The organism is Ponticaulis profundi (assembly GCF_042659465.1).
Classification (GTDB): domain Bacteria; phylum Pseudomonadota; class Alphaproteobacteria; order Caulobacterales; family Hyphomonadaceae; genus Ponticaulis; species Ponticaulis profundi.
The window spans coordinates 107,759-163,800 of the sequence record NZ_JBHSSW010000009.1 but is presented as its reverse complement, the minus strand read 5'-3'; the positions used below and the strand labels follow the sequence as shown (position 1 = coordinate 163,800).

Sequence of the window (56,042 nt, the reverse complement as noted above, 5' to 3'; positions counted from 1 at the left end):
GCAACCCTCTATGCGTGAGCCGTGACAGTTTGGCGACGCGTTGACGACAGTTCGGTTACACTCGCCCCGATTGTCGGTCTGCGAGCACGTTTTCACCGTCTGTGGTAATTTCATCACGCCCTGAGACGTCCGGTTTCCAGCAAAACCGGACCATGGCATCGGTCTGTGGCGGTCGTGACACATGCCCTCGCAGGAAAGGCTGGTCTCCCGCAGCGTCACGTTACGGGACAATATTTTCTCAAAATTTGCTTTGACTTTGGCAAAGTCTTCCAGCATTTAACCATTCGTCCAATGTGGAGATTATGAAATGGCGTATCTGCCGACAAATTTTCCAAGTTGCATCCTTCGAGGCGAACTCGAACAGGAGACACAGCCTCATGGAGGATGTTGGACGTAAGAGCAGATCCACTGCTCAAGGGCGGGAAACCGCTTTGTCACCAACCCTCCACACGCTGGAGGGTTTTTTATTGGCTGACGCCATGACTCTGCCTCTTCGCGTGTGGAATTCATGAAGAGGAGAGGTCAGGATTTGACCTTCATTTAGATGAGCAATTTCGAAGTGATCGAAACGCATAAAGGCGGGACGATCAAAGCCTGGGTGAGAGGTGTTCCGGTGGAACCCAAAGCCCGTGAACAGCTGGAGAATGTGGCGGGCCTTCCCTTCGTCCATTCGCATCTGGCTGTCATGCCGGACGTCCATTTCGGACGGGGCGCAACCGTCGGATCTGTGATTCCGACCCGCGGCGCCATCATTCCGGCAGCCGTCGGCGTGGATATTGGGTGCGGTATGATGGCCATACGGACAAGTATGACCGGTAAGACCCTGCCCGATAACCTGTCGCGTGTCCGGTCTGAAATCGAGCGGAAAGTGCCGGTCGGAAATGGTCGTGGCGGAAGTTTTGGCAACACGCCTGCAAGCGTGGAAACCCGGCTTCGCAAGTCCGGCCTGGCCGAACGGCTGGATCTGATCCTTGCCAAACATGGCAAGCTCTCGGCCAATCATTTCTCAAGCCAGCTCGGAACGCTTGGTGGAGGCAATCACTTCATCGAGCTCTGTCTGGACGAGGAAGACCGGGTCTGGGTGATGCTGCATTCGGGATCACGGGGCACGGGAAACCGGATCGGGACCTATTTCATCCAGGAAGCCCGGCAGGCTCTGGAGAAACGGGTGCTGGGTTACCACGTTCCTGACCGAGACCTGGCCTTCTTTGTCGAGGGTGAGCCATTGTTTGACGACTATGTTCAGGCGGTGCTGTGGGCGCAGGATTATGCACGGCTCAACCGGGAAGCCATGATGGACCGTGTCCTTCAGGCCTGCCGCGAGACCCTGCGTGAATTCACCACCGACAAGCAGGCGGTGAACTGCCACCACAACTATGTGGAACGCGAGCGCCATTTCGGTGAAGACGTCTGGGTAACCCGGAAGGGTGCTGTCCGGGCGGGTGATGGCGAACTTGGCATTATTCCGGGCTCGATGGGGGCGAAATCCTTCATTGTCCGCGGAAAAGGCAATCCGGATAGCTTCTGTTCCTGCTCCCATGGTGCAGGGCGGAAAATGAGCCGGACGGCCGCCAAGGCGAAGTTCTCGCTCGATGACCACATCCAGGCCACCCGACATGTCGAGTGCCGGAAAGACAAAGGCGTCATTGATGAAACGCCAATGGCTTACAAGGACATCGAGGCCGTGATGGCTGCGCAGACCGATCTGGTGGATGTCGTCCACACACTCCGTCAGGTCGTTTGTGTCAAAGGCTGACGATAACCCGCTTTCTTTTCTGAAGGCGGGTTATTGACCATGTTCAAAAGACAGTCAAAACTTCAGAAAATAGCCGACTGTTTTTTCGATGATAAAATCCGTTCTGATTGTGGGTGGCGGCAGCGCAGGCTGGATCACCGCCAACATGCTCAACGCTGACATGAAGCGTGCCAATCTGCCGGTTCAGATCACGTTGATCGAATCTCCGGACATCCCCACCATCGGTGTTGGTGAGGCCACCGTGCCCAGCATCCGCCGTACCATGACCGGCATTGGCCTGTCTGAGCAGGATCTGATGCAATCCGCCGAGGCGACCTTCAAAACACTGATCCGCTTTATCAACTGGAACAAGGGTGAGGCTTATGATCACCCTTTCGACCGACGTCCGCGGCCGGGCTCGGAACAGCTCGCCCGGCAATGGTCGGCGCGCAACGGAAAGCGCTTTGATCAGACCGTCTCCGTGCTCTCTCAGATCGCAGATGAAAACCTCGCGCCGAAAACACCACAAACACCGCAATACCAGGCCAATTTCCCCTATGCCTATCATCTGGATGCCATCAAGCTGGCCAACCGGCTGAGCGATTTTGGCCGTGAGCGTGGCATTCAGCATGTTCAGGCGAAGATAGAGGCCGTGTCCGTCCAGCCCGATGGTCAGATTGCTTCTGTCACCACAGATCAGGGAGAGACCTACAGCGCCGATCTGTTCGTCGACTGCACAGGCTTTCGATCCGTGCTCTTGGGTGATGCGTTGAATGTCGGCTTGAAAACCTATTCAGACTATCTGCTATGCGACCGCGCCGTCACAATGCGCGTACCTTATGACGTCTATAAACCAGAGCAGATTGTGACCTATACCCGCTCCATCGCCCGCGATGCAGGCTGGCAATGGGATATCAATCTGCAGACCCGTCGCGGCCTTGGCTATGTCTATTCCAGCGCTTTCCTCTCAGATGATGAGGCAGAGGCCCAGCTGCGGGCCTCTGAAGGCCCACACACAAAAGACATTCCGGCAAACCGGATCAAATTTGCCAGTACGAAACGTCATGTCAGCTGGAAGAAAAACTGCGTCGCCATTGGCCTGAGTGACGGCTTCCTGGAGCCATTGGAATCATCCGGCCTCTATATGATCGAATATGGCGCCCAGATGCTCGGCCTGATGCTTCAGGATTTTGCGCATGCGCCCGACGCCACCATCCGGAATTTCAACCGGAATATGGATGACCTTTATGAAGAAGTGCTTAGCTTCATCAATCTGCACTATGTCATTTCAAATCGCCGCGACACCCCATTCTGGCGCGCGGCGACGGCAGACTCGGCGATCTGGTCAGGGCTGAAGGAGAAGCTGGAAATCTGGCAGAACCGACCCCCGCATGACATGGATATGCACGGTCCACAGCGTCTGTTCGCGCTCGATAGCTTCGAGTTCATTCTGCATGGCATGAAATATGTCGCGCCAGACCATGGCCTGACACCGACCATGCCGGATCATACCGAAATTCTGAAGAAATGCCGGACCCATCTGCCGAAACATGAGGTGTTTCTCGACCTGCTCGCCAGAGCCAGCAGAGCAATGGCATAACCTGCACAAAACCTGACTTGCCGCCGTGCCGTTTGCCGCTCACGCGGCATAGCGAACGGCTTTGTCCGAAAGAATGGGGGCTGACGGCTTCTAATTCACACCAATCGCCCTACCTTCGATGAAGGTTCAGGGAAGCGAAGGCCATGTTTGAAAAGATAAAAGCCCGCTTCAGGGGTACATTTCTATTCGATTTGCTGAAGGCATGCTCCCGCAATGATCTGACCACACGCGCGGCCAATCTGGCGCTGTTTTCCATCATGTCGGTCTTCCCCTTCATTGCCATTCTGGTTTGGCTGACCACGCTGAGCGGGTCTGCCCATGATGCGCATGTCTGGTCAGACCGGTTCGACCTGTTCCTGCCACCGGATTTTGCAAAACTGGTAACCGAGGAGATCGACTACAGGCTGGAACAATCTGTTGGCAAAAATGCGTGGACGCTGATGTTCCACATGCTGCTCCTTCTGTTCAGTGCAGGCGCTGCGGTCCGGTCATTTCTGTTCAGTCTGCGTGAAATTGCCATCGCCGAAGAAAAAATCGGCATCGCCCATATTTTCTGGCGATCTTTCTTCTTCATCATCCCGATCGTTTTGTTTGTCTTCATCGCGTCCGGTCTGGTCGGCGTGGTCAGCTATATCATCTACACACTGTCCGATTTTCTGGCTTCGACCTGGCTGGTCATGCCCCTGCTCTGGCTGATCATCACCCTGATCCTGGTCGTCATTCTGAATGGCGTTTATGCGTCCAGCCTGATTGGACACCAGATCATCCGCATTCACGGCTGGCTGGGATCGAGCGTCGCTGCCGCGCTCGTCACCGTCGTGACATTAGGGCTGACGGCTTATTACGAGATCAATCCGGTGAACCGGGAATGGTATGGATCGCCCGGCTTCATCATCAATGTACTGTTATGGTTCTATGCCTGCTCGGTCTGCGTCCTGCTCGGCGCACAGATCAATGCGGTAAATTTCCTGCGTAACAAACCCTAGCGGCGCCGCCCTCCCAGAATGCCACGAATGACATAGCGGGTCAGTTCGCGCGCCACCACGCGCAGACCGGATTTCACCGCCGTCTCCCCATAGGACTGACGATTGGATTTTCGCCGGGTGGATTTGGTCCGGGCCTTGGCCAGCGCCTCTTTCTTTTTGCGCTCTTCCTCGGTCTTTGCTTCGCGTTCGGCGAGCTTTGCCGCCTCAATCTCACGCTCTTCGAGCAGCTCGTATGCTGATTCCCGATCGACCGGCTTGTCATACATCAGTCCGACTGGACTTTGCGAGAGTATGACCGCGCGCTCTTCGGGTAAGGCAGGGCCCAATCTGGACGATGGAGGTCGAATAAGCGTTCGCTCAACGATTGACGGCACGCCTTTCTCATCCAGTGTGGAAACCAGCGCTTCACCCGTTCCAAGATCGGTGATCACAGCTTCGGTGTCGAAATCAGCATTTTCCCGGAAACTCTCGGCAGCTGCCTTCACCGCCTTGCGCTCGGCTGGCGTATAGGCCCGCAGCGCATGCTGAATACGGTTGCCAAGCTGCGCGAGCACGGAATCGGGAATGTCGCGCGGGTTTTGCGTGACAAAATAAACGCCGACGCCTTTGGACCGGATCAGTTTGACGACCTGCTCAATCTTCTCGAGCAATGCGCGCGGCGCGCTATCGAACAGCAAATGGGCTTCATCAAAGAAAAAGACGAGCTTTGGTTTGTCCGGATCGCCAACTTCCGGAAGTTCTTCGAACAGCTCCGACAACAGCCAGAGAAGAAATGTGCAATAGAGCCTTGGGCTGTTGATCAGCCGGGTGGCGTCCAGAATGTTCACATAACCCCGGCTATCCTGGGTCGTTCGCAGAAGGTCGGTCAGTTGCAGCGCCGGTTCACCGAAGAATTCTTCAGCCCCGTCGCGTTCCAGAACCAGAAGGCGGCGCTGAATAGCCCCGATGCTGGCCGTAGACACATTGCCATATTCCTGGCTGATCTCTGTCCGGTTTTCCGAGACGAAGACCAGCAATTTGCGCAGATCCTTCAGATCAAGCAGCAGAAACTCATGGTCTTCTGCCACTTCAAACGCAACGATCAGAACGCCTTCCTGCGTTTCATTCAGTTCGAGAAGCTGAGCAAGCAGAATGGGTCCCATATCTGCAATCGTCGTGCGAACCGGATGCCCCTTCTCGCCGAACAGATCCCAGAAGATGGTTGGCGCCGCCGCATAGGGCAAAGCGCCGAGACCTATCGTGTTCGCGCGAGACTGGAGCTTGTCGTGCAGCTTGTGGGTCGCGCTGCCTGGCTGAGATATCCCTGACAAATCGCCTTTAACGTCTGCGCAAAAGACCGGAACGCCCGCATCGGAAAAGCCCTGCGCCAGAATTTGCAGCGTGACCGTCTTGCCTGTGCCGGTCGCTCCGGCGATCAGGCCATGTCGGTTTGCACGACTGAGAAACAGCTTTTGCGCTTCATTCTGTTCACGCCCACCGCCGCCAATAAAGATCGATCCGGTCATGCATTCCTCCACACACGGAAGAATCTTTATCTTCCGCCACAAAGAATGCAAAGAAATACATCATATTGACGGGGTCTGCCGGTGCGTTAGCGTCACAAGCGCACGCAAGAGAAGGGGTGTCATGTTGGAAGGTATTCGATCTGCTGTCTGGATCATCGCCGTCGGCGTGATCGTTACTGCACTCTATCTCGGGCGGGATATCTTTGCGCCTTTCGCAATCGCCGTCTTTCTCTGGCTGGTCATGGAAAGCTTTGCCCGCCAGATCGACGAAACCCTGAAAATTCTACCAAGCTGGGCATGTCGGCTGATCGGCATTGCGCTCGTGCTTTTGGGCTTTGGCCTGGTGCTCGTGTTTCTCGGTCAGGGCATTGAGGATATTTCCGGTCGCGCCGGTGAATATGAGGCGCGGATCAATGATCTGATACGCGATATTTACATGATGATCGGGCTTCCGAATGCGCCGACCCTGTCCAGCCTCCTCTTCGGCGAAACCGGGCAACGTTTCATTGGCGCCCTGGCCTCTGCGACGAGCGCGCTGAGCGAGAATCTTGTCATCGTCCTGATCTACGTGGCGTTTCTGTTTCTGGCAGCATCGAACTGGTCCACAAAACTCGACGAAATCTTCAAGGATCCGGGCCACCGCGAACAGGTTCGTCAGGTGTCGGCCGAAGCTGCGCGCGGCATTGAAAGCTATCTTTGGACGCAGACCGTCATATCCGTTCTGATCACCACGCTGACCTACCTGACACTGATCGCGCTTGGCGTGGAGAACGCTATTCTTTTGTCGGTTCTGATCTTTATCCTGAACTATATTCCGACCGTCGGTTCGATACTTGCGGCTTTTGTGCCGTTACTGTTCGCAATCGCGCAACCCAGCTGGCCCGGTTATATGCCGGACAATACCTATCTGAATGCCGGCCTCGTCTTTGCGGGCGTCAGTTTCTGGCAATTCAGCATTGGCAACTTTATTCAGCCGCGCCTCATGGGAGACACTTTGAACCTCTCGACACTTGTGGTTTTATTATCTCTGTCGATCTGGGGCGCACTTTGGGGCATTCCAGGGATGTTCTTGTCTGCCCCGCTGACTGTGCTCGTAATGGTCATATGTAATCAGTTTAATAGTACGAAATGGCTGGCAATATTGCTGTCTGCCGATGGCAAGCCCGGAAAGTAAAATTTTTTTGATTTGAAAATCCTGATCGGAATCTGAAGGTTAGAAAATCGCGTCTTTTTTTTATCGTTAAAAAGCAAATATCAGCTTGGCAAACGCAAGAATAATACTCATATAGCCGCTTCTATTTAATGCTGTTGTCTTACAGCATACCAGTTGGGCCTCCGCGTGCGTCCCCCACCCAGCCTGCGGAATGAGGCCCTTCGAGCCCGTCGGACACGTCCCCGTCTGACGGGCTCACCTCAACGAAAAATCATTCTGAAAATTTTCGTCCAATTTTCATCAAGTTTTTCCTCCAATCCCTTATAATAAATGTCTCGCCATCTCTTATTCGGTAAGTTATGGCCGGAAAGAGATGCTTTGGAGGAAAAGTCTATGGTCTCTGGTGGCAATACCGATAAATTTCCGCTGGATTTATGGATTCAGTCGGCAAAAAATCTCCCCTGGAAAGAGGGGCAGCCGATTTCTGACAAAGCACTGAATTTCCTGACGCAGATCTACAATGTCCTCGATCCGTCATCCTTTGATCAATTCAAACAGGATGATGTGGCGCTTTGGGCGCGTGATTTCTGGATGTGGAGTGCTTCACGGCCTGGCGTCGGCGCCAAGATTCAGACCCGGCGCGCGGTTGGAGCATCCGGAAATCCCCTGCCCTATTCTTTGCTTGAGATTGTCGGACCAGACATGCCGTTTCTGGTCGCCTCCGTTACGGGTGCCTGCCAGAATCTGAACATCAATCCAGTGCTGGTCATCCACCCGATTGTCGACATTGATCGCGATGAAGACGGAAACCGCATCGAATCTGGCAGTGCTGTTCGCGAGTCCTGCATTCTGATTGTTCTGGATCTTCTGGATGATGCAGCCCGGAAAACACTGGAAAATGAGGTCCGTGATACGCTGAAGGACATTCAGCTGAGTGTGCAGGATTACTTTGCCATGCACGGTCAGATGAAACAGGCTGCCATTGATGTCGCGTCCAATCAGTTCGTGTCTCAGGACAAGGCCGCGGAAGCCGCTGACTTTCTCAAATGGCTCGCCGATGAACACTTTATCTTCCTTGGGTGCCGCCATTACCGCTTTGTTCGCAAGGATGATGGCAGTCTGGCACAGGAAGAGCCAGAGATCGTTCAAGGCACCAGTCTTGGCATTCTGCGCGATCAGGACCGGTTCATTCTGAGCCGCGGGCATGAACCGACCAGCATCACACCACAGATCTCAGAGTTTCTGGGTGAGCCTGATCCGATCATTGTTTCCAAGAGCAGCAACCCATCCCGCGTGCATCGCCGCGTGGCCGCCGACTATATCGGCGTGAAGCAATACGCCAATGACGGTCAGGTGATTGGCGAGATCCGTTTCACCGGTCTTTTCACTGCGGACGCCTATAACCGCATGGCGCGCGAAGTCCCGCTCATTCGCCGCAAAGTCTCTCATGTGATCTCAACTGCCGGCAAACGACCGGGCAGTCATGATGCAAATGCATTAAAACACATTCTTGAGACCTATCCGCGCGATGAGCTCTTCCAGATGTCGGAACTCGACCTTCTCGATGTCTCTCTGGCCATCCTTCAGCTGGAGAATCGCAAGGAAACGCGTCTCTTCGTTCGCAAGGATCGGTTCAACCGCTTCATCTCTGCGCTTGTCTTCGTGCCGAAGGAATCCTTCAACACGGAATTGCGTTCGCGTATCGGCGCCATTCTTGAAAAAGCCTATGGCGGACGGCTGACAGCCTTCTATCCAAAACTCAGCGAAGCCCCACTCGCGCGGATCCATTTCCTGGTCGATATTGATCAGAACCATCCAGAGCCGGATATTGATGAGCTGGAAGCGGAAATTGCGCGCGTCTCACGCAGCTGGAATGACCGCATGCGCGCGCTTGTGCGGGTTCAGCGTGCCGAGCTTTCTCCGCGACTTTCGGAAAATCTGCTCACCGACGCGTTCAATCTTGCCTACAAGGAAGCCTTCTCACCGGAAGAAGCTTTGCTCGACATTCAGAAATTCTCAGAAATTTCAGAGCAAAGACCCGTCGCGTTGCGGGCTTTCCGTCTTCCGACCGATAGTGCGGAAACAATACGCGCAAAGATTTACACCTATCAGGACCCGGTCGAACTCTCCAATTGCGTTCCGATCTTCGAACGCATGGGCCTCTTCGTCGCCTCTGAGAGCGGTTTCCCTGTCCGCATTGGCAGCAATGGTCGTAGCTGGTGGGTGCATGATTTTCTCATGTATTCCGACGACCGCGCAGCCATCCGGCTGAAAGAGGTCGGCGCAGAATTCGAAGAAGCGTTTGAGAATGTCTGGCTTAACAAGACTGAAAATGACGGGTTTAACCGTCTCGTTCTGGCGATTGGCGCCAGTTGGCGCGAAGCTGCGCTTTTCCGCACATTAGCGCGCTACCGCAAGCAGACAGGGCTAGACCCGGCACAAACAACGCAGATTCAGGCGCTGTGTAACCATACCGGTATTACCCGGCACCTGCTGCAGGCCTTCCGCCTTCGGTTCGATCCGGATCTCGAACTCAGCCTGGATGATCGCGCGAAAGAAAGCGCGAAGATGCAAAGGGAGATTCTGGCCGAACTCGAGAAAGTCGAGTCTCTCGATGAAGACCGCGTGCTCCGTCGTCTGATGAGCCTGATTTATGCGATCCAGCGCACGAGCTTCTTCCAGCTCGACGAAAATGGAGAGCCGCTGACGCATATCGCGATCAAGATCGCCAGTGGCATGCTCGAAGCGCTCCCGGACCCAAAACCGTTTCGCGAGATTTTTGTCTGCGCGCCGCATGTCGAAGGTGTGCATTTGCGATTTGGGCCCGTTGCCCGCGGCGGTCTGCGCTGGTCAGATCGTCGTGACGACTTCCGCACAGAAGTTCTGGGCCTTGTAAAAGCTCAACAGGTCAAGAATGCGGTCATTGTTCCCGTCGGGTCCAAAGGCGGCTTCTATCCGAAAATGCTGCCAAAGGATGGTGATCCGGAAAGCATCCGCGCAGAAGGCATTCGCGCCTATAAGACGTTTATCCTCGCCATGCTGCAGCTGACCGATAATCTCATAGATGGGGAGCCACAGCATCCGGGACGAACAGTCATCTGGGACGGCGCCGATCCTTATCTCGTGGTTGCCGCGGACAAAGGCACGGCCACCTTTTCGGATATCGCCAACGGCATCAGCCAGTCGCTGGACTTCTGGCTGGATGACGCCTTCGCGTCCGGTGGTTCGGCCGGGTATGACCATAAGAAAATGGGTATTACCGCCCGTGGCGCCTGGGTCGCTGTGCAGCGTCATTTCCGGGAAATGGGCGTGAATGTTCAAACCGATCGCTTCAGCGTGATTGGTATTGGCGATATGGGCGGCGATGTCTTCGGTAATGGCATGTTGTTGTCCAAAACGATTGAGCTGAAAGCCGCTTTCAACCATTTGCATATTTTCCTGGATCCAAATCCAGAAGACACGGAGAAGAGCTGGGCCGAACGCAAGCGGCTCTTTGATATGCCGCGCTCCAGCTGGGAAGATTACGACCCCGATCTGATTTCAAGGGGCGGCGGGGTCTTTTCTCGCAAAGCAAAGAGCATCTCGCTGACGCCAGAGATCAAAACCTTTCTCGGCGTTGATGCTGACTCGCTCACTCCGCAGGAGCTGATGAATGCGATTTTGAAAGCGGAAGCCGACCTGATGTGGTTTGGCGGCATCGGCACCTATGTGAAATCAACATCTGAATCGCATCTCGACGTCAGTGACAAAACCAATGATGCCATCCGCGTGAACGCAGATGAGTTGAATGTGAAAGTTGTCGGCGAAGGCGCCAATCTCGGCGTGACGCAAGAAGCGCGCATCAACTTCTCCCGCCTGGGCGGACGCATCAACACGGATGCCATCGACAACTCGGCTGGTGTGGACAGTTCTGACCACGAAGTGAACATCAAAATCCTTCTGAAGAACGCCATTCAGAGCGGCGCACTGAAAGAAGCCGATCGCAATGATCTGCTTGCAAGCATGACGGACGAAGTTGCCGAACTTGTTCTGCATCACAATTACGATCAGACCGGCGCGCTGAGCGTGGCTGAAGCCTCTGCAGAAGTCGATCTCGACTCGCATGAGCGGATGATGGAGCGCCTGGAAGCCAAATCTATTCTGGATCGATCCGTCGAAGGCCTTCCAAAACCCGAGGAAATTCGGGTGCTTCACGAAACGCATCAGGGTCTGACCCGGCCAGAACTTGCTGTTCTTATGGCCTATGCGAAAATCACGCTGTTTGATGAGATCGTGGATAGCGATATCCCTGACGATCCATTCCTGGAAGGCGAGCTTTACGCCTATTTTCCGGAACCATTGCACGTTTATGCCGATGCGATGGAAGCTCACAGACTGCGTCGGGAAATCATTGCGACACGGCTCGCCAATGAAATGATCAATCTGGGCGGAATTACCTTCGTCCATCGCGTGAAAGAACGTGCGAACGCGGAAACAGCCACGATTGCGCAGGCCTTTATCGTCGCAAAAGAGTTGTTCGGACTAACACCTTTGCTGAAGCGCATTGATGCGCTCGACAACAAAATACCCGCAAATGTTCAGACATCGCTGCGGATTGATCTGATCAATGCCCTACGTCGCCAGGTTTTCTGGCTGGCGAAAACCCGCCCCGGCAACGCATCTATTGAAGATCTGGTCGACCAGTATGGAGATGGCATCAACCTGCTCATGTCCTGCGGCAATGAAATTCTGTCACCATTTGAACAAGATCTTCTGTCAGAAAGAATAGAAGGTTATGTTGCAGACGGTGCGCCTCAGGACATCGCAAAAGACGTCGCACTGGTTCTCGCCTCAACATCGGCAACAGACATCGTCGATCTTGCTCAGCAAGAAGACAAGGATGTGAGAAGCATTGCCCTGCTCTTTGCCGCCGTTGGAGAAGGTTTCCAGTTTGATCGCCTGCGACATGCCGCACTGACCCTGGAACTTGATCAACACTGGGATCGTCTCGCTGTGCGCGGAATCGTAGAAACTCTGCTCGGCCAGCAGTTCATGCTGGTTTCTGTCATGTCAAAACGCATGAGCGATGAGCGTTTTTCCAATTATGACGCCGCAAAATCGGACGTTGAAGGATTTCTCAAGCACCACGAAACAAGCTATAAGAAATTTGAAGGACTTTTGTCAGAAATAGAACAGGCGGGTGCATGGTCATTTGCCAAACTGGTTCTGATAGCCAACGCCATTCGAAGCTTCATCGATGAATCGGATTTAAGGACGGTTTAATGGTTCAAGCGCGGGATATCAGTCTGCGATTTCGAGATGGGAAACCGGAAGATGCTCCGCGTATTTCTGATCTCGGCCGACAGACCTTCGCGGAAACCTTCGGGCATATTTACTCGAAGGCCGATCTCGACACGTATCTTGAAACCTATTTCTCGCTCGAGCGGGTGTCCCGCGATCTGAACGATCCTGACATTGAATACCGTATCGCTGAAACCTCCATGAATATGGTCGGATATGCGAAAATTGGCCCTGTGAAGCTGCCCCTGACACGGGATTGCAAGAACGGGCTCCAATTGCACCGGCTCTATGTGCGTGAAACGCGCCAGGGCGTCGGTGTTGGTGGTATTCTGCTGAGCTGGGCGATCGACCGGTCTTCAGAACGCGGCGCAGAAGAGCTCTGCCTTGGTGTCTGGTCTAACAACCAGCACGCCATTGGCGTCTATGAAAATCGTGGATTCACGTCGGAAGGTTATTACGACATCAATGTCGGCCGGACGGTGGATCGGGAACTGATTATGTCCCTGAAACTCAAAGCCGTCATCGACGCCTGAGTCTCAGAAACACACCAGATTCATATCAATTACGGCTCAAACGGCGGCAAATATCGTCCAGCTGTTCGAGATCGCGATATTTGATCTTCAGCTCACCGCCCTTCGCGGTGCTTTTGATATCAACAACAAGCCCCAGTGCACGAGACAGGTCAGCTTCCAGGGCTTCTGTGTCGACATCCTTCTCAGAGGATTTCGAACGAGACGCGCCAGAAAATCTTACAGTCTTTTGTTTTTGCACGAGTTTTTCTGTTTCTCGCACTGACAGCTTCTTGGCAATCACTTCGTCGATAATGGCTTCAGGATCATCAGCGCCAAGCGCTGCGCGCGCGTGACCAGCCGAAATCTCACCCATTTTCAGATGCTCGAGCACAGCTTCTGGCAGTTGCAGAAGACGCATCATATTGGCGACATGCGCCCGGGATTTGCCGACGGCTTCCGCCAGACTTTCCTGCGTCTTGCCGAACCGGTTGATCAGAGACTGATAGCCTTCTGCTTCTTCCAGCGGATTGAGGTTTTCACGCTGAATATTCTCGATCAGGCCAATTTCGAGCAGCTCCACCTCATTGGTTTTGAGAATACGAGCCGGAATCTCTTTCACATCCGCCTGTTTTGCAGCCCGCCAACGGCGCTCACCAGCGATAATCTGGTATTTGTAGCCTTCATCCTCGACTTCACGCACGAGAATCGGCGTCAAAACGCCTTTCGTTCGGATGGATGATGACAATTCGTCGAGTTTGTCTTTGTCAAAATACTTACGCGGCTGGTTCGGGTTGGGCTGGATATCCTTGATCTTCAGGACATCGACTTCCCGTTTCGTGACACTCTCGGCGGCAGAGTCTTCAAAGGACTCATACTCACCGATCAGGGCGGAAAGCCCCTTCCCCAGTCGACTTGATTTCTTTTCGCTCGCCATCAGGCAACTACCAGTTCTTTTTCTCTGTGCAGGAGTTCAGACGCAAGACGGATATAAGCCTCGCTTCCCGTGCATTTATGATCGTAAAGCAGAGCAGGTTTTCCATAACCAGGCGCTTCGGAGAGTTTCACATTACGTGGAATGACCGTGTCATAGACGTAAATCTTCCCGTCCAGCTTTTCGCGTGCTTCCTGCTCTACTTCCGCAGACAGGCGATTGCGGCGGTCAAACATTGTCAGGATGATTCCCTGGATTGTGAGATCCGGATTGAGCCCGTTTTTCACAATCTGAACCGTGCGAAGGAGCTGAGACAGACCCTCCATCGCCAGAAACTCACATTGTAGCGGGACGAGCAGCGAATCAGCAGCAGTCATCGCATTCACTGTCAGTGATGAGAGCGAAGGTGGACAGTCGATGAGAATGATATCGTAAGCGTCATCCCCTGCCCGATCGCGATAAGACCGCAAAGCATTGCGCAGTTTGAAGGATCTTTTCGGATCATCAGCGAGCGCGGTCTCGACACCGGCAAGGTTTTCATCGCCTGGAACAATATCCAGACCAGGCACCAAAGTCGGCATGGTTGCGTTTTCGAGCGGAACATCGTCGACAACGACATCGAAACTGGTCGTTTCGCGTTCGCGTACACCCACACCGAGGCCCGTCGACGCGTTACCCTGCGCATCGAAATCGACGATCAGGACTTTTCGCCCAATCGCAGCCAGAGCCGTACCGAGATTGATAGACGTCGTGGTTTTACCAACGCCGCCCTTTTGGTTCACCACTGCTAGGATTCGCGTTTTAGGCATGGTTGGCTGTGACCTCTGATAATGACAATATTACCCCATCAGATGCGCTCTTGCTGGGGAAAATCTGCATTTTAAAGTTCCAATATTGGTGAGCATCCGTCAATTCATCTGACCACGTTCGCCCCTTCGGAAACACCGCTCTGGTGCCTTTCAGCAACCATTTCTGTGAGTATTTCATCAGGTCTGACAAATCGGCCACAGCACGCGCGGTCACCACATCGACTGTTTCACGTGAAACATCCTCTACCCGCTCATGGCAGATCTCGACAGGAAGCCCAAGTCGTCGCGAAACATGGCGAAGAAACGCACAACGCTTGCCATTGGATTCGACCAGGATGACATGCATGCCGCGAATTTCTGCGGCACAACACGCTAAAACGATCCCGGGAAGGCCTGCGCCACTTCCAATGTCGAGCACAGTTTTTGCCTGCTTCACATGAGGCCAGATCTGCAAACAGTCCAGGATATGCCGGTCCCACAGATACGGAACCTCTTTCGGACCGATCAGATTGTGGGTCTTGCTCCACTCGATCAGAAGGTCGTGATATTTTTCGAGGCGCTCAAATGTTTCACGTGAAACAGTCCATCCGAGTGCTTCGTTTAATTCATCCCGCGTCATGTTTCGGTTCGATCTCCAGCTCAGACGCTTCCCTTTTTCGCATGTGACTCAGCACTGCAAGAATTGCGCTCGGAGTCATACCCTCAATACGCTGCGCTTGCGAGATCGATGACGGACGAATCTGCGATAATTTTTCACGAATTTCGTTTGAGAGACTGCCAATCTTTGAATAGTCGATATCGCTCGGGATCTGACGCTTTTCATCCTTGCGAAGCGTCGCAATGTCGCTCGCCTGGCGTTCCAGATAGCTGGCATAGCGCGCTTCAATCTCGACCTGAGACACATCGGCACTGGCAAATTCGTTGAGTTCCGGCCATTTGTCCGCGAGCCGCTCGGTTGTCACGCCGGAATAGGTCAGCATTTCATAGGCTGTACGACGGCGACCATCCAGTTTGATATCGAAACCAAGATTTCGTGCTTCATTTGGTGTGAGATTTCGCGCCTGAAGGACGTCCCGGACTGCATCAAGGCGTGAAATCTTGTCCGAAAAAGCAGACCAACGCGCGTGTTTGACCAAGCCGGCATCACGCCCCCGCGCTGTCAGACGCTGATCTGCGTTGTCAGCGCGCAAATGGAGACGGTATTCCGCCCGCGACGTGAACATGCGATACGGCTCGGTCACGCCACGCGTGGTCAGATCGTCGATCATCACACCGATATACGCTTCGGCCCGGTCCAGAATAAAGGGTTGTGATGATCCACCGGCTCGCATTGCAGCGTTGACGCCTGCGATCAACCCTTGCGCCGCCGCTTCCTCATAACCCGTGGTGCCGTTGATCTGCCCAGCCAGATACAATCCCGGAAGCGCTTTCACTTCCAGAGCGCGGGAAAGTGAACGCGGATCGACATAGTCATATTCGATGGCATAGCCAGGTTGAAAGATCTCCACCTTTTCGAGACCCGGAATGGTCCGAATAAAGGCTTCCTGAACATCGACCGGCAAAGACGACGAAATGCCGTTTGGATAGACCGTGTCATCGTCCAGTCCTTCTGGTTCCAGAAAGACCTGATGTCGGTCCCGGTCTGCGAACTTGTGAACCTTGTCCTCAATGCTTGGACAATAGCGTGGTCCTCGCCCTTCGATCGCACCAGAATAGACCGCCGACTTGGTAATGTTTTCGGCGATCACTTTGTGTGTGTTTTCATTGGTCCAGGTGATACCACAAGCGACTTGCGGAATCGAAATGCGATCAGTCAGGAAAGAAAATGGGACAGGATCTTCGTCCGCGTGCTGCAGCTCCAACTGATCCCAAGCGATCGTTTTACCGTTCAGACGTGCCGGCGTACCCGTTTTCAGGCGGCCAAGCGGCAATGCGAGCGCCATTAATCGCTTGGAGAGCTCGTTCGAAGGCGCCTCCCCCACACGACCCGCTGGAATCCGCTCGTCACCGCGATGGATGAGGCCACGCAGAAACGTTCCCGTTGTGACAACGACGGATTTTGCGCGAATTCTTTGTCCGGAGGCGCATACAATGCCAGCGACTTCGCCATCTTCCACAATGAGGTCATCCACACCGTCTTCGATGACTGTGAGGTTTTCTGTCTGAGAAATCTCGGCCTGCATGGCTTCACGATAAAGTTTGCGATCTGCCTGAGATCTTGGGCCCTGAACCGCTGGACCTTTTGATCGATTCAACAGGCGGTACTGAATACCTGCCCGATCAGCGACGCGCGCCATAACGCCATCAAAGGCATCGATTTCCCGAACAAGGTGACCTTTTCCGAGACCGCCAATGGCCGGATTACAGGACATCTCGCCAATTTTAGCAGCGATATACGTCACGAGTGCTGTCTTCGCACCGTAACGTGCAGACGCGCATGCGGCTTCCGTTCCGGCGTGACCACCCCCTACAATAATGACGTCATAATCGCTCACGGCGATCACTCCTTTATCCGTGTTTCACGTGAAACATTATTTCCCGACACAAAATCCGGAAAATACCTCGCCGAGGATATCCTCTACATCGACCCGACCTAATATTTGATCAAGGGCTGTCCGCGCAAGTGATAACTCAAAAGCAGCCAGATCAACATCATCATTCTCAGTCAGCAATGCACGCGCGGAGCGTAGAGCGTCGATCGCCTGTTCGATGGCAGACTGATGGCGCCTCCTCACAATGCTCGGCGCTTCAGACAGCGATGTCAGTTCGGCAACGCGATTTGAAAGCTGTGATTTTAGCGCGTCGATGCCCTCTCCCGTCGTCGCAGAGATTTTCACATCAAAAGGTTGATCGGTGTTTCGCGGCAAATCTGCTTTAGTTCCGATCCAGAGATCGATATCCGTTTCCGGCTTTGACGTGTCATCACCGATTTCCGACAGAAAAAGGCGGATATCCGCTTCTGCCGCCCACTTTCTCGCGCGGCGAACGCCCTCTGCTTCAATCGGATCGTCGGTTTCGCGAATTCCGGCCGTGTCTGCGAGAAGCACCGGAACCCCGTTGAGGACCAGGCTCACCTCCAGAACATCTCGTGTTGTTCCCGCAATATCAGAGATGATGGCAGCATCCCGCTCGGCGAGCAGATTCATCAGAGTCGATTTTCCGACATTCGGCGCCCCCATAATGGCAACACGAATACCATCTCTGACGCGCGAGGCCTTTTCTGACCGATCTAATGCCGATGTGAACTCCGTTTCGAGTTCTGACAGGAGATCAAGGACTGGGCCATGTGGCGACTCACCAACATCGCCCTCATCTGAGAAATCGATGCTTGCAGCGAGATAGGCTGACGCCTCAAGTATTTGCTTTCGCCAGGCTTCAATCCGGGAACTCGCATCCCCCGATAAAAATCGAGCGGCTTGCTGCATTTGCTTTGTCGTCGTGGACTCAATGAGATCTGAAATGCCTTCGATCTGGACCAGATCGAGTTTCTCATTTTCGAACGCTCTTTGGGAAAACTCACCGCGCTCAGCTATCCGAAAACCTGGTAACAGGCATGCAAGCCGAAGGACTTCGTCGACCACGGCCAGACTGCCATGGCAATGAAGTTCAATGACGTCTTCACCCGTAAAACTGTCCGGTCCGACAAATCTCAGGATCAGTGCCTGATCGACCCGTTGCTCATCTTCGTCATAGATCCACCGGAGCGCTGACATACGAGGTTCGGGAACAGCGCCGCGACAATAGGTTTTCAGGAAAAGATCTGCTTGAGGACCACTAATCCTTAAAACAGACACTCCCGCCCGGCCCTGGCCAGACGAGAGTGCAATGATCGTATCATTTGAAAGGGACTGGTTCATATGAGCCTGCCCGATGTTTCACGTGAAACAATTGTCTAGTTGTTCATCGACTGGAAGAATTCATCGTTATTCTTTGTCTGACGCAACTTATCGAGCAGGAACTCGATCGCATCGGACGTGCCCATCGGGTTAAGGATGCGGCGCAGAATGTACGCTTTCTTGAGATGTTCAGGCGGCGTGATGAGTTCCTCTTTCCGGGTACCGGATTTGAGAATGTCGATCGCCGGGAAGACGCGTTTGTCCGCAACCTTGCGATCCAGAACGACTTCCGAGTTACCTGTCCCTTTGAATTCCTCAAAGATGACCTCATCCATACGGGATCCGGTTTCGATCAGTGCGGTTGCAATGATCGTCAGAGAACCGCCCTGCTCCAGGTTACGGGCCGCACCGAAGAAACGTTTCGGACGCTGAAGCGCGTTCGCATCCACACCACCGGTCAATACTTTACCCGAAGATGGAACGGTTGTGTTGTATGCACGGCCGAGACGCGTGATGGAGTCGAGCAGAATGACAACGTCGCGGCCATGTTCTGCCAGACGCTTTGCTTTCTCAATCACCATTTCAGCGACTTGCACGTGACGTGAGGCCGGCTCGTCAAAGGTCGAAGAAATAACTTCGCCTTTTACTGTCCGCTTCATGTCCGTCACTTCTTCCGGGCGTTCGTCGATCAGAAGGACGATCAGATAACATTCCGGATGATTGGCTTCGATGCTGGACGCGATGTTCTGGAGCAGAACCGTCTTACCGGTACGTGGCGGCGCAACGATCAGCGCACGCTGACCTTTACCGATTGGCGCCACGATATCGATGACACGACCCGAACGATCCTTTTTCGTCGGATCCTGCGGTTCCATGTGAAGACGCTCTTCCGGATAAAGCGGCGTCAGATTGTCGAAGTGGATCTTATGCTTTGCGTTCTCATGATCTTCAAAGTTGATCCGGGACACGCGAACAAGCGCAAAATAACGCTCGCCATCACGTGGAGAGCGAATTTCGCCTTCCACTGTGTCACCGGTACGAAGACCATAACGTTTGATAAGTTGCGGACTGACGTAAATATCGTCTGGTCCTGGAAGATAGTTGGATTCTGGTGATCGAAGGAAACCGAAACCGTCGGACAACACTTCCATCACACCGGCGCCGAGAATTTCGGTATCCCGTTCGGCCAGTTCTTTCAGGATCGCAAACAGCATATCCTGGGTTCGGAGCGAAGACGCGTTTTCGACTTCGAGAGATTCTGCGTATTCAAGCAGCTCTTTTGGAGCTTTGAGCTTAAGATCGCGTAGCGCGACCTGATTACGGTCAGCTGCTGGTTCTGTCATGACTCACTGCATTCTGGAAATCTGGCAAAGATATTTGCCGATATGAAAACGATTGATTTGAAAATCGTACATGCACCTACGGACGAGGTAACTCTTCAAAGCCACCAAAACGCCGTTGCGTCAAGTCTTTTAGCCTCAGTTTAGGAGAATGGCTGAACGACAACGGCGATGACAGCAATGATCGCAAAGATGAAAGGAAGCTCGTTCAGCATTCTCAGCGTTTTCGCCTTTGGCTGCTTTTCCGTGTGAACTTTCTTGCTCATCCCAACAAACACGCCGTGCATGGCGGAAATTCCGAGCACCATGGCAAGTTTCAGATGCATCCAGCCCTGAGACATGATGCCAGGCCATTGCAAGGCAATAAGCGTCAGACCAAAAACCCAGGTGAGAACCATTGCCGGATTGAGAATGATCATCCGAAGACGGCGAATCGCCTTGTCCATCGTCTGATCGGTCTCACCGCCCGGAACGCTTTCGATCCGATAGACAATCAATCTTGGCAACATCAGCATGCCGGCCATCCAGGCAATGACGCTGATAATGTGAAGTGCGCGGATCCATTCAAACAACATAGGCCTAGCTTCCCAGAGACCGGATATATTCCGTCAGAATTTTCACGTTTTCCGGATTGGCATCCGGCGTAATACCATGCCCCAGATTGAAGATATGCGGACGACCTTCATAGGCCGAAATGATCGATTTCGCCTGGTTCAGCATCTCATCCCCTCCCGCAATCATTGCCAACGGATCGAGATGTCCTTGCACAGGAATGTGCTTTGGAAGCATGTTGTGAATGAAGGATGGCACTTGTCCGGTATCCACACCTACCGCATCAACACCTGTCTCTTCGACATATCGCGGAACCATCGCTCCAGCGCCCCGCGGAAAACCGATGATCGGAACCGAAACACCCTCTTCCTTCAAACGTGACACCAGCTTTCTGGTCGGCTTGATCACGACACGCTCAAAAACCGGCGTCGGGAGATTTTCCGCCCAGCTGTCGAACAGCATGAGCGCATCAACACCAGCTTCAACCTGATTTTTCAGGTAATGCACTGTTATTTCTGTAATTTTTTCTAAAACAGCATCCAAATCCTCTGGACGTGTATAAGACCAGAGTTTCGGATTCTTCTTGTCGGTACCGCCTCGACCTTCAATCGCATAGACAGCGACCGTCCAGGGAGATCCGGCAAAACCAATCAGAGGAAATCCTTTGTCCAGATTTTGCTTCAGACGATCAACCGTCTCCATGACGGGCGACAGGCGATCCAGAATCTTTGGCATTGGAACCAGATCAAGTTCACTGACCTTTTCCAGAGGACGAAGGACAGGACCTTCTCCCTGGAGGAATTGCAGATCACGGTCCATTGCGTCCAGAATCAACAGAATGTCTGCGAACAGAATGGCGGCATCTAGTGGAAACCGTCTCAATGGCTGCAGAGTGGCTTCAACAGAGAGAGATGGCGTGTAGCAGAAATCCAGAAAGTCTTTCGCACGTGTTCTGAGTTCTCGATACTCAGGCAGGTAGCGCCCGGCCTGTCTCATCAGCCATACCGGAGGTCTTTCCGGTATTTCCCCTTTCACGGTTTTGATGAAGAGAGAGCTTTCAGCACCCGCCATGCCCTTATCCTTATATAATGAATCTTATTGATTATGATTTTCTAACCCGGGGTTTGAGTTAAGAAATCATTAAGACTTTGATTGCCGGCTTTTTCCCACAAGGGTTTCCACATGTCATCCACAGACAACGCCTATTTTCAACTGGCTGAAAAGCCGCAGAGTCTCAAGGTTTAAGGCGTTAACCATTTGTTAAGCTCCACATGCAGACGACAAAGCGAGAACAATTGCGAGAGAATTTTCCCCTTGTGAATTGCATTGTGGATTACGAATAAGAGTATAAACCATCCACATATTATCCACATGTCCTGTGGAAGAATGGGTAGAGATCATTGGCGGACGGCTCAAAAAGAAAGCTCCAGGTTTATTTCAACGTACATCTTGTTTCGGACGCGACCGGCGAAACGCTGAACGCTGTGATGCGTGCGGCCTGTGCCCAGTTCGAAAACGTGATGCCGCTCGAACATAACTACTATCTCGTCCGATCTCCACGTCAGTTGGACCGTGTTCTACAGGAAATCGACTCTGCCCCCGGAATTGTGTGGTTTACAATTTCCGATGACGCCCTGCGCACCAAGCTTGAGAACCATTGTCGGTCCAAGGGTCACCCGGTTCTGCCGATCCTCGATTCATCCGTAAACATGCTGAGCCGGCATTTGGGACTGCCGGCAAGCGAACGGACGGCTGCTCAGCATTCGCTCAACGAAGAATATTTCGAGCGGATGGAAGCCATCAACTATACGCTTGCTCATGATGATGGGGCCGGGACGGATAATCTCAGAAATGCAGATGTCATCCTGGTTGGGGTGAGCCGCACGTCAAAGACTCCGACATGCGTTTATCTTGCAAACCGCGGTGTGAAAGCGGCGAATGTGCCGCTGGTGCCGGGTGTTCCTCCGCCAAAACAGCTTCTGGAACTGGATGGCAAAAGACCGCTTGTTGTTGCGCTGAAAGTCTCTCCCGACCGCCTGGTTCAGATCCGGCAGCAACGACTTCTGTCGCTGAATGAAACCGCGCTTTCCAGCTATGCCGATGATGATCAGGTGAAGGCGGAAATTGCCAAAGCAAACCGATTGTTCGCACAGCAGAAATGGCGAACGCTTGACGTGTCGCGCCGAAGTGTTGAGGAAACAGCAGCTGCTATTCTCAATTTGCTTCGTGAAGAATCCTGATGACGCTTAAACTTACGCTCGCTTCCGGAAGCCGCATTCGAGCGGATCTGCTTCGAAACGCTGGTCTCGATTTTGAGATCAAGAAATCTCAGGTCGATGAAGACAGTCTGAAAGAGTCCATGCGGGCGGAAGGTCTGTCTCCGAAAGAGCAGGCTGAATTTCTGGCTGAAATGAAATCCTGCCGCGTCTCTGCGCAGACCAAAGGTCTGGTTATCGGCGCAGATCAGATGATGTCACTCGACGGTCAGGGTTTTGATAAACCTGCAAACCGCGAAGAAGCCTTTGAAAGGCTGAAACAATTTTCCGGGAAGGCTCATCATCTGGAAAGCGCGATCGTGATTGCGCAGGATGGAAAACCCGTCTGGCGCCATGTGAACCGTCCGAAACTGACCATGCGCCCGTTAAGCGATGCCTTTATCGAGGATTATCTCGATCGGATTGGTGATGCAGCCTTTGAAAGTGTTGGCGCGTACCAGCTCGAAGGTCTGGGCGTTCAGCTGTTCAACCGGATCGATGGGGATTACTTTTCCATCCTCGGATTGCCGCTGATAGAGCTTTTGTCCTTCCTGCGAGATCGCGGAGATCTTCCTGAATGAGCTTTGACGGACAACCCGCGCTCTATGGGGTGATCGGACATCCGGTAAAACACTCTCTGTCGCCGCGAATTCACGAATTCTGGTATGAAAAACATCAGAAACATGCGCGCTATCTGGCGCTGGATCTGCTCGAGGCATCTCCGACCGAAGACATTCGAGCACTTGGTCGTGCAGGATTTTCCGGCTTGAATGTCACCCTGCCCCATAAACTCTCGGCGCTTGAAGCTGCGGCGGACATTTCAGACGCTGCGATGAAAATTGGCGCAGCGAACACACTTCGGAATGTTCAGACTGATCAGGTGTCTCCTGCCTGGTTTGCCGACAATACCGATTGGAGCGGATTTCTCTGGTCGCTGGATCGCTGGATTCCTGACCTTCCGGAAAAAGCGCTTCTGATTGGTGCCGGCGGCGCTGCCCGCGCTGTTGCCTATGCGCTTGGTCAGCGGGGCGTGAGACTTTCCATTCTGAACCGCACGCCTGAAAAAGCACGTGCGCTGGCCGATCATATGAATCTCTTTGTGGATGAGATTTCGACGCTTGATCAGATCGAGGTTCTGGCTGGAAACTTTCCGCTGGTGATCAACACGGTCAGCCTGGGTCATTCGGGCGGTCGCATCGAGCTACCAACCACGAATTCTGGCTATTTCATTGATATCAGCTATGGCGCCGCGGCATCAGAAACGCTCAATGCGGCGCAAGCATCTGGCTGGAAGACAGAAGACGGGCTTCCCATGCTGGTGGGTCAGGCGGCTGATGCCTTCAACATCTGGTTTGAAGAAACGCCGGATCGTGAAGCAGCCCTGAAAGCCTGTCGCGATTGGACACGCTGAGGGTCTGAAATCAAACACAGGCGTTGGATTTTCTGTGCAGAGCCCGTACATCTTGGGCAAAACAAGAAATAGGCGGGGTAGACGCAGGTGTTAACGCTCGGATTGACCGGCTCGATTGGCATGGGGAAAAGTGCAACAGCGAGTATGTTTCGCGATGAAGGCATTCCCGTTTACGACGCTGATGCTGCTGTCCACGCCATATATGAACCGGGCGGTCTGGCCGTCGAGCCACTCTCAAAGGTCTTTCCGGATGTTATCGTAGAAGACCGGGTTGATCGCACGCGTCTGCGCGAACGGGTTCTGAACGATCCGGGCGCTATGAAACAGCTTGAATCCATCGTTCATCCACTTGTTGGTCAAACCCAGATCGATTTTCGCAAGACAGCGAAAAGCGATGGCGCAGACATGATTGTGCTTGATATTCCTCTGCTTTTTGAAACAGGCGGCGATGCACGCGTTGATTACACCATCGTGGTTTCTGCGACGGCTGAGGAACAGCGAAAGCGGGTTCTGGGACGGGACGGCATGACAGAAGATGCGTTTGAGAAGATTCTGGCGAAGCAATTGCCAGATGCTGAAAAACGCGCCCGTGCAGATTTTGTGATCAACTCCCGGATTGACCTTGAGTATGCAAGAGAACAGGTAAAAGCTCTCATTTCAGCATTACGACGCACACTTTAGGGAAACATCGCCATGCGCGAGATCATGTTCGACGTCGAGACCACAGGTCTCTTTCACGATCAGGGTGACCGCATTATCGAAGTTGGCGCCGTGGAAGTGAAAAACTTCATGCCAACCGGCGAAACCTTCCAGTCCTATGTCGATCCGGGTCGGTCTGTTTCTGAGGAAACGATCAAGATTACCGGTATTACCGACGACATGCTGGTCGGGCAGCCGAAATTTGAAGATCCCGAGATTGCTGACAAACTGCTCGAATTCATCGGCGATGCACGGATTGTCGCGCACAACGCCAAATTTGACCGCGGCTTTCTGAATATGGAGCTGAAAAAAGCGGGTCGGCGACCCATTCCGGATGATCGCTGGCTCGACTCTGCTGCAATGGCGCGATCCAAGTTTCCAGGATCACCGGTTTCGCTGGATGCACTTTGCAAACGGTTCAACGTCAATGCCGAGGCGCGGACCTTTCACGGGGCTCTGCTCGACTCTCAGCTTCTCGCCGAAGTGTATCTGGAACTGAATGGTGGTCGTCACCGCAGTTTTTCATTCGATGCGCGCGAAGACGATGGCATGGATGGTGGAAAACGCCGCGCCGCAAAACAGCGGCCTTCACCGCTGAAAAGTCTGATCACGGCCGACGAAATTTTCCGTCATCGCGCATTTATCGACGATCTGGACGCACCATCTCGCTGGTTTGAGCGTTCGCTTCAGGAAGACGCCTGATTCACCTGTTCATTATAAAGTCCTGCAAAATCAACAGGATCGATCAATAGGGGTGGGAAGCCGCCCTCTCTGGTGATGTCTGCGATCACCCGTCTTGCGAATGGAAAGAGCAATCTCGGACATTCGATCATCAGGATCGGTTCTACATGGGCTTCTGGTGCGCCGCTCACATCGAAAATACCAGCATAAACGAGCTCAATCTCGAATATGGTTTCGTCCTGGACATGCGCCCGCGCCATCAGCTTGATGTTGGTTTCATAGGTATGAGGCCCGCCTTGAACAGCTGTTGCCCCAACATCAATTCCAAGTTCGATGTTTGGCTGACTTGGCAAACCGGCGGCCTGTACGCCATCCTTGCTGTCGAAGGACACCGATTTAGCGTATTGCGCGAGCACACGAATGTTTGGAAGCGGTGGTTCGGACGGCTGGGAATCACTTGGCATGTTCAAGAGGCCTCTTTCTTGCGTGTACGGAACGAGCGATAAATGTCATTCAAAAGCTGAACTTTTTCAAAACCTGCCTATATGTAGGCTGAAGTCAAATAGTCAGAGGACGCGATAAACACACGATGGTCGAAATTTTACTTCTCGCTGCTGTCGCGATTTTTATTTTCGCCCGTCTGTTTTCCACGATCGGAAAGCAGAAAGGCGCGCCTCCGCCTGCTTTTCGCCGGGATGAACAAGCAGAGCAACGTCCGCAGCCAGTCCATGTTGTGCGCAATCCTGATGAAGTCGACGAGGAAGATGATTCGATCAGCGGAATCGGTCAGATTTCCCGCATCGATCCGTCCTTCAATCAGAGAGAATTCCTGCAAGGTGCCCGTGGCGCTTACGAGATGATCGTCAAAGCTTTCGCAGATGGTGACCGGTCTTCACTGAAAAACCTTCTGAATGACGACATCTATCAGGACTATGACAGCGCGCTGAAACAGCGCGAAGAGTCTGGTGAAGAGCCGCTGGAGCTGATGCGTTTGAAGAATGCTGCGATAGAATCGGGCGATGTGCGCGGATCCATGGCCGAAGTGACGGTTCTTTTTGAAGCAGAGCTTACAAATGGCGATCGGATCAGCGATACAAAGGAACTCTGGACCTTTGAACGCGACACCAAAAGCAGGAACCCGAATTGGAAACTCTCCGACGTGTCAGCTGCCTGATTTCGGCGCTCGCACTCCTCAGTGCGTGTGAACCGAAGGACAAGCCGGAACCAATTCCTGATCCGAGCGAGGCGACGCCCGTTCCGGAAGATACAAGCGAACCGCAGACAGAACTGTTCTCGCGGACATTCGTTGCGTTTTCTGATCTGACATCTTGGCCGCAGACTGACATTTCACCTGCCTTCAAGGCGATGAAGAAGAGCTGCACCGTCATTATGGGCCGTGATGCAGAAGCACCTGTTTCCGTTGATGCGCCTTATGGCGGGACGGTTGGTGACTGGAAGCCTGCCTGTTCCGTCCTTGAAAAATACGAAGATGTTGGCGAATTGCATCGCTTCTTTGAAGACTATTTCTTCGCTTATGAAATCGTCACCGCAGAGCCAATCAACAAGCTCACCGGATATTATGAGCCGGAATTACAGGTGGCCGCCGAACCGACGGAGTCGTTGTCTGAGCCGATTCCTGCGCGACCGGATGATCTGATTGAAGCGCGTTTGGGCGATTTCGAACCCGAATATGGCAACAAGAAAATCTGGGGTCAGGTCCGAAACGGCAAGCTGGTGCTTTATCCGGAGCGCGCTGATATCGAAACATTGCCGAAAAATGCGATTGCCTATGCAGATCCGGCAGACATGTTTTTCCTTCAAATTCAAGGATCTGGTCGTCTGACCTTCCCCGATGGACGCGTGATGCGTGCAGGCTTTGATGCACACAATCATCGCCCCTTCGGATCACTTGCCAATCACCTCATTCAGAAAGGCGAGATCGAAAGATCAGAAGCCAGCATGCAGGGAATAAGGGCCTGGATGGAAAAGGTTGGGCCAGAACGCGCGCGCGAAGCGATGAATATAAATCCCCGCTTCGTGTTCTTCCGCGCCAGCGACATCGAAGATCCCGAAGAAGGTCCGCAAGGGGCAGCTGGTTTGCCGCTGACGCCGATGGGAAGTCTTGCCGTCGATTTGCAGCACCATCCGCTTGGTGTGCCATTTTTCATCGAAACGGAAATCCCGAATGCCGGGGCGAACTGGCAAGGTGAAGAAACCAGCCTTTTGCTGATTTCGCAGGATACCGGCGGTGCGATCAAAGGCGTTAAGCGGGGCGATATTTTCTTTGGTTGGGGCGATGAGGCCGGAACGCGCGCGGGGCGTATGAATTATCCGGGCCGGTTCATCGTTTTTCTTCCGCAGGAACTCGCCGAAAGTGACGAGGCCTCATGACGCGTCGCCATCTCACACCGAAAGAGCATCGCATGTGGATGCGGGTTCAGAAGACGATCAAGCCCATGGAGGAGGCACAAGCCCGCGCGACGCCGACCGATGAGCCCAAGCTGGATGAGCAAACAATCCCGCTGGGTCCGAGCCGCCAACCGACTGTTACATCTCCACAAAAACGTGGACGCGGATCAGCAACGCCAGATGATCTTGCGCGCCTGGCCGGTGGGTTTTCACCGTCGCCGAGCACAGGCATTCCATCAAAGCCAACGCGTCCACATGCTATAAAAGGTGAACCAGCAAATCGGGGGCAGGAAAAGCGCGTGCGCCGCGGGCGTGTACCCTTTGGTTCTACGCTGGATCTGCACGGACATACGCAGGATACCGGGCGTTCAACGCTTTTGAGTTTTCTGTCCTTTCACCGGGGGTCTGGTGAAACCAGCGTGCTGGTGATTACCGGCAAAGGTAAGGATGGACAGGGCATTCTTCGCCGTCGCTTTCTGGAATGGCTCGCCGAACCGGATTTTCGCGGCCATGTTTCCGGCTATGCGCGAGCAAATCAGAAGCATGGCGGCGATGGCGCGTTTTACGTGTTTCTGCGGCGCCTTGGCGCCTAGCGCGAGCGCTTGTTATTCTTTCGGCCTGGACGCCTTTTCGACCAGACCGGATATGCCTTCCCGTTTGGCGAGCTCTTCAGCGATCTGATCAAGGGAAACGCCGCGGCTTCGAAGCGCCACAAGCAAATGGTAGATGACATCAGCCGTCTCTGCGATGACTTCGTCATCTGACTGGCTGGTCAGAGCGATCGCAAGTTCGACAGCTTCCTCGCCCATCTTCTTGGCGGTCTTGCTCGGACCTTTTTTCAGCAGTTTCGCTGTATAGGATGCTTCGGAATCTCCGGCATCCGCGCGGTTATCAATGGTTTCAGCGAGATGCTTCAGAACCGCGGCGAAGTTTTCTTCAGACCCAAGTTTCATGTGAAACACTCCTATCGATCCAGCCGGACGGCGAGACCTGCTTCCTTCATTGCGCGCTTTGCGTCGAGAATATCAATTTCACCAAAGTGGAAAATCGAAGCGGCGAGCACGGCTGTTGCTCCGGTTTTCTTGATGCCTTCAATGAGGTGATCAATCGTACCCGCGCCACCGGACGCAATCACCGGAACAGAGGTGACATCGACGATTTTCTTCGTCAGTTCGATATCATAGCCGGATTTGGTGCCATCCTTATCCATGGATGTGAGCAGAATTTCGCCGGCTCCGCGTTCGCTGGCCTCACGCGCATACTCGACCGCATCAATACCGGTCGGCCGTTTCCCGCCATGGGTATAAATCTCCCATTTTCCGGGAGTCGTCTGGCGGGCATCAATGGCGACCACAACACACTGGCGGCCGACCCGGTTTGCACATTCCCCGATGATGGCGGGGTTCGCAACGGCGGCAGAATTGATACCGACCTTGTCAGCGCCTGCGCGCAGGAGGCGGATCATGTCATCTGGTGTTCGGACACCGCCGCCAACTGTGAGCGGAATGAAGCAATTACGCGCGGTTTCGCGTACAATATCCAGCATCGTGCCTCGCCCCTCTTCGGAGGCAGAGATATCGAGAAAACAAAGCTCATCAGCGCCGTGTTCGCTGTAAGCTTTGGCAAGTGCGACGGGATCACCCGCGTCTTTCAGATCAACAAAGTTCACACCTTTTACGGTGCGGCCTTCTTTGACATCCAGACAGGGAATGACGCGCAGTTTCAGCATGAGGCAAGTTCCAGAGCTTCACTTGGAATGATGTCACCATCATAAAGGGCCCGGCCGAGAATAGCGCCGGAAATCGGAGCGCCACTTTCTCTTAAGTCCTTGATATCCTGAGAGGACTTTACACCGCCGGACGCAATGACAGGAATGGAAACGGATTTTGCCATGTCGGCGGTCAGATCGACATTCACGCCGGTTTTCAGACCGTCCCGCCCGATATCTGTGACGATGATCGCTGCGACGCCCGAGTCTTCAAACGCTTTGGCCAGATCGAGCGCGTCGAGATCGGATACTTCAGCCCAGCCTTCGACGGCGACCATGCCGTTTCGCGCATCAATGCCGACAGCAATCTTGCCAGGGAAGTCGCGCGCAACAGATTTGACGAAGTCCGGGTCGCGCACGGCAATCGTACCAAGAATGAGCCTTGAAATCCCGGCATCGAGCCAGGCTTCAACATGTTCGCGTTTGCGAATGCCACCGCCCAGTTGAACGGGCATGGATACTGTCTTCAGAATGTTCGCAACGGATTCGCGGTTTTCGCTCTGTCCGGCAAACGCGCCATCAAGATCGACCACGTGCAGATATTTGAACCCCATATCCTCAAAGGCTTTGGCCTGATCAGCCGGAGACTGGCTGAATACGGTCGCCTGATCCATATCGCCCTGGATAAGCCGGACGCACTGGCCCTGTTTGAGATCGATCGCGGGATAAAGGGTAAAACTCATGGGTTCCAGCTAATCCAGTTTTTGAGAAGGCGCAGCCCGGTGGCCTGGCTGATTTCCGGGTGGAATTGCGATCCAACCAGCGTATCGCGACCAATCGCGGCGGTAATCGTGCCGCCATAATCGGTTGTCAGAAGCAAATCTGAACTGCTTTCCGGCCGGTAGTGATAAGAGTGGACGAAATAGGCGTGATCGCCATCTTCAATTCCATCCAGAACAGGGTGGTTAGAATGGACGATCAATTCGTTCCAGCCCATATGCGGGATGGGCAGACCTGCGCTGGTTGGGATGGCATCGACCTTACCGGGAATCCAGCCAAGGCCTTCGGTCTTACCGTCTTCAAGTCCGATGTCTGCCATTAACTGCATGCCGACGCAGATGCCGAGCGTTGGTCGTGCCTTGGTGCGGCAGGCTTCGTTCAACGCATCGATCATCCCGTCTGGTTTGAACAGTCCATCACGGCAGTCACGAAAATGGCCAACACCTGGAATCACAATGCGATCAGCCGCCAGAACATGCTCTGGTCGGTCCGTCACCTGCACGTCAAATGACAGTCCGGTATCGCGCAAGGCAACTTCCAAAGCCCGTTCAACGGATGGAATATTTCCTGCACCATAATCGATAAGGACAATGGTCGGCATGAAGAGGTACTTTCACCGCAAATCGTATTTACAGTGATCCCTTAGTGGACAGAGCCTGTCCTGCAAAGACCGGATCGGGCGCAACCGCCAGACGGAGAGATCTCGCCAGGGCTTTATAGCAACTCTCGATAATGTGGTGGCAGTTTTCGCCGTAGATATTTTCTACATGAATACAACCGCCTGAGTTCATGGCGAAGGCCTGGAACCATTCCTTGAAGAGTTCTGTGTCCATGTCGCCGATTTTGTCCCGGGAAAAGTCAACTTTCCAGATCAGATAGGGGCGATTGCACAGATCAATGGCCGCCCGGCTGAGCGTTTCGTCCATCGGGACATAGCTGTGGCCAAAGCGGGAAATGCCTTTGAAATCACCAAGCGCCTTTGCAACCGCCTGGCCCATGACAATACCGGTGTCCTCGACCGTGTGGTGCATGTCGACATGCAGATCGCCAACCGTTTTGATCGTGAAATCCATGGCTGAGTGCTTGGTAAAGCTTTCCAGCATATGATCGAAGAAACCGATACCGGTTTCGATCTTGGACTGACCCGATCCGTCGAGTGTGACCTCAACCTCGATCTGGGTTTCCTTGGTTTCTCGAACGACTTTGGCGCTGCGTGCAGTCTGACTCATAGGTTAAGGACTCATTTTCCAGATTTGGTGGAACATGTAACGCGATATTCACTGATTTCTAAATAAATTCTCATACTGATTACCTGATGAACTGAAAATGAGTTCGGTTCCGGTACCGTTTCGGGGTTAGAATGGCAGGTCGGAAGACGCCAAAGCGTAAAAAGAGTTGGAGTCTTCGCACGTCCTTTATGGTGTTTGTGTGTGGGCTGATTCTGCTTGCGTCTGTCATATTCACCGCCGCAAATGTCTATTACGACCAGATGAATATGCGCCGCGACGTCGAAGTCATGGCGCAGCGCAATGTGGCCGCTTATGCCAAATATCTCGAACGTATGTTGCAGGATCGGGAGGCCGATGATGGCAGGCTGATCATGCCGGTTGTCGAGAGCGTTTCGAATATTGCAGCCTTTCAGGCGCTGGACGCGGACCTTCAGCCTGTTTTTGACAAAGCGATCGAGACTGAGGGCGGCGAGCAGGTTCGCCGCGCTGTTGAGCGTGCGGCCGAAACATCTGAAACGGTTCAGTACATGGTATCCGACGGCGCGGTGATTGCGCGCCCGATCTGGAACAATGGACGACGTGTTGGCGTGATTGGCCTGAAAATTCCAATGACCGCCTCCGTTTTCAACTGGACCAAGACGATTATCTGGAGCCTGGGAACGGCCTGTCTGGTGTGTGCGCTCGCGATTCCGATTGCGGCCTATCAGATCCACCGCGTGACAGATCCACTGCGGCGCCTGACAGATTTTGCATCCAGCATGAATGCCAATCAGCTTTCATCCCGTATCGATGTGAACGCCGGAAATGAGTTCGATACGCTCGGTGAAGCCTTCAACTCGATGATGTCCCGCATGGATGTCACGCTTCGTCAGATCCAGCGCCTCGCCTTTGTCGACTCTGTGACGGATTTGCCGAACCGCGAGCATTTCCTGCGTCATTTGAACCGGGCCCTTCGCGCGCGCGCTGACGATTGCTTTGCCGCTGTCATCATTCTGAATGTGGATCGCTTTCGCTGGGTCAATGAAACCCTTGGACCGGAAAAGGGTGACGAAGCGCTCTCCCTGATCGGGATGCGTATCCGCAAGGCGCTTAACAGTGCTGATAAAACCGTCCGTCTCATGGATGCGGGCTCGCAGCCTTCCGTCGTGGCGCGCCTTGGCGGTGATGAGTTTGCTGTTCTGGTACCGAACATTGATGCGAAATCAGACATTACCCGTCTGATGCAACTGATCATTTCTTCCATGCGCCAACCGCTGGAAATTGGGGGGCAGGCGATTACGCTTGGTCTTTCCGGCGGAATTGCACTTGCGCCGATCCATGGAGTGAAGAGCGAGGATCTGATCAAGAACGCTGATCTAGCGCTGAAGGAAGCGCGCCGCGCAGGTCGTGGAAAAGCACGCTTTTATTCAACCAAGCTCAACAAGATCGCGATGGACCGCCTTCATCTGGAAGCGGATCTGCGCCGCGCGATCGAGCGCGAAGAATTTATTCCCTACTTTCAGCCGAAAATCGATTTCTGTACGGGACAGATTTCCGGCGCCGAGGCGCTTGTGCGCTGGCAGCGCGCGGATGGTGACCTCATTTCGCCAGGCATCTTCATTCCGATGGCAGAGCAACTCGGTCTGATCTCGCGTATTGGCGAATGTGTTCTGCGTCAGTCCTGTGAGCAGGCGACGAGCTGGATGAAAGCCGGTCATGACTGCAAAGTCGCGGTAAATGTCTCGCCGCTTCAGTTTGAAGAAGCAGATTTTGCTGAAAAAGTCCTGTCGGCGCTTCGAGATGCGGGCTTGCCGCCAGGTCGTCTGGAACTGGAAATCACGGAAACCATGGCGGTTGCGGATACCGAGCGCGTATCAGAGATCATGCGTCCGCTTCGCGCGATGGGCGTGCGATTGGCGATTGATGACTTCGGTGCGGGCCACTCCAACCTTGTCACGCTGACCAAGCTTCCATTCGACGTCTTCAAGATCGACCAGCAATTCGTCAGCGCACTTCATTCGGACAAGCAGGCTCCGGCCGTGATCGAGATGATTCTCGCAATGGCCGAAACCATGGGGCTCGAAACTGTTGCCGAAGGCGTGGAAACGCCTGCGCAAAGTGATTTCCTTCGCCGCCGCGGTTGCACGCTGGCACAGGGCTATCTCTATTCGAAGCCATTGCCGCCTGAAGAATTTACGACCTTCCTTCAGGAATGGAGACCATTTGGTGAAGTGGTGGATGAGACCTTCCTTCAGCGTTTGACAGGAACGAAGTAATTCGGCGGCCATGCGCAAATGGCTTGCGATTTTCAACCCGCATCGCCAAATAGCTCGCATGACAACGCATGCTACACACGAAAATGATGGCAAATGGCGCGCAACGACCATTCTTGCCGTTCGCAAAAACGGGAAACTCGCTCTGATCGGTGATGGCCAGGTTTCACTTGGCAACACCGTTATGAAAGGCAATGCACGAAAGGTGCGTCAGCTGATTCCGGGCAAGGTGCTGTCTGGCTTTGCGGGTGCGACCGCTGACGCCTTCACGCTGTTTGAGCGTCTGGAGCAAAAGCTCGAGCGTTATCCCGATCAGCTCCAGCGTGCTGCTGTCGAGCTTGCCAAGGATTGGCGCACCGAAAAATACCTCCAGAAGCTGGAAGCCATGCTGATCGTTGCCGACTCAAACGTTACGCTGCTGATTTCCGGTCAGGGCGATGTGATTGAGCCGGAGCATCATGTTCTGGGCATCGGCTCTGGCGGTCATTATGCAGTCGCAGCTGCGCGCGGCCTCTATGAGTATGAAGAAGATGCTGAAGTGATTGCGCGTCGCGCGATGGAAATCGCATCTGACATCTGTGTTTTCACGAATTCGAGCTTCACTCTGGAAGTGTTAGACAGTGGATCGTGACAAGCTTCGCGCTGCCGTAGAGGCGAACATCATCACCGCTGACCAGGCGAAACGCATGGAAGAGAGCTTCCGGTCGCCTGGTGATGGTGAAGGTGAAAACGAATCTCTGCGGTTTTTGTCCAATCTGAACGACATTTTTCTCAGCGTCGGCCTGGTGCTTCTGTTTCTTGGCCTGATTGCGGCAGCGTCCATTCTGAGTTTTGGCGCGGTTACCTATAAGCATTTGACGGTGACCATCTGTATTCCGCTTGCTGTTATTGCGTGGGCACTATCGGAGTATTTCTGCGCGCGACGCCGCATGCTCCTACCGAGCATTGTTCTGGCGAGTTTATTCACCTTGTTCGTTGGTGTGGCCGCGTTTGCCTTGTCGGCCTGGATCCAGATCGAAGGCACGACGACCAATGCTCTGAACGGCTTTTCACAAGGTCAGGGCACAATTGAAGACACAGCGCGTGCGCTGTCTTCAGATACGCGCTCCAGCCTGCTCATCACCTGCGGGGCATCCTTTCTCGCAGCGTTTCTTTTTTATCTGCGATTTCGATTGCCTTTCACCATGATGCTGATGGCAATCAATGTGACATCAGCAGCGTTTCTGATCGCCTTCGGCTATGAAACCCTGCTGCTTTGCGGTGTGCTGTGTCTGCTTGCGGCGATTGCTTTCGATGCGCGCGATCCGCAGCGGACGACCCGTATTTCCGATAATGGATTCTGGCTGCATGTCGCAGCCGCCCCTCAGCTTGTTTATGGCCTGCGAGGTCTTCTGGATTTGCAGGGGACATCGGGCTCAATGGCGATGGTCAGCCTGCTCGCTGGACTTGCGGTTCTTTCGATCCTGCTGAACCGGCGCGCGCTCATTCTGTCCGGTCTGATCAGCTTCGGTTTTGCGGTCTGGTCCCTCTTTCAGGTGTTCGGCGATTCAGCCCTGATGAAGATTGCAGGCCCGCTGCTTTTCCTTGGCGGACTGATCGTTTTGCTGGGCGGTGGTTGGCGAACCGCTCGTCGCATCCTACTTCTACCCTTCCCTTCGACCGGTATTTGGTCACGAATTTTCCCACCGGAGCCCCGATTGAATGTCTGAGTATTCCCCGCGTGAAATTGTTTCTGAACTCGATCGCCACATTATTGGCCAGAAAGATGCCAAACGAGCGGTCGCTATTGCGCTGCGCAATCGCTGGCGTCGCAAGCAGGTCGAAGAAGGCCTGAGAGAAGAAATCACACCGAAGAATATTCTGATGATCGGTCCGACGGGTGTCGGTAAAACCGAGATTTCGCGTCGCCTGGCGAAGCTGGCGAATGCGCCCTTCATCAAGATCGAAGCGACCAAGTTTACAGAGGTCGGCTATGTCGGTCGCGATGTCGAACAGATTGTACGCGATCTGGTGGAATCTGCGATTGGCATGATCAAGGATCGCCGCCGGCAGGAAATCCGCGCGCGTGCCGAAAAAGCAGCTGAAGAACGCGTGCTGGATGCGCTGGTCGGACAGACGGCCCAGGCGTCAACGCGGGAAAGCTTCCGCCAGAAGCTCAAATCCGGCGAGCTGGATGATCGCGATATTGATCTGGAGCTGGCTGATACATCCAATCCGATGGACATGATGGAATTGCCGGGCGGTGGTGGCTCGATGGGCATGCTGAATCTGGGCGATTTGTTCGGTAAAGCCATGGGTGGCCGTACCAAGCGGGTCCGGATGAAGGTGGCAGACGCTTATGCGCCGCTGCTGACAGAGGAAAGTGACAAACTCCTGGACGAGGAAGTCATCGTTCGCGAAGCCGTCAAAGCCGTCGAGGAAGATGGCATCGTGTTTCTGGATGAGATCGATAAGGTTGCAGCGCGTTCAGAGCGCGGCGGCGCGGATGTCTCCCGCGAAGGCGTTCAGCGTGACCTTCTGCCATTGATCGAGGGGACCACGGTCTCTACGAAACGTGGCCCGGTGAAGACCGACCATATTCTCTTCATCGCGTCAGGTGCGTTCCATGTTGCCAAGCCAAGCGATCTTTTGCCGGAACTGCAGGGCCGCCTGCCAATCCGTGTTGAGCTAAAAGCGCTGACCCGTGAAGAATTCCGCCGCATTCTGACGGAGCCGGAAGCCAGCCTGATCAAACAGTACACGGCGCTGATGGCCGCGGAGAATGTCACGCTTGAGTTCACCGATGATGCGATTGATGCGCTGGCCACGCTGGCTGAGCGCGTGAATGAAAGCGTTGAGAATATTGGGGCGCGTCGTCTGCAGACGGTGATGGAACGCCTGCTCGATGATATTTCCTTCACAGCGCCAGACCGGTCTGGAGAGACCATCACCATCACGGCGGAAAATGTGGAGAAACAAGTCGGCGATCTCGCGCAGGATGCCGACCTCTCCAAGTACATTCTCTAGGATTTATTCCGGATCCGGCGTGATGACGGTTTTACGGGGCGGCGCCATGCGTTCGCCCCGGACAGCACCGATGACGGACAGGATCACCCACACAACATTCAGGACAAAGCTCGGCCAGTTGTCTGCCATGGCATAGGCCGGCAGCAGCATGACGCCTGATATTGCGTTGACCCAGAGATAGCTGATCCGCGAGATATTCCGGATGGCCATCAGGAAGTATGACCCGCAATAGATGATTGTGCCGTTCCAGCCGATCACATCAATAATCAATGGACCCGTCGGGCCAAGCGCAAGGATTCCTGCAATCGATGCGACGGCCAGCAAGCCGCAAATGCCCCAGAGCCAGGGAATGGGCATGCGGAAGTGAAACCGGGTGAACAGGTGAAAAAGAGCGGCGAGGCTTACAATGGCCCAATACGCGTTGACGGCGACCGCCTGATAGGACTCCATCCCGACCGACGCGCCTGTCAGCAGAATACCTGCCAGAATATTCAACACAAAGAAGGGTGTACGCTTATAATTCGGGTTCAGTGAAATATAGCCCTGCGCAATCAGATACAGGGTCGTGGCAAGCCAGCCGATGGAATACGCAATCATTCCGCCAGTGATATATGCATTGTCTTCACATACAACTCCCGACCGACCTCTGGTTCGTCCAGAGTCAGCACTTTCGTCTCTTCCGTCATGGTCCGGAACAACCGCTCATCTGTATTCGATGGATTTGCTATGGCTGGGCTCCATTCCAGCACAAGCACGCGCGTACCGGGCGGCAAAGCGTAATAGACGTTTCGACCGCCTCGGCAGCTCGGTCCTTCACCGTCAATGCACTGGCGTCCGGTGATAACCGGAAAACCCTCTGACTTAACGAGCTGGGCAGGCGGTGCAATTTCCGGATCGAAGCCAGCCTCGGAAAACTGCCAGACATCGACGACATCATGCGCGATAAGGCGGTCAAAGCTTTTGTTGAAGGCTGCAATGAACGCTTCGCCTTCTTTTCCCTTCCCGGTGATCAGATGCAGATCATAGGTTTCGGAAATGCCATCAAGCGGTTGGATCAGGTTTTCCTGAAACGGGAAGACGGATTGCATGGTGGCCGCTTTTAGCGCGACCGGAATGGGCAGAAGCTGGATATCATCGGTCAGCAAAGCTTTCAGCGCAGCAGCCTCTGATCGGAACATCCGGAAGCAGCCACGTGCTGATGATTCCTCGTTCCCGGCTTCTGACGGACAGGCGCCATTCGGTGCCGTCTTGTCGATGGCTTCACGGACCTGGTCGCCATAGAGCGTCTCCTCGACAAGACCGATCCGGAATTGACCGTTTATGTCCTGTTCGGCCATGTCCGGATGGATACGGCGATTGTAGAAAAGCTTTGTGGTGACCGTGGCGAGCGGCTTGGAGAAGAGGAAATTCTCTTTGCGTTCAGCGTTCTGACGCCAGGGAAAACTGGCCGTACGCGCCTTGTTTGCCGAGGCATACTGAGCATAGCCATAGTCTATGTATTTGATGTCGTAAGGTGCCTCCATGTCCTCCAGGACGAGATGCACCAGACGGGATAAAGAGCCTTCTTCTTCATCGGGGGCAGCGACAAAGGGCCGGTAAGTGTCGGTATAAACCGTCCAGCCAGCATCCTGCGCGTAAGCACTGAGCGTTCCTGTGCTGATCAGGCAGCTGGCCAGACCGGCCAGAAGCTTACCTTTCAATTTTCCAGTATGCATAAATACCCGCCAGAATGAGTATGGAGATAACACCGCCTGTCAGCACGTAATCGGTGTCGATGCTCGCGAAGAACCGCAGAATCCAGCTCACCCGATCATCATTGTAATTCAGTGCCGGGTTGGACATGAGATTACGGCTGTAGGAAATAAGAGACAACGCTAGGTCGATCACCGTGAACAGGGCGAGAAAGGCGAGGATCAGGTCTGTCATAACGGCAGATCGTTCTGAGCGGTCTGCCGTTATTTCACTGATCTTGTCTGTGCAGGACTCGATCATTTTCTCGCCATTTCGCACAAGTTCGCCAAATTCCCAGGCCTCAAGTATGTCATCCAGCTTGCGCCGACGGGAACGTCTGAGGAAGCTTTTGTTTGTCCGGAACTGGATATGCAGGAATTGCATACGCTCTCGGGCATTGGACAGTTTTGCTTTGGCGCTCCGGATCTCTTTGGAGGAAAACGTTGCTTCGACAATCGCACGCTGGGTCTGGCGGTTCAGTTCATATTGCGCGGCGAAAAAACACTGTGCGAGGCGCACGCATGTCAGATCATCCTCAACGTTCACACGGTCGGTATCGAAGAAGAAGTAATTGACCCAGCTGACGGAGCTGTCGGCTTCTCCGGAAATGATATGTTCGGCGTCTTCGTAATCGACGGTTTCTTTCAGCCAGTTGCGGATAAAGGTCTGCGTTTCCGGATCGCTTCGCAGAGATGGATCAAGAATCACAGCGCGTGACACCCAAGAGATGTTTTCATCCGTCATTCTCGATGGGGCATCACCATCATCGAGATATTCTTTTGGAATGCGCCCGCGCAGGTCATCCAGCAAGTGATTCAGGTCGTCCTCATGGGCCTTCATGCTGGTTTTGAGCAAATCATGCGCTTCATTCTGCAGAAAATCGCAATCGTAATTGCGCGCAATCGTGTAGCTGGCCTGAACCACGCAGATACCATTCGGGTAGAAATGATACACAATCTGCGTTTCATCGGCACCTGGAGCTGGCTTCCAGACGAGAAGCCGCAAGTCATAATCATCCTGTTCCAGGCGATCAAACTCGGTTGTGTTGGCACCATTTTCCCGATTGGGGACCAGAAGCGTGTCCGAATTCCGGGGCAGCTTGTCCAGGATCGCACTGTATTTGTCGCCTTTCGGATCGAGACCCGCCTTCAAAGCGAAACCCGATATCACAGGTGCAATCGTCTGTAGTCTCAACACGGCCCCCATTTGTGCATGCGGGAAAGCTACCGGGTCTTGCGGGCTGAGGGAACCCTCACAGATTTGCCAGTTGGCTGATGAGCAGCTTTTCTATATGTTGCATATACAACATTTGTGGGAGGTAAGTGAATGAGCGGCGCAGTGGACTTCTATTTCGATTTTGTCAGCCCGATGTCCTATATCGGATTGGCCAGGCTTCAGGATGTGCAGGCACGAACAGGATGCAACATCAATTTCCATCCATTCTTCCTTGGCGGGGTGATGAAAGCCGCCGGGGTTCAGCCGCCGCCGACCATTCCGGCAAAGGCTGCCTTCATACAGCGGGACATGGCCCGGCATGCAAAGCGTTTTGCGAAGCCCTTCGTCTTTAATCCAGCCTTCCCCATGAACACACGCAGCCTCCTGATTGCGGCAACAGGTCTGGAGGGCGATGAGCGACTGCCAGCCTTCATCAGCTTTGGATTTTCACTTGTCTGGGAAAAAGCCGTCGATGTTTCCAGGCCTGATCTCTTACAGGCGGCCTGGGTTGATGCGCCAATTGGCTTTGACGCATTTGAAGCGCTTGCGGGTGATGAGGCCCATGCGGCGCGCCTGAAAGCCAACACGCAGAAAGCGGTTGAGCGCGGCGCCTTTGGTGCGCCAACCTTCTTTGTGGGAGATGAAATGTTTTTTGGTCAGGACAGGCTCGATTTTGTCGAAGATGCCCTGACCGCGAAAAACTGGATCTAGAGCAGGCCGGCTTTGACTGCGAGCTGACGATAGCTCGTTTCAGGACGCGGACCATAATGCGAGATCACTTCGGCTGCAGCGATGTGGCCGAGCTTCGCGCAATCGCGCATGCGGCGGTTGCGGGCAAAGCCGTACAGGAAGCCTGCAGCATACTGATCGCCTGCGCCTGTTGCGTCGATGACCTTGCGGACAGGCTCGGCTGGCATGGAGATGATTTCATCCGGCGTGATGACCACCGATCCTTTTTCAGAACGGGTGACCGCGGCGGTCGCGCCATCCTTACGAAGAGATTCAATGGCGGAGTCAAAATCGCTCGTCTCATAAAGCGAGAGAAGTTCCGCCTCGTTCGCGAACAGCAAGTCGACATGACCCCTGATCAAATGGCGAAAACTGGTGCGGTGACGATCAACGCAGAAACTGTCTGAAAGCGTCAGCGCAACGCGGCGATTGGCTTTCTTTGCAATCTGGGAGGCATGAACGAAGGCTTTTTTGGCGGCATCCTTGTCGAAGAGATACCCTTCCAGATAAAGGATTTTTGCGCCGGTTATCATGTCTGCATCGACATCACTTGCTGTGAATTCTGTCGATGCGCCAAGATATGTGCTCATGGAGCGCTCGCCATCTGGCGTCACAGCGATCATGCAGCTTGCTGAACCGGGGCCTTTTTCAAGAGACGGCGTTGGAAAATGGATGCTGACTTTTTCCATGCCTTTTCGGAAGAATTTCCCGAGCGGATCGTTAGCGACTTTGCCGATATAACCGGTCGTACCGCCAAAACTTGCAATGCCTGCAATGGTATTCGCGCCCGAACCACCCGGTATGCGACGGCAGTTATCGCCGAAGGCTTCGGTGAGTTTGTTGGCTTCGTCCTGACTTATCAGCGTCATTCCGCCTTTACGGATACGATGTGTATCCAGAAAGCCTTCCGGAACAGACGCAATCACATCAACAATTGCGTTTCCTACTCCAACGACGTCGTATAAATCCTGCATGCGGGTTTTCTTTAATTGGTGTTGTACAGCAAGCGATCTCAAGAACCGCGATCAACTTAAGCGAGTTAAAACAAGTTTGTTCAAGAAAAAATGAAAATAGCTTACCTGGCCTGCAAATCAACGCTTCCGGACAGTCCGAACCGGCGTGTCGATGCGTTCGAACATGACTTGTCAGTTCAGGCGCTCGGTGAGCCGCTCACTTCTCTTGGACATCAGTTCGTACCCATTGACTGGAATGCGCCAAATGTAAACTGGGCGAGCTTTGATGCCGTGGTGATTGGTACGACCTGGGACTATTGGGATGACCCGCAAAACTTCCTGAAACGACTGCGGGAAATCGAAGCGCTGGGCGTACCGGTTTTCAACTCCGCAGACATCGTCGCCTGGAATCTGAAGAAGACCTATCTCAGAGAACTGGCGGAAAAGGGGGCTGCAACCATCCCGACGCTTTGGCTTTCAAAACCGTCTGCGGCAGACGTTGAGCATGCCTTCGATCATTTTCAGTCTGATCGTCTGGTTGTGAAGCGCCAGGTTGGCGCGGGCGCTCAGGACCAGTTGTTTCTCAAGCGCGGCGATCCGCAGACCGATTATCCCTTTGATGCCATGGTCCAGCCATTCCTGACATCCATTCAGACCGAAGGGGAAATCAGCGTCATCATGATTGATGGTGCGTTTTCTCATGCTGTTCTGAAGCAGGCGACGGGCGGGGATTACCGCATTCAGTCTTCGTATGGCGGAAAAGAATCACGAATCGATGGAACCAGATCCGAATTGCTGCGTTCTAGCCAGATTGAGGCAAAATCAGTCTTGGACCTGCTTGATTTTTCTCCGCTTTACGCCCGTGTAGATCTGGTGCGAGGAGACGATGATCAGCTGAAATTGATGGAGCTTGAGTTGATCGAACCCTACCTTTATCCAGAGCAATCGGATGGGTTGGGCGAGATGTTTGTGCGAGCACTTTTGGGGCGAATGAACTGACTACGACGATGACTACCGGTTCGACGGATCTGAGATCGGACTTGCGAAACCGGACCCGACCCGAACACACGCTCACCGAAGCTGCTTTTTCCAGATTCAACATATCGACGGCTGAGGGGTTTGCCGGATTCCTGCGAGCACATGACTGTGCTCTGAACTGGCTGACTTGCTGTTTTGATAAACGTAATCCCTACGCAGTCGATCTTTCTGCGCTGCGCCAGAAAATCTCTGCGGATTTGCAGGCGCTTGGCTTTTCCCGTTCAAGACACCGACTGATGCTGGACGGGCCTGGCCACCCGGTCGGAGCCAGCTATGTGCTTGCCGGTTCAAATCTTGGAAACCAGTTGCAGCTTGATCAGCTGCGGTCTTCAAATCCTGCGCTCGTCGAGACCGCCTCGGCCTATTTATCCGGCGCCGATCTGAAACCTGTCTGGAAGAGACTGGTTATAGATCTGAAAGCGGGTGTCTGGTCATCAGACAGCTCTGAGATTATTGATGCTGCGAAAAACACGTTCAGTGCGTATCGCGCGGCAGCGAAGTTAGTGGATTAAGTACAAATGGAATTTCAGAGCCCGTCCGATCCGGTTGACCTGACGAATTGCGACCGCGAGCCGATTCACCTGCTCGGTCATGTTCAGAGTTTCGGCTGCCTGATCGCTGTATCATCCGACTGGATCGTGACGTATGCCTCGCAGAATGTCGAAAAATTTCTGGGCTTTAAGGCTGAAGACATTCTCGGCACAGCCTTTGGGAGCTGGGTGAATGACAAAACCATTCATGCGGTCCGCTCCCGACTTCAGCTCCTCACCAGTGATGACTCGGTCGAACGCATTTTCAGCATGGCCATCCTGCGGGACAATGACGCCCATTTCGATATCGCGCTTCACAAGAGCGGCCGGCATATCGTTATGGAATTCGAGCCAAATGATCATGAGGAAAAGCTTGATCGCGGTGGCTTCATCCGTCCGCTGATCGAACGCCTCAAGACCGAGGATTCGATTGTATCGCTGTGTGAGACGGCCGCGCGCCATATCCGTGCGCTGACCGGCTTTGACCGTGTGATGGTCTACAAGTTTCACCCGGATGATACCGGTGAAGTGATTGCGGAAAGTGCCGTCAAAGACATTGGGACGTTTCTCGGTCTTCGTTATCCGGCGACCGATATTCCGAAACAGGCCCGTGAGCTTTACCGCCGCAATACGCTGCGCATCATTTCCGATGTGAATGACAAGGTATCGCCGATCATTCCCGAGCGCCGCAAAGGTGAAATACCACTCGATCTGTCCCTGAGCGGACTGCGTGCGGTCTCGCCTATCCATATTGAATATCTGAAGAATATGGGCGTTGGCGCGTCGCTTTCGATCAGCATTCTGAAAGGTGACAAGCTGTGGGGGCTCTTTGCCTGCCACCATTATTCGCCGCGCGTGCTGAATTATGAGACACGTACAGCGGCCGAACTCTTCGGTCAGATGTTCTCATTCCTGATCGAGCAGCAGGAGTCAGCGGTCGAGCGTGAGGAATCCAGACGCGCACGCAAGCTGCACGACCAGATTATGGGCGAGCTCGCAGAAGGTGCGACGCTGTCTGAGAACTTCGAAATGATCGCATCGGCCCTGAAATCGGTGATTGATTGCGATGGTGTTGCACTGACGATCAACGGAAACTTTCAGGCGACGGGCAGCACGCCGACCAAGGATGAGTTCAATACGCTGATGCGGTATCTGAACCGCCAGGAAACCAGCAAAATCTTCGCAACGGATTCGATCTCCAGCGTACATCAGCCAGCCGAGGACTATGTCTCACGCGCAGCAGGCCTGCTCGCCCTGCCCGTTTCGCGCGTCCCGCGCGACTATATCGTGCTCTTCCGGAAAGAGATCACCAAGGAAGTGAACTGGGCAGGAAATCCGGAAAAGCCGGTGACGATTGGGCCGAACGGTATTCGTCTGACGCCGCGCAAAAGCTTTGAGGCCTGGAAGGAAGTCGTCTCCGGCCATTCCGATTACTGGACAGATGGTGACATTGCCGCCGCTGAATCGCTTCGCGTCACCTTGCTTGAAGTGGTGCTTCGTATGTCTGATGCGGCAAATGTCGAGCGTGAAAAGGCGCAGGAGCGCCAGGAGCTCCTGATCGCTGAGTTGAATCACCGCGTGCGGAACATTCTGAACCTCATTCGTGGTCTGATCTCACAGAGTAAATCCGAGACAGCCGACATTAATGAGTTCACCGAGATTATTGGCGGACGCATTTATGCACTGGCGCGCGCACATGATCAGCTGACCCGCGAAAGCTGGGACTGGTCGCCATTGACGGACCTGATCACCACGGAGATGGAAGCTTATCTTGGTGCGAAGAGCGATCGCGTGCAGCTCAACGGCCCGAATGTGATGCTGAAGCCGGAAGCCTTCACCACCTTGTCTCTGGTCATTCACGAGCTGACGACCAATTCGGCCAAATATGGGTCCTTAAGTGATTCCAATGGCGAAATTCAGATCACGCTTTCACAGGAGCCCGATGGAAGCCTGCGGATTGCGTGGCGCGAGTCAGGTGGGCCCGCCGTGAAAGCGCCGACGCGTAAGGGCTTTGGCACGACCGTGATCGAGCGATCCATCCCTTATGAGCTCAAAGGCAAAGTTGATCTGCATTACAAACTTTCCGGCTTTGAAGCTGACCTCATCATCCCGGAAAGCTGCGTGAAATTCGACTCGTCGAAGTCTGCCAGACAGTCATCAGAGGAATCCGCCAAGCTCGGCAAGTCGCTTCAGGATGATACCGAGTTGCCGGAGCGGGCGCTTGTACTCGATGATAATATGATCATCGCGCTGGACGCAGAAGAGACCCTGCTGCGTTTCGGCACCCGCGAGGTGGAAGTCGTTGCCTCCGTGTCTGAGGCGCTGGATGCGCTGGAGCGGTCGAAATTTGATTTTGCCATTCTCGACATCAATCTCGGTGATGAAACGAGTGATGCTGTCGCGAAAAAAGCGATTGCGATGGGCATGCCGTTTGTCTTTGTGACGGGCTATGGCGAATCGAGCGATCTGCTCGAGCGTTATAATGACCCTGTGATCATCCAGAAGCCGTTCGATTCCGACGCACTGCGCTCTGGCATCCTCAAAGCGGTCGGTAGCCAGACCTGATCAGGTTTTTGGCGCCTTCGGTCCGAGAGACGATTTGGCAGGTTTTGCAGTCGTCTCCGGGTCCGGTGTCTTGTCCTTGAACTTGCACAGATGTTCGATGGCACAGGTCCAGCATTTGGGTTTGCGGGCGACGCAGACATAGCGCCCGTGCAGGATCAGCCAGTGATGTGCCCCTTTGCGATAGGGTTCTGGCGTGACCTTTTCCAGACCTTCTTCGACCTGATCCGGGTTTTTTCCCGGAGCAAGCCCCGTTCGGTTTGAAACGCGGAAAATATGCGTGTCGACGGCGATGGTTGGCTGACCAAAGGCTTCGTTGAGGACGACATTGGCTGTTTTGCGTCCGACGCCTGGCAGTTTGACGAGGTCTTCACGTGTTTGCGGCACCTCCCCGTCAAATTCATCCAGGATCATCTGAGACAGCGCGACGACATTCTTTGCCTTGTTGCGCCACAGGCCAATGGTCTTGATGTGTTCAGCCACGCCCTCTTCGCCCAGTGCCAGCATTTTTTCAGGCGTGTCAGCAATCTGAAAGAGCTTTTTGGTGGCCTTGTTCACGCCAACGTCGGTGGCCTGGGCAGACAGAGCGACAGCGACGACCAGCGTGTAGGGGTTGACGAAATCCAGCTCGGTTTTCGGATCGGGACGTTCCTGGGCGAGGATTTCAAACAGCTCGCCGGCTTTCTCCTTTGAGAAACGTCTTGGGCGCGTCGTTTTTTTCCGGGTCGTGGCCATAGCAATTCCAAATCATCTGTCCCGCTGCTTCTAGCTGGAAAAATTGTCACTAGCCAATCATCTGCATCGGTATAAATTCCGCTGTCATGAGTGACTTCAATCCTGAAAGCCCGGTTTATCTGGATGCAGAGCTGACGCCGAACCAGTCTCTGTCACGGTCTGCCTTTTATGTGGTGATGGCGATTGTGGTGGGCATTAATGTGATGTCGGCCATCAGCTTTCTGGCTGTTGGCGCCTTTCCGATTGTCGGTTTTTTAGGGCTCGACATTCTGGCGGTATGGCTGGCGTTCAAGATGTGTTTTCGCCAGCAAAAGCAGAAAACACGCGTGCGTATCACGGCGGATGTGCTTCGCGTTGATCATGTGAACCCAAAAGGTGAGCGCTCCAATGTTCAGCTTCCGACCGCGTTCGCACGGATTGAGTTGGATGAACCGGTGAAGCCGACCAGCTGGCTGACACTGGCATCGCGCCGGGAGGCCTATGTGATCGGGCGGTTTCTGACCCCGGATGAGCGTCTGGATCTGGCAAAAGCCATGCGGAGCGCGCTTGTTCGTGCCCGCGCGGAACGTCACCCGGTCTGAACCGCAAAAAACGGGTGGCGAGTGGACAAGAGAGGGGTCAAACTCCTTGCATGATGAACGAACTGCCTCACCCTGAACTGAATGAACGCTGTATCGCCTATGACCGTATGGCGCGCGTGCTGGAACATATCGGTGAACAATGGCGCGAGCAGCCGGGGCTGGAAGACATCTCAGCGGCCTTCGGGCTTTCACCCTATCATTTTCAGCGCGAGTTTTCCCGTTGGGCCGGGCTGACACCCAAGCAATATGTCTCTGTACTGGCACATGGCGAAGCTGGTGAGTTGCTGCGTTCGGGTGCGAGTGTGCTGGAAACGAGCTTTGAAGTCGGCCTTTCCGGGCCGTCCCGGCTGCATGATCTGTTTATCGCGCATGAGGCGCTGACCCCCGGAGAGGCCGGGTCCGGCGGAAAAGACGTTCAACTCACCATCGGAAAAGGGCCCACCCCTTTTGGGCCGGGGGTGTTTCTGTTCTGCGATCGCGGGCTTTGCGCGCTTGGCTTCATTGATGAAGGCGAGCAGACCCCGGAAGCAGTGGGCCAGAAAATAGGTCGCGGCGAAGAGGCGGCGTTTTCCGATCTTGCAGGGCGATACCCTTCTGCGCGCATTCGCCGGGATGATCAGGCGGCGGCGGCGTTTGCTGAAAAGGTGTTCGAGCCGGGGGCCAGCGTGCCGCTTGCATTGTTCGGGACACCTTTCAGACGGCAGGTCTGGCGCGCTTTGCTGGACATTCCGTTCGGCGAGACGCGGACATATGGATTTATCGCAGAGCGTGTCGGGAACCCGAAAGCTGCACGCGCAGCGGGTACAGCCATCGGTGCGAACCCGATTTCCTGGTTTATTCCCTGCCATCGGGCCTTGGCGGCGGACGGTCGACTGCATAATTATCACTGGGGCGTGCGAAGAAAGCGCGCCATGTTGTTCCTGGAATCTGCTTTTCGTGGTGAAACGGAACACAGCATCTGAACCAAGTAACCAGAGTGAGTACCTGTATGGGTCCCGTCACCATTGTTCTCGGCCTTTTCGTCATCTGGGCCGCCTTTGTCGTTTTTCAGTTCGTAATGACCCGTCGCGAAGCGCGCGATATGTTTGAGCTGGGCCGTGAGCGCGGAGAGATTGATGCGGGCGAGGCCTATCCGCCGTTTGAGCGCGCTTATCTGCGTTGCAGTGATCTGCGCGTGAATGTGTATCGCTGGCTGGGCGCGTTTGCGGCCGTGATCGCGCTGCCGGTTGCGCTCTGGCTGGTAAATATGGTCTGGAGCGCTGCTTATTATGCTTTTGATCGCCCTGCGGCCCTGACCGAAGGTGAGCTGGTACATTCTTTCGCTCTGGCCATATTCAGTTTCGGAGCTCTGATCTGTGTCGCAGCCATCTTCGCCCATCGCTATCACATGTATCGCCCTGTCCGTTTCGAGGAAGAGTGGATGCATCAGAAAGCCGGGCGTGTGACCAAAGCGGCGCGTATCTGATCGATCCAAGAGGAGTTTGCGACATGCAATTTGAATACCTTCACACCATGATCCGTGTGTCGGACCTGGAAAGCACGCTGAAATTCTTCTCGGAAGGGTTTGGCATGGTGGAAGTCAGCCGCAAGGAAAATGAAGCTGGTCGGTTTACGCTCAGCTTTCTCGCCACGCAGGCAGATATTGACCGTGCCGGCATCACGCCGCCGCTGGAATCACCCTTGCGCGCGGGAATCCCAATGGTTGAACTGACCTGGAACTGGGACCCGGAAACCTATGACGGTGGCCGCAATTTCGGGCATCTGGCCTATATGGTCGATGACATTTACGAAGCGGTTGAACATTTGCAGAGCCTCGGTGTGACGATCAATCGTCCGCCGCGTGACGGCTATATGGCGTTTGTGCGGACACCCGATAATATTTCGATCGAGCTCCTTCAAAAGGGCGGTCCCAAGCCTCCGAAAGAGCCTTGGGCAAGCGCCGAAAACATTGGCACCTGGTAGGAACGATCTCATGGCACTTTTTAATATCATTGGTCTGGATGCACCTGGCTCCGTTGAAAAGCGGATGGAGCATCGTCCGGCGCACCTGGAATGGGCGAAGGCGCAAAAGGACATTGTCCGCATTGCGGGCCCGTTGTTCGCAGAAGATCGCGAAACGCCTGCCGGCTCGCTTTTCGTTGTTGAAGGCGAAAGCGTTGCAGCCGTGCGTGAATGGGCGGCGGGCGACCCTTATGCCAAGGCGGGCGTGTTTGCGTCTGTCGAAATCCGTCCGTTCAAATGGGTCATCGGCAACCCGGACGCCTAGGCCTTTTGGGGTATGGCCAGGAGGTCATACCCCAGGTCATACTCGAAATACTCGCCGACAATGTCCTGATAAAGCGTCAGGGCCTCTCCTGAAAACAGATCTTCGAGCCGGTCAGCGCGCTTTTGCAGCACGTTCTTTTCAGCCGCCGGATCCACCTTTTTGGCCATGGCCTCTTTCGTGCCTTCCTGAATGGCAAGCTCGATCGATTCCGGTTTCAGACCGATCTTCCAGTGATCAGAGATCGCCTGAAGCGATCCGCGTGTGTCTGCTTGCACACCTTCATAATGAATGCGCAGGATTTTCTCCGGATATTTCGCCTGCAGCTCTCCCCAGCGATTCCAGAACCGGGCCAGCCAGTAGAGATCGCAGCGATAGGCTTCGCCTGATGGATCGCCTTTCAGATAGGTCATCCAGTCGGTCTGGAGCTGATAATTCCATTTCGCGAAATGTGAGGCGAGAATCTGCATGGGATGGCGGACCTGAAGCACATAAGGTGGCAGGTTGAACGCATTCTGCAGGAGCTGCACATCCATCAGACGGTGCGGAATGGTATGCGCGAAGGCAAGCTTTGGCAGCGCCTCATGCGGCGAGGTGTGTTTCGGACTGCCGATATAGTCCTGCGTGGCCGCTTCGGAGAAGTATTTCGGCGGCGGCACACAATATGTGTCTGCGAGCGCAACGCTCAGCATGTATTTGATCCAGTGCGTGCCGGAATTCTTGGAGGTCACGAGACAACCCTGCAGGCGTCCATGGCGAAGGACCGAGCCGTTTAGCCAATTGTCCTTGCGGACGCGGGATCTGTAAGCATCATCCATGACGTGAAACTCTGGGTTTGGATTTGGTCAGCGCCCGTCCGGCTAAACGCAAATGGCGCAGCTGTCGAGCCTGACAAAGTGCAAGATCACCCCAATCAGGCCACAACGCCTGCGACGCGTCGATAAACCTGCAAGACTGCCAGCTGTTCGCTCGTCGGCATGCCATCCGCCTCGGAGACCTCGACCAGCATGCCATCCAGTTCGACGACATCTTTTTCGCTGACCTGCTCAGTAACCAGCCGCGTGAGACGTCGCTGCATGCTCTCCTTGCCAGCCTCGATCTGGCTGACCCAGCTGGCCTGCACCAGGATTTCCTCTGAATCCTCAGGCGAGAAGTCAAACTGCGACTGGATGATGGAGAGGATGGTGTCTTTCTGCTGCCGGCTCATTTCGCCGGAGGCCCGGACGATTTCGAGCATCAGGATGACAGCCGCTTCGCGTGCGTCGGTGACGAGCTGCGAGCCGCGCTTGCCGGTTTTGCGTCGGAAGGCCAGCTTTCGCGGCAGGTTTGCAGCTGTTTGCGCCATATCAGCGACTTTCGCACCTGCCTGTGATGCGGCCTGCAGCCGCCAGATCAGTCCGCCAATGAATGCGATCGCGCCCAGAACGATCATGAGAATGTGCATCAGATGTTTCCCCCAGAGAGAAAGGCGCGATTGATCAGTTTCCTCGTCGCGTTGCCTTGTTCAGATCATCCTGCGCGCGCGCGATCGCCTCGCGTATGCCAGCCTGCCAGGCATCGGCTGTGCCGGCTGTTTGCGCTGCCTGCGGAAAATTCACAGATCTTGATGCATTTACGACGCCGCCTTCCAGCGTGCCATCTTTGCCGGGAAGAAAGCCTGATACAGCCTGATCTGCGCCCGCGCCCTGTGCGCCATAGCCTGGAACCAGAAAGACGTTTTTCGGTGCAGCTTCACGGATCTGGCGCGCTTCTGACGGTGCGGTCGCACCAATCACCATCATGAGCCCGGACCAGTCTTCCTTTTGGCCCATCAAAAGCTCGGTTCGATCATGCAGGCTTTTGGCGAGACGCATATAGAGCGGTTCGCCATCGATTTCCTTCTCCTGAAAATCAGATGCTCCGGGATTGGAGGTGCGGGTCAGAACAATAACGCCGCGTCCATTGTCTTTTGCCGTGTTGATGAACGGGTCCAGCGTCTCAAGGCCCATGAAAGGGTTTACCGTGAGCGCGTCATTGGCCACGACAGCGTTTTCACCGAGATAAGCATCGGCATAACCCTGCGCCGTTGAACCGATATCGCCGCGTTTGGCATCGAGCAGGACAATCAGACCTGCATTGTGAGCGGTTTTGCAGACATGTTCGAGCGCGGCCATGCCGGGGCTGCCCCAGGCTTCAAAGAAAGCGGCCTGTGGTTTGATGCAGGCAACCTGAGAGGCGGCAGCTTCGATAATGCCATCAGCCCAGACGGCAATAGCACCTGCACTCGGCTTGCCAAACAGCTCCGGGAACATGCTGGGATGAGGGTCAATGCCCACGCAAAGCGGGCCGAACGTCCGAACACGCTCCATCAGCCGATCTGCAAAACAGGTTGTCACGCTCACTGTCTCTCTCTGCAGACAACCGGAATGATTGTCAGGTTTCGACGTAATCGGTCTGCCTCTGCGCCATAATTGTCAAGCGTGATCGCTCTTTTTGTCCCGTCCTCGGGCTGGAACTGCGTGAGGGATGTGAGGAAGGTTTCAACAGACGCAGGCGCTGTTGTGTAGATGCGACCGCGCCGTGGGCTCTCCGCAACCGTGACACCGATCACCTCGCCTTCGACATTGTAGACAGGTCCGCCGCTGATACCGCCCAGCGTACCAATCAGGCCACGGGTCCGACCGGATTCGGCCCATGCGAGCACCGGTTCGGATGTGCTGTAACGTCCGCGTGTTGTCAGGCGCGACCGGGAAAGCAGACGGCTCGTGACTTCACCGGGCTGACCTTGCGGATATCCAAAATGAAATCCGTACTGACCAACATGCAGATCGGTTTCCAGATCAAATTCAATGCTGTCCGGTCCGCCATCGGTGCGCAGAAGCGCCAGATCACCCTGAGCGAAAACCTGATAATCCCGCACCGGAACGACGCTGCGATTGCCAACGGCGAGCGCAAGATTGGTGCAGCCATCGACGACATGGCGTGCGGTCAGCCAGTATCCGGTCGTCCCAAGAGAAAAGGCGGTGCCGGTGCTGGCTGTGGTCGATGGATCTACCTCGACCATCACTTCCTGATCGAACACGGAAGGGGGCGGCAATATCGAACCCTGGCCCTCAATATCGACTGGTGGGGCTGGCGGCGCATCGGTATTCGTCGACCGGGAGAAAACCCCGTATAAAACAGCCGCGAGAACAACCAGATATATGAGCCAGTCAGGGATCTTCACCGGACCATCCTAAGGCAGTGGAACCGGCGCGGTGGCAGGCCAGAGCGCTGCACCGATGATCAGGGCCGAAGAGATTTTGACGGCAATCAGCAAAATCGCGGCGCCGGCTTCATCGTTCTCAATGCGTTTCGGCAGATCCTTGAGCAGCAGATCAACACCTCGAAAGGCGAGAAGCTGGATAAGCAAGGCGACGACACCCCAGATGATCTGTTCAAATACGGAAATGCTGAAGGCCAGAGCCGATGCCATGGGAATGGCGAGACCGATAATGACGCCCGCGAGCGCCAGACCGGCTGACGCATTTCCCTGCCGGAGCAATTCCAGTTCCTTCATCGGGGTCAACAGCACATAAACCACGCAGGAACCGGTTAAAAGTAGACCCGCGACTATTGTACTGATCAGAAAATTGTCGAACCCATGCGAGAAAGAATCGATTGCCGCTTCCATGGCCTACCTCTTGTCTGTTTTTAAGGCGTAATAGACGGTCATGTTCTGCGTCAAGCTGGTTCAACCCAAGCATCGCTTTCTGGAGTAAATTGATATGCTGAAACACAAAACTGCACTCGTTACCGGTTCAACGAGCGGGATTGGCAAAGCCATCGCGACACAGCTGGCTGCGGACGGTGCCAATATTGTGTTGAACGGCTTTGGTGATGCTGACGAAATCGAGGCGTTTCGTGCTTCGCTTGAAAAGGACCATGGTGTCAAAGCCGTCTATCACGGAACAGACCTGACGGACGCCGCCGCGATTGAAGACATGATGGCGAGCATAAAGTCAGAGCTTGGTAGTGTTGATGTGCTGGTCAACAATGCGGGCGTCCAGCATGTCTCTCCGGTCGAGGACTTTCCGGTCGCAAAATGGGATCTGATCATTGCGCTGAACCTGTCTTCCAGCTTTCACACCATTCGTCTGGCCATGCCGGAGATGAAGGAAAAAGGCTGGGGCCGGATCATCAACGTGGCGTCAGCGCATGCGCTGGTCGCGTCGCCTTACAAGTCGGCCTATGTGGCCGCCAAGCACGGCATTGCCGGTCTGACAAAGACCATCGCACTTGAAGGCGCGCAGCATGGCGTTCGCTGCAATGCGATTTGTCCGGGTTATGTCTACACACCGCTGGTCGAAGGTCAGATCGCAGATACGGCCAAAACGCGCGGCATTTCAGAGGAAGAGGTCAAGAAAGACGTCCTTCTGGCAGCTCAGCCAACGAAAGAGTTTGTCACCGTAGAGCAGGTTGCAAGCTTTGCGAGCTTCCTTTGCAGCGACGGGGCTTCTCAGGTGAACGGGTCCATTCTTTCGATGGATGGCGGCTGGGTTGCCCAATAGTCTGCCAGACCACCAACTGGATAAAGAAAAGCCACGGGTCGCGCCGTGGCTTTTTCGTATCAGATACGCTGGAATTCGAGCCAGACCGGGGCACAATCACCCAGCCCCTTGAGCTGATAGCGCGTTGCTTCATGATCTTCGGGTTGTTTGCGCCAGTCATCGGCTTTTTCAGCCTGCCATTCGAAGGCGCCGTGCTGCAAAATTCGCCAGAGGGCTTCATCTGCATAGCTTGCCACATCGGTGGCAAAACGTAGCGGTGCACCAGGTGCCATGACGCGGGCGAGATCATCCAGAAAGTCCGGCTGAATCAATCGACGTTTTTGCTGACGACGTTTTGGCCATGGGTCTGGAAACAGGATGAAGCAGCGTTTGATCAGCCCTGCTTCCATACGGGGGAGGATCAGCCGCACATCGTCCGGAAACAGGCGAACATTTTCCAGCTTGTGATCATCTATGCCGCCAAGCGCCTTGGCGACACCGTCAATGAACGGCTCAGCGCCAATAAGGCCGATGTCCGGATATTGCCGGGCGCGACGAATGAGATGTTCGCCGCCACCGAACCCGATCTCCAGCCATACGTCTTTCGCCGCCTCATCAAAGAGGCTGCTCGACGTGATCGGCGCGTCAGACTCGCGTTCAATGGAAATACGCGGCAACAGATCATCGACAAGCGTCTGTTGCCGCCTGGAAAGCGGACGACCGTCACGCCGACCAAATGTCCGGATGTTCCGGAGATGAATTTTGTCTTCGGTCATGACGGCAGTCAGAGTTTAGCTGAAATGGTTCTTCAGGATTTCGACCAGATCGGTTTTTTCCCAGCTGAAACCGCCATCGGCCTCGGCTGCGCGGCCGAAGTGACCATAAGCAGCTGTGCGGGCAAAGATTGGCTGGTTGAGCTTCAGATGGGTACGAATGCCTTTTGGTGACAGATCCATCACTTCATGCAGCACGGATTCGATCTTGGCTTCGTCAACCTGTCCTGTGCCTTGTGTGTCGACATAGATCGACAGAGGCTTGGCAACACCAATCGCATAGGAAACCTGAATGATGCAGCGTTTCGCAAGACCGGCAGCGACCACGTTCTTTGCCAGATAGCGGCAGGCATACGCGGCGGACCGGTCAACTTTTGTCGGGTCCTTACCGGAGAACGCGCCGCCGCCATGCGGGGCTGCGCCGCCATAGGTGTCGACGATGATCTTCCGGCCTGTCAGGCCAGCGTCGCCGTCAGGACCGCCAATGACGAAACGACCCGTCGGATTGACGTAGAAGTCTTCATCCTTCGGGAGCCAGCCTTCAGGCAGAATGGATTCGACGACCGGCTTGACGATGTCACGCACTTCGCCAACGGACACGCGGTCAGAATGCTGTGTTGAGACAACCACGCAATTGGACCCGACCGGTACACCGTTTTCAAACTGAAGTGAGACCTGGCTCTTCGCGTCTGGCTGCAGATCAGGCTGTTCGCCGGTTTTGCGCAGACGAGCGAGCTCTTTCAGGATCTCGTTGGAATAATAGATGGTCGCTGGCATCAGCTCTGGCGTTTCATCAACGGCATAGCCGAACATGATGCCCTGGTCGCCTGCGCCTTCTTCGGCATAGGTGCCTGTGCCCTCGTCAACGCCCTGAGCGATCTCGGCAGATTGTTCGTGCAGGAGGTTGGTGATTTTCACGTTTTCCCAGTGAAAACCCTTTTGCTCATAGCCAATGTCACGAATGGCAGAGCGAACGACGTCCTCGATTTCCTGATCGCTGACTTCGTCCTTGCAACGAAATTCACCGGCCAGAACGACGCGGTTCGTGGTCGCGAGTGTTTCGCATGCAACCCGGGCAACAGGATCGCGCGAAAGGAACAGGTCCAAAATGCTGTCTGAGATGCGGTCGCACACCTTATCCGGGTGGCCTTCAGAAACACTTTCACTGGTGAATGTGTAGGATGAACGGATCAATCAAGGAACTCCTGTCACGGAAAAATAAGAAAACGCTCCTCTGGTTATGGAACCGAAAGGAGCGTTTGCAAGGGAAATAACAGAATTTCTTCGGGATGTTAAGCGTCAGAAGTGTCGCTATCGTCGCGGAAGGTCGCGTTACGGCTGAAAGACTCAGCAGCCGCTTTCACCGCATCCAGAAGGGATTTGCGAAGGCGCGGATCCGGAATGCTCTGATAAGCTGTGACGAGATCGATCGCGTTTGCGTCAATCATGCCAGCCAGATCAGAACTTGCGTCATCTTCGGCGACGCCCAGTGCAGCAAGGTCACCGACCTCTTCCACACCCTGGTAGAAATAGCCGATGCCAACGTCCAGAACTTTTGCGACGTCAAACAGACGACCAGCGGAAATCCGGTTCACGCCTTTTTCGTATTTCTGAACCTGCTGAAACGTCAGGCCAAGCATTTCGCCAAGTTTTTCCTGACTGAGTTTCAGTTCTCGACGGCGCCAACGAATGCGGCGGCCAACATGTTTATCGATCAGGTTCGGGAGTTTATTTTCGGACATTGATATAACCTAC

The 56,042-nt window shown here is 54.3% G+C and carries 56 protein-coding genes; 28 read left to right on the top strand and 28 right to left on the bottom strand.

The window, feature by feature from the left end:
* Positions 1-544: 544 nt before the first annotated feature.
* The 3 genes from ACFQDM_RS08280 (at position 545) to ACFQDM_RS08270 (ending at position 4,321) form a co-directional block, all read left to right on the top strand.
* Positions 545-1,756, top strand: coding sequence for an RtcB family protein (locus ACFQDM_RS08280; RefSeq protein WP_377377922.1), 1,212 nt, complete (start codon positions 545-547; stop codon positions 1,754-1,756).
* Positions 1,757-1,844: 88 nt separating this feature from the next.
* Entirely contained in the window at positions 1,845-3,335 is a 1,491-nt protein-coding gene (locus ACFQDM_RS08275) for a tryptophan halogenase family protein (protein WP_377377919.1), read from the top strand.
* 143 nt (positions 3,336-3,478) lie between these two features.
* Positions 3,479-4,321, top strand: coding sequence for a YihY/virulence factor BrkB family protein (locus ACFQDM_RS08270; RefSeq protein WP_377377916.1), 843 nt, complete (start codon positions 3,479-3,481; stop codon positions 4,319-4,321).
* Here ACFQDM_RS08270 and ACFQDM_RS08265 read toward each other — a convergent pair.
* Entirely contained in the window at positions 4,318-5,826 is a 1,509-nt protein-coding gene (locus tag ACFQDM_RS08265) for a helicase HerA-like domain-containing protein (protein WP_377377913.1), read from the bottom strand. The genes ACFQDM_RS08270 and ACFQDM_RS08265 overlap by 4 nt on opposite strands.
* Positions 5,827-5,947: 121 nt before the next feature.
* Here ACFQDM_RS08265 and ACFQDM_RS08260 point away from each other — a divergent pair, with 121 nt between their 5' ends.
* The 3 genes from ACFQDM_RS08260 (at position 5,948) to ACFQDM_RS08250 (ending at position 12,792) form a co-directional block, all read left to right on the top strand.
* On the top strand, positions 5,948-7,000 hold the full coding sequence (locus ACFQDM_RS08260; protein WP_377377910.1) for an AI-2E family transporter: 1,053 nt from the start codon (positions 5,948-5,950) through the stop codon (positions 6,998-7,000).
* 372 nt (positions 7,001-7,372) lie between these two features.
* Positions 7,373-12,241, top strand: coding sequence for an NAD-glutamate dehydrogenase (locus tag ACFQDM_RS08255; RefSeq protein ID WP_377377907.1), 4,869 nt, complete (start codon positions 7,373-7,375; stop codon positions 12,239-12,241).
* Entirely contained in the window at positions 12,241-12,792 is a 552-nt protein-coding gene (locus tag ACFQDM_RS08250) for a GNAT family N-acetyltransferase (RefSeq protein ID WP_377377904.1), read from the top strand. Before ACFQDM_RS08255 ends, ACFQDM_RS08250 begins: the two co-directional genes overlap by 1 nt.
* Before the next feature lie 25 nt (positions 12,793-12,817).
* On the opposite strand, the gene ACFQDM_RS08245 is transcribed toward ACFQDM_RS08250, so the two are convergent.
* From ACFQDM_RS08245 to hemE, 8 genes are all read right to left on the bottom strand, one after another.
* Entirely contained in the window at positions 12,818-13,705 is an 888-nt protein-coding gene (locus tag ACFQDM_RS08245; RefSeq protein ID WP_377377901.1) for a ParB/RepB/Spo0J family partition protein, read from the bottom strand.
* Positions 13,705-14,511 carry a ParA family protein gene (locus ACFQDM_RS08240; RefSeq protein ID WP_377377899.1) on the bottom strand — a complete coding sequence of 269 codons (807 nt, stop codon included), beginning with the start codon at positions 14,509-14,511 and terminating at the stop codon, positions 13,705-13,707. Before ACFQDM_RS08240 ends, ACFQDM_RS08245 begins: the two co-directional genes overlap by 1 nt.
* Positions 14,504-15,130, bottom strand: coding sequence for a 16S rRNA (guanine(527)-N(7))-methyltransferase RsmG (gene rsmG / locus ACFQDM_RS08235; protein ID WP_377377896.1), 627 nt, complete (start codon positions 15,128-15,130; stop codon positions 14,504-14,506). Before rsmG ends, ACFQDM_RS08240 begins: the two co-directional genes overlap by 8 nt.
* The gene (gene mnmG / locus ACFQDM_RS08230) at positions 15,117-17,015 is read right to left on the bottom strand and encodes a tRNA uridine-5-carboxymethylaminomethyl(34) synthesis enzyme MnmG (RefSeq protein ID WP_377377893.1); all 1,899 of its coding nucleotides are present in this window, start codon (positions 17,013-17,015) and stop codon (positions 15,117-15,119) included. Before mnmG ends, rsmG begins: the two co-directional genes overlap by 14 nt.
* A 27-nt stretch (positions 17,016-17,042) precedes the next feature.
* Entirely contained in the window at positions 17,043-18,368 is a 1,326-nt protein-coding gene (gene mnmE / locus ACFQDM_RS08225; RefSeq protein ID WP_377377890.1) for a tRNA uridine-5-carboxymethylaminomethyl(34) synthesis GTPase MnmE, read from the bottom strand.
* Positions 18,369-18,403: 35 nt separating this feature from the next.
* On the bottom strand, positions 18,404-19,690 hold the full coding sequence (rho, locus tag ACFQDM_RS08220) for a transcription termination factor Rho (RefSeq protein ID WP_377377887.1): 1,287 nt from the start codon (positions 19,688-19,690) through the stop codon (positions 18,404-18,406).
* A 140-nt stretch (positions 19,691-19,830) separates the two neighbouring features.
* Complete coding sequence (locus ACFQDM_RS08215) at positions 19,831-20,262, bottom strand: CopD family protein (RefSeq protein ID WP_377377884.1); 432 nt, start codon at positions 20,260-20,262, stop codon at positions 19,831-19,833.
* 4 nt (positions 20,263-20,266) lie between these two features.
* Positions 20,267-21,310, bottom strand: a complete 1,044-nt coding sequence (hemE, locus tag ACFQDM_RS08210) for a uroporphyrinogen decarboxylase (RefSeq protein ID WP_377377882.1) — start codon at positions 21,308-21,310, stop codon at positions 20,267-20,269.
* 329 nt (positions 21,311-21,639) lie between these two features.
* Here hemE and ACFQDM_RS08205 point away from each other — a divergent pair, with 329 nt between their 5' ends.
* The 5 genes from ACFQDM_RS08205 to dnaQ all read left to right on the top strand — a co-directional run bounded on the left by ACFQDM_RS08205 (position 21,640) and on the right by dnaQ (position 25,306).
* On the top strand, positions 21,640-22,479 hold the full coding sequence (locus ACFQDM_RS08205) for a pyruvate, water dikinase regulatory protein (RefSeq protein WP_377377878.1): 840 nt from the start codon (positions 21,640-21,642) through the stop codon (positions 22,477-22,479).
* Entirely contained in the window at positions 22,479-23,075 is a 597-nt protein-coding gene (locus ACFQDM_RS08200; RefSeq protein ID WP_377377875.1) for a Maf family protein, read from the top strand. Before ACFQDM_RS08205 ends, ACFQDM_RS08200 begins: the two co-directional genes overlap by 1 nt.
* Positions 23,072-23,905 carry a shikimate dehydrogenase family protein gene (locus ACFQDM_RS08195; protein ID WP_377377872.1) on the top strand — a complete coding sequence of 278 codons (834 nt, stop codon included), beginning with the start codon at positions 23,072-23,074 and terminating at the stop codon, positions 23,903-23,905. The genes ACFQDM_RS08200 and ACFQDM_RS08195 overlap by 4 nt, the downstream gene beginning before the upstream one ends.
* A gap of 87 nt (positions 23,906-23,992) precedes the next feature.
* Complete coding sequence (gene coaE, locus ACFQDM_RS08190; RefSeq protein ID WP_377377870.1) at positions 23,993-24,586, top strand: dephospho-CoA kinase; 594 nt, start codon at positions 23,993-23,995, stop codon at positions 24,584-24,586.
* Positions 24,587-24,598: 12 nt separating this feature from the next.
* Positions 24,599-25,306 (top strand): DNA polymerase III subunit epsilon, encoded by a 708-nt coding sequence (dnaQ, locus tag ACFQDM_RS08185; RefSeq protein WP_377377867.1) that lies wholly within the window; start codon positions 24,599-24,601, stop codon positions 25,304-25,306.
* Here the strand turns inward: dnaQ and secB are convergent.
* Positions 25,291-25,749, bottom strand: a complete 459-nt coding sequence (secB, locus tag ACFQDM_RS08180) for a protein-export chaperone SecB (protein WP_377377864.1) — start codon at positions 25,747-25,749, stop codon at positions 25,291-25,293. The genes dnaQ and secB overlap by 16 nt on opposite strands.
* Positions 25,750-25,874: 125 nt before the next feature.
* Between secB and ACFQDM_RS08175 the strand changes: the two genes are divergently transcribed.
* From ACFQDM_RS08175 to ACFQDM_RS08165, 3 genes are read left to right on the top strand one after another with little or no spacing between them, the layout of a single operon-like run.
* Positions 25,875-26,459, top strand: coding sequence for a Tim44/TimA family putative adaptor protein (locus ACFQDM_RS08175; RefSeq protein ID WP_377377861.1), 585 nt, complete (start codon positions 25,875-25,877; stop codon positions 26,457-26,459).
* Positions 26,429-27,676, top strand: coding sequence for a murein transglycosylase A (gene mltA / locus ACFQDM_RS08170; protein WP_377377858.1), 1,248 nt, complete (start codon positions 26,429-26,431; stop codon positions 27,674-27,676). Before ACFQDM_RS08175 ends, mltA begins: the two co-directional genes overlap by 31 nt.
* Positions 27,673-28,287, top strand: a complete 615-nt coding sequence (locus ACFQDM_RS08165; RefSeq protein WP_377377856.1) for a Smr/MutS family protein — start codon at positions 27,673-27,675, stop codon at positions 28,285-28,287. Before mltA ends, ACFQDM_RS08165 begins: the two co-directional genes overlap by 4 nt.
* A 12-nt stretch (positions 28,288-28,299) precedes the next feature.
* Here ACFQDM_RS08165 and ACFQDM_RS08160 read toward each other — a convergent pair whose 3' ends face one another.
* From ACFQDM_RS08160 to hisB, 5 genes are read right to left on the bottom strand one after another with little or no spacing between them, the layout of a single operon-like run.
* Entirely contained in the window at positions 28,300-28,647 is a 348-nt protein-coding gene (locus ACFQDM_RS08160) for a phosphoribosyl-ATP diphosphatase (RefSeq protein WP_377377853.1), read from the bottom strand.
* Positions 28,648-28,658: 11 nt separating this feature from the next.
* Complete coding sequence (hisF, locus tag ACFQDM_RS08155) at positions 28,659-29,423, bottom strand: imidazole glycerol phosphate synthase subunit HisF (RefSeq protein ID WP_377377851.1); 765 nt, start codon at positions 29,421-29,423, stop codon at positions 28,659-28,661.
* Positions 29,417-30,145, bottom strand: a complete 729-nt coding sequence (hisA, locus tag ACFQDM_RS08150) for a 1-(5-phosphoribosyl)-5-[(5-phosphoribosylamino)methylideneamino]imidazole-4-carboxamide isomerase (RefSeq protein WP_377377849.1) — start codon at positions 30,143-30,145, stop codon at positions 29,417-29,419. Before hisA ends, hisF begins: the two co-directional genes overlap by 7 nt.
* Positions 30,142-30,783 carry an imidazole glycerol phosphate synthase subunit HisH gene (gene hisH / locus ACFQDM_RS08145; RefSeq protein WP_377377846.1) on the bottom strand — a complete coding sequence of 214 codons (642 nt, stop codon included), beginning with the start codon at positions 30,781-30,783 and terminating at the stop codon, positions 30,142-30,144. Before hisH ends, hisA begins: the two co-directional genes overlap by 4 nt.
* Before the next feature lie 28 nt (positions 30,784-30,811).
* Positions 30,812-31,411, bottom strand: coding sequence for an imidazoleglycerol-phosphate dehydratase HisB (gene hisB / locus ACFQDM_RS08140; protein WP_377377843.1), 600 nt, complete (start codon positions 31,409-31,411; stop codon positions 30,812-30,814).
* Positions 31,412-31,542: 131 nt separating this feature from the next.
* Here hisB and ACFQDM_RS08135 point away from each other — a divergent pair, with 131 nt between their 5' ends.
* From ACFQDM_RS08135 to hslU, 4 genes are read left to right on the top strand one after another with little or no spacing between them, the layout of a single operon-like run.
* Complete coding sequence (locus ACFQDM_RS08135) at positions 31,543-33,666, top strand: putative bifunctional diguanylate cyclase/phosphodiesterase (RefSeq protein WP_377377840.1); 2,124 nt, start codon at positions 31,543-31,545, stop codon at positions 33,664-33,666.
* Between the two features lie 58 nt (positions 33,667-33,724).
* Positions 33,725-34,294 carry an ATP-dependent protease subunit HslV gene (gene hslV / locus ACFQDM_RS08130; protein ID WP_377377837.1) on the top strand — a complete coding sequence of 190 codons (570 nt, stop codon included), beginning with the start codon at positions 33,725-33,727 and terminating at the stop codon, positions 34,292-34,294.
* Complete coding sequence (locus ACFQDM_RS08125; RefSeq protein WP_377377835.1) at positions 34,284-35,372, top strand: hypothetical protein; 1,089 nt, start codon at positions 34,284-34,286, stop codon at positions 35,370-35,372. Before hslV ends, ACFQDM_RS08125 begins: the two co-directional genes overlap by 11 nt.
* Positions 35,365-36,669 (top strand): ATP-dependent protease ATPase subunit HslU, encoded by a 1,305-nt coding sequence (hslU, locus tag ACFQDM_RS08120; protein WP_377377832.1) that lies wholly within the window; start codon positions 35,365-35,367, stop codon positions 36,667-36,669. The genes ACFQDM_RS08125 and hslU overlap by 8 nt, the downstream gene beginning before the upstream one ends.
* A gap of 3 nt (positions 36,670-36,672) precedes the next feature.
* Here hslU and ACFQDM_RS08115 read toward each other — a convergent pair whose 3' ends face one another.
* From ACFQDM_RS08115 to ACFQDM_RS08105, 3 genes are read right to left on the bottom strand one after another with little or no spacing between them, the layout of a single operon-like run.
* Positions 36,673-37,266: a CBU_0592 family membrane protein gene (locus tag ACFQDM_RS08115; RefSeq protein WP_377377829.1), complete on the bottom strand. Its 594-nt coding sequence runs from the start codon at positions 37,264-37,266 to the stop codon at positions 36,673-36,675.
* Positions 37,263-38,384: a hypothetical protein gene (locus ACFQDM_RS08110; protein WP_377377827.1), complete on the bottom strand. Its 1,122-nt coding sequence runs from the start codon at positions 38,382-38,384 to the stop codon at positions 37,263-37,265. Before ACFQDM_RS08110 ends, ACFQDM_RS08115 begins: the two co-directional genes overlap by 4 nt.
* Complete coding sequence (locus ACFQDM_RS08105; protein ID WP_377377824.1) at positions 38,359-39,597, bottom strand: hypothetical protein; 1,239 nt, start codon at positions 39,595-39,597, stop codon at positions 38,359-38,361. Before ACFQDM_RS08105 ends, ACFQDM_RS08110 begins: the two co-directional genes overlap by 26 nt.
* 129 nt (positions 39,598-39,726) lie before the next feature.
* On the opposite strand from ACFQDM_RS08105, the gene ACFQDM_RS08100 reads away from it, so the two are divergent.
* Entirely contained in the window at positions 39,727-40,326 is a 600-nt protein-coding gene (locus ACFQDM_RS08100) for a 2-hydroxychromene-2-carboxylate isomerase (RefSeq protein WP_377377821.1), read from the top strand.
* Here ACFQDM_RS08100 and ACFQDM_RS08095 read toward each other — a convergent pair.
* Positions 40,323-41,318, bottom strand: coding sequence for an adenosine kinase (locus tag ACFQDM_RS08095; RefSeq protein ID WP_377377818.1), 996 nt, complete (start codon positions 41,316-41,318; stop codon positions 40,323-40,325). The two genes, ACFQDM_RS08100 and ACFQDM_RS08095, sit on opposite strands and share 4 nt — an antisense overlap.
* Positions 41,319-41,408: 90 nt before the next feature.
* Here ACFQDM_RS08095 and ACFQDM_RS08090 point away from each other — a divergent pair, with 90 nt between their 5' ends.
* Genes ACFQDM_RS08090 through ACFQDM_RS08080 form a run of 3 tightly spaced genes read left to right on the top strand, consistent with a single transcriptional unit; the run spans position 41,409 to position 45,430 of the window.
* The gene (locus ACFQDM_RS08090) at positions 41,409-42,296 is read left to right on the top strand and encodes an ATP-grasp domain-containing protein (RefSeq protein WP_377377815.1); all 888 of its coding nucleotides are present in this window, start codon (positions 41,409-41,411) and stop codon (positions 42,294-42,296) included.
* 8 nt (positions 42,297-42,304) lie between these two features.
* Positions 42,305-42,847: a biliverdin-producing heme oxygenase gene (locus ACFQDM_RS08085; protein WP_377377812.1), complete on the top strand. Its 543-nt coding sequence runs from the start codon at positions 42,305-42,307 to the stop codon at positions 42,845-42,847.
* Between the two features lie 6 nt (positions 42,848-42,853).
* The gene (locus ACFQDM_RS08080) at positions 42,854-45,430 is read left to right on the top strand and encodes an HWE histidine kinase domain-containing protein (protein WP_377377809.1); all 2,577 of its coding nucleotides are present in this window, start codon (positions 42,854-42,856) and stop codon (positions 45,428-45,430) included.
* Here ACFQDM_RS08080 and nth read toward each other — a convergent pair whose 3' ends face one another.
* Entirely contained in the window at positions 45,431-46,162 is a 732-nt protein-coding gene (gene nth / locus ACFQDM_RS08075) for an endonuclease III (protein WP_377377806.1), read from the bottom strand. It lies immediately after the preceding gene.
* 86 nt (positions 46,163-46,248) lie between these two features.
* On the opposite strand from nth, the gene ACFQDM_RS08070 reads away from it, so the two are divergent.
* Genes ACFQDM_RS08070 through ACFQDM_RS08050 form a run of 5 tightly spaced genes read left to right on the top strand, consistent with a single transcriptional unit; the run spans position 46,249 to position 49,009 of the window.
* On the top strand, positions 46,249-46,743 hold the full coding sequence (locus ACFQDM_RS08070; RefSeq protein ID WP_377377803.1) for a DUF2244 domain-containing protein: 495 nt from the start codon (positions 46,249-46,251) through the stop codon (positions 46,741-46,743).
* Positions 46,744-46,793: 50 nt separating this feature from the next.
* Positions 46,794-47,705, top strand: a complete 912-nt coding sequence (locus ACFQDM_RS08065) for a methylated-DNA--[protein]-cysteine S-methyltransferase (RefSeq protein WP_377377801.1) — start codon at positions 46,794-46,796, stop codon at positions 47,703-47,705.
* A gap of 14 nt (positions 47,706-47,719) precedes the next feature.
* The gene (locus ACFQDM_RS08060; protein ID WP_377377798.1) at positions 47,720-48,208 is read left to right on the top strand and encodes a hypothetical protein; all 489 of its coding nucleotides are present in this window, start codon (positions 47,720-47,722) and stop codon (positions 48,206-48,208) included.
* A gap of 23 nt (positions 48,209-48,231) precedes the next feature.
* Positions 48,232-48,705 (top strand): VOC family protein, encoded by a 474-nt coding sequence (locus ACFQDM_RS08055; protein ID WP_377377796.1) that lies wholly within the window; start codon positions 48,232-48,234, stop codon positions 48,703-48,705.
* Between the two features lie 10 nt (positions 48,706-48,715).
* A complete protein-coding gene (locus ACFQDM_RS08050) occupies positions 48,716-49,009 on the top strand; it encodes a YciI family protein (RefSeq protein ID WP_377377794.1) in 294 nt (97 codons plus the stop codon).
* Here the strand turns inward: ACFQDM_RS08050 and ACFQDM_RS08045 are convergent.
* The 5 genes from ACFQDM_RS08045 to ACFQDM_RS08025 all read right to left on the bottom strand — a co-directional run bounded on the left by ACFQDM_RS08045 (position 49,006) and on the right by ACFQDM_RS08025 (position 52,658).
* Positions 49,006-49,824, bottom strand: coding sequence for a sulfotransferase domain-containing protein (locus ACFQDM_RS08045; RefSeq protein WP_377377791.1), 819 nt, complete (start codon positions 49,822-49,824; stop codon positions 49,006-49,008). The genes ACFQDM_RS08050 and ACFQDM_RS08045 overlap by 4 nt on opposite strands.
* A 95-nt stretch (positions 49,825-49,919) precedes the next feature.
* On the bottom strand, positions 49,920-50,450 hold the full coding sequence (locus ACFQDM_RS08040; protein WP_377377789.1) for a TerB family tellurite resistance protein: 531 nt from the start codon (positions 50,448-50,450) through the stop codon (positions 49,920-49,922).
* 34 nt (positions 50,451-50,484) lie between these two features.
* Complete coding sequence (pyrF, locus tag ACFQDM_RS08035; protein ID WP_377377786.1) at positions 50,485-51,387, bottom strand: orotidine-5'-phosphate decarboxylase; 903 nt, start codon at positions 51,385-51,387, stop codon at positions 50,485-50,487.
* Positions 51,384-52,211, bottom strand: coding sequence for a S1 family peptidase (locus tag ACFQDM_RS08030; RefSeq protein WP_377377784.1), 828 nt, complete (start codon positions 52,209-52,211; stop codon positions 51,384-51,386). Before ACFQDM_RS08030 ends, pyrF begins: the two co-directional genes overlap by 4 nt.
* A 9-nt stretch (positions 52,212-52,220) precedes the next feature.
* Positions 52,221-52,658 (bottom strand): DUF350 domain-containing protein, encoded by a 438-nt coding sequence (locus ACFQDM_RS08025; protein WP_377377781.1) that lies wholly within the window; start codon positions 52,656-52,658, stop codon positions 52,221-52,223.
* A 94-nt stretch (positions 52,659-52,752) separates the two neighbouring features.
* On the opposite strand from ACFQDM_RS08025, the gene ACFQDM_RS08020 reads away from it, so the two are divergent.
* Positions 52,753-53,535: a 3-hydroxybutyrate dehydrogenase gene (locus tag ACFQDM_RS08020; protein WP_377377778.1), complete on the top strand. Its 783-nt coding sequence runs from the start codon at positions 52,753-52,755 to the stop codon at positions 53,533-53,535.
* Positions 53,536-53,594: 59 nt separating this feature from the next.
* Here the strand turns inward: ACFQDM_RS08020 and trmB are convergent, their stop codons facing one another.
* The 3 genes from trmB to ACFQDM_RS08005 form a co-directional block, all read right to left on the bottom strand.
* A complete protein-coding gene (trmB, locus tag ACFQDM_RS08015) occupies positions 53,595-54,290 on the bottom strand; it encodes a tRNA (guanosine(46)-N7)-methyltransferase TrmB (RefSeq protein WP_377377775.1) in 696 nt (231 codons plus the stop codon).
* A 15-nt stretch (positions 54,291-54,305) separates the two neighbouring features.
* The gene (gene metK / locus ACFQDM_RS08010; RefSeq protein ID WP_377377773.1) at positions 54,306-55,481 is read right to left on the bottom strand and encodes a methionine adenosyltransferase; all 1,176 of its coding nucleotides are present in this window, start codon (positions 55,479-55,481) and stop codon (positions 54,306-54,308) included.
* Between the two features lie 98 nt (positions 55,482-55,579).
* Complete coding sequence (locus ACFQDM_RS08005) at positions 55,580-56,029, bottom strand: helix-turn-helix domain-containing protein (RefSeq protein WP_377377770.1); 450 nt, start codon at positions 56,027-56,029, stop codon at positions 55,580-55,582.
* Positions 56,030-56,042 lie beyond the last annotated feature (13 nt).

Excerpts from the sequence above, each read along its gene's own strand:
- ACFQDM_RS08045 (WP_377377791.1), bottom strand. The coding sequence starts at position 49,824 with ATGGATGATGCTTACAGATCCCGCGTCCGCAAGGACAATTGGCTAAAC.
- ACFQDM_RS08110 (WP_377377827.1), bottom strand. The coding sequence starts at position 38,384 with ATGCATACTGGAAAATTGAAAGGTAAGCTTCTGGCCGGTCTGGCCAGC.
- rho (WP_377377887.1), bottom strand. The coding sequence starts at position 19,690 with ATGACAGAACCAGCAGCTGACCGTAATCAGGTCGCGCTACGCGATCTT.
- hslV (WP_377377837.1), top strand. The coding sequence starts at position 33,725 with ATGACAACGCATGCTACACACGAAAATGATGGCAAATGGCGCGCAACG.
- ACFQDM_RS08240 (WP_377377899.1), bottom strand. The coding sequence starts at position 14,511 with ATGCCTAAAACGCGAATCCTAGCAGTGGTGAACCAAAAGGGCGGCGTT.
- ACFQDM_RS08255 (WP_377377907.1), top strand. The coding sequence starts at position 7,373 with ATGGTCTCTGGTGGCAATACCGATAAATTTCCGCTGGATTTATGGATT.
- ACFQDM_RS08215 (WP_377377884.1), bottom strand. The coding sequence starts at position 20,262 with ATGTTGTTTGAATGGATCCGCGCACTTCACATTATCAGCGTCATTGCC.
- ACFQDM_RS08265 (WP_377377913.1), bottom strand. The coding sequence starts at position 5,826 with ATGACCGGATCGATCTTTATTGGCGGCGGTGGGCGTGAACAGAATGAA.
- mnmE (WP_377377890.1), bottom strand. The coding sequence starts at position 18,368 with ATGAACCAGTCCCTTTCAAATGATACGATCATTGCACTCTCGTCTGGC.
- dnaQ (WP_377377867.1), top strand. The coding sequence starts at position 24,599 with ATGCGCGAGATCATGTTCGACGTCGAGACCACAGGTCTCTTTCACGAT.
- ACFQDM_RS08260 (WP_377377910.1), top strand. The coding sequence starts at position 5,948 with ATGTTGGAAGGTATTCGATCTGCTGTCTGGATCATCGCCGTCGGCGTG.
- ACFQDM_RS08070 (WP_377377803.1), top strand. The coding sequence starts at position 46,249 with ATGAGTGACTTCAATCCTGAAAGCCCGGTTTATCTGGATGCAGAGCTG.
- ACFQDM_RS08095 (WP_377377818.1), bottom strand. The coding sequence starts at position 41,318 with ATGCAGGATTTATACGACGTCGTTGGAGTAGGAAACGCAATTGTTGAT.
- ACFQDM_RS08020 (WP_377377778.1), top strand. The coding sequence starts at position 52,753 with ATGCTGAAACACAAAACTGCACTCGTTACCGGTTCAACGAGCGGGATT.
- hemE (WP_377377882.1), bottom strand. The coding sequence starts at position 21,310 with ATGGCGGGTGCTGAAAGCTCTCTCTTCATCAAAACCGTGAAAGGGGAA.
- ACFQDM_RS08005 (WP_377377770.1), bottom strand. The coding sequence starts at position 56,029 with ATGTCCGAAAATAAACTCCCGAACCTGATCGATAAACATGTTGGCCGC.
- ACFQDM_RS08055 (WP_377377796.1), top strand. The coding sequence starts at position 48,232 with ATGCAATTTGAATACCTTCACACCATGATCCGTGTGTCGGACCTGGAA.
- rsmG (WP_377377896.1), bottom strand. The coding sequence starts at position 15,130 with ATGACGCGGGATGAATTAAACGAAGCACTCGGATGGACTGTTTCACGT.
- ACFQDM_RS08175 (WP_377377861.1), top strand. The coding sequence starts at position 25,875 with ATGGTCGAAATTTTACTTCTCGCTGCTGTCGCGATTTTTATTTTCGCC.
- ACFQDM_RS08135 (WP_377377840.1), top strand. The coding sequence starts at position 31,543 with ATGGCAGGTCGGAAGACGCCAAAGCGTAAAAAGAGTTGGAGTCTTCGC.
- ACFQDM_RS08160 (WP_377377853.1), bottom strand. The coding sequence starts at position 28,647 with ATGAAACTTGGGTCTGAAGAAAACTTCGCCGCGGTTCTGAAGCATCTC.
- ACFQDM_RS08245 (WP_377377901.1), bottom strand. The coding sequence starts at position 13,705 with ATGGCGAGCGAAAAGAAATCAAGTCGACTGGGGAAGGGGCTTTCCGCC.
- ACFQDM_RS08115 (WP_377377829.1), bottom strand. The coding sequence starts at position 37,266 with ATGATTGCGTATTCCATCGGCTGGCTTGCCACGACCCTGTATCTGATT.
- ACFQDM_RS08270 (WP_377377916.1), top strand. The coding sequence starts at position 3,479 with ATGTTTGAAAAGATAAAAGCCCGCTTCAGGGGTACATTTCTATTCGAT.
- ACFQDM_RS08280 (WP_377377922.1), top strand. The coding sequence starts at position 545 with ATGAGCAATTTCGAAGTGATCGAAACGCATAAAGGCGGGACGATCAAA.
- ACFQDM_RS08040 (WP_377377789.1), bottom strand. The coding sequence starts at position 50,450 with ATGCACATTCTCATGATCGTTCTGGGCGCGATCGCATTCATTGGCGGA.
- hisB (WP_377377843.1), bottom strand. The coding sequence starts at position 31,411 with ATGAGTCAGACTGCACGCAGCGCCAAAGTCGTTCGAGAAACCAAGGAA.
- ACFQDM_RS08100 (WP_377377821.1), top strand. The coding sequence starts at position 39,727 with ATGAGCGGCGCAGTGGACTTCTATTTCGATTTTGTCAGCCCGATGTCC.
- ACFQDM_RS08090 (WP_377377815.1), top strand. The coding sequence starts at position 41,409 with ATGAAAATAGCTTACCTGGCCTGCAAATCAACGCTTCCGGACAGTCCG.
- secB (WP_377377864.1), bottom strand. The coding sequence starts at position 25,749 with ATGCCAAGTGATTCCCAGCCGTCCGAACCACCGCTTCCAAACATTCGT.
- ACFQDM_RS08200 (WP_377377875.1), top strand. The coding sequence starts at position 22,479 with ATGACGCTTAAACTTACGCTCGCTTCCGGAAGCCGCATTCGAGCGGAT.
- hslU (WP_377377832.1), top strand. The coding sequence starts at position 35,365 with ATGTCTGAGTATTCCCCGCGTGAAATTGTTTCTGAACTCGATCGCCAC.
- ACFQDM_RS08050 (WP_377377794.1), top strand. The coding sequence starts at position 48,716 with ATGGCACTTTTTAATATCATTGGTCTGGATGCACCTGGCTCCGTTGAA.
- ACFQDM_RS08085 (WP_377377812.1), top strand. The coding sequence starts at position 42,305 with ATGACTACCGGTTCGACGGATCTGAGATCGGACTTGCGAAACCGGACC.
- ACFQDM_RS08250 (WP_377377904.1), top strand. The coding sequence starts at position 12,241 with ATGGTTCAAGCGCGGGATATCAGTCTGCGATTTCGAGATGGGAAACCG.
- hisH (WP_377377846.1), bottom strand. The coding sequence starts at position 30,783 with ATGCCGACCATTGTCCTTATCGATTATGGTGCAGGAAATATTCCATCC.
- hisA (WP_377377849.1), bottom strand. The coding sequence starts at position 30,145 with ATGAGTTTTACCCTTTATCCCGCGATCGATCTCAAACAGGGCCAGTGC.
- ACFQDM_RS08025 (WP_377377781.1), bottom strand. The coding sequence starts at position 52,658 with ATGGAAGCGGCAATCGATTCTTTCTCGCATGGGTTCGACAATTTTCTG.
- trmB (WP_377377775.1), bottom strand. The coding sequence starts at position 54,290 with ATGACCGAAGACAAAATTCATCTCCGGAACATCCGGACATTTGGTCGG.
- ACFQDM_RS08065 (WP_377377801.1), top strand. The coding sequence starts at position 46,794 with ATGATGAACGAACTGCCTCACCCTGAACTGAATGAACGCTGTATCGCC.
- ACFQDM_RS08165 (WP_377377856.1), top strand. The coding sequence starts at position 27,673 with ATGACGCGTCGCCATCTCACACCGAAAGAGCATCGCATGTGGATGCGG.
- ACFQDM_RS08275 (WP_377377919.1), top strand. The coding sequence starts at position 1,845 with ATGATAAAATCCGTTCTGATTGTGGGTGGCGGCAGCGCAGGCTGGATC.
- nth (WP_377377806.1), bottom strand. The coding sequence starts at position 46,162 with ATGGCCACGACCCGGAAAAAAACGACGCGCCCAAGACGTTTCTCAAAG.
- ACFQDM_RS08195 (WP_377377872.1), top strand. The coding sequence starts at position 23,072 with ATGAGCTTTGACGGACAACCCGCGCTCTATGGGGTGATCGGACATCCG.
- hisF (WP_377377851.1), bottom strand. The coding sequence starts at position 29,423 with ATGCTGAAACTGCGCGTCATTCCCTGTCTGGATGTCAAAGAAGGCCGC.
- ACFQDM_RS08080 (WP_377377809.1), top strand. The coding sequence starts at position 42,854 with ATGGAATTTCAGAGCCCGTCCGATCCGGTTGACCTGACGAATTGCGAC.